The 57,671-nt window shown below is 72.3% G+C and carries 41 protein-coding genes (1 of these 41 running past the window's edge); 29 read left to right on the forward strand and 12 right to left on the reverse strand.

Going from position 1 to position 57,671, the window contains the following annotated elements; translation table 11 throughout:
* Both ABZ910_RS14975 and ABZ910_RS14980 read left to right on the forward strand, forming a co-directional pair.
* Positions 1–245: transposase (locus ABZ910_RS14975; RefSeq protein ID WP_361363902.1), on the forward strand; the 245-nt coding region annotated here is incomplete at its 5' end.
* Positions 246–454: 209 nt separating this feature from the next.
* On the forward strand, positions 455–883 hold the full coding sequence (locus ABZ910_RS14980) for a hypothetical protein (RefSeq protein ID WP_361363905.1): 429 nt from the start codon (positions 455–457) through the stop codon (positions 881–883).
* A 47-nt stretch (positions 884–930) separates the two neighbouring features.
* Here ABZ910_RS14980 and ABZ910_RS14985 read toward each other — a convergent pair whose 3' ends face one another.
* Positions 931–2,244 (reverse strand): DUF3533 domain-containing protein, encoded by a 1,314-nt coding sequence (locus ABZ910_RS14985; protein ID WP_361363907.1) that lies wholly within the window; start codon positions 2,242–2,244, stop codon positions 931–933.
* A 337-nt stretch (positions 2,245–2,581) separates the two neighbouring features.
* On the opposite strand from ABZ910_RS14985, the gene ABZ910_RS14990 reads away from it, so the two are divergent.
* Positions 2,582–3,352 (forward strand): hypothetical protein, encoded by a 771-nt coding sequence (locus ABZ910_RS14990; RefSeq protein WP_361363910.1) that lies wholly within the window; start codon positions 2,582–2,584, stop codon positions 3,350–3,352.
* A gap of 42 nt (positions 3,353–3,394) precedes the next feature.
* Here the strand turns inward: ABZ910_RS14990 and ABZ910_RS14995 are convergent, their stop codons facing one another.
* On the reverse strand, positions 3,395–3,787 hold the full coding sequence (locus ABZ910_RS14995; RefSeq protein WP_361363912.1) for a DUF5997 family protein: 393 nt from the start codon (positions 3,785–3,787) through the stop codon (positions 3,395–3,397).
* Positions 3,788–3,870: 83 nt separating this feature from the next.
* Between ABZ910_RS14995 and ABZ910_RS15000 the strand changes: the two genes are divergently transcribed.
* Complete coding sequence (locus ABZ910_RS15000) at positions 3,871–4,644, forward strand: LysR family substrate-binding domain-containing protein (protein ID WP_361363915.1); 774 nt, start codon at positions 3,871–3,873, stop codon at positions 4,642–4,644.
* A gap of 68 nt (positions 4,645–4,712) precedes the next feature.
* Here the strand turns inward: ABZ910_RS15000 and ABZ910_RS15005 are convergent, their stop codons facing one another.
* Both ABZ910_RS15005 and ABZ910_RS15010 read right to left on the reverse strand, forming a co-directional pair.
* A complete protein-coding gene (locus ABZ910_RS15005; protein ID WP_361363917.1) occupies positions 4,713–6,137 on the reverse strand; it encodes an MFS transporter in 1,425 nt (474 codons plus the stop codon).
* A gap of 298 nt (positions 6,138–6,435) precedes the next feature.
* On the reverse strand, positions 6,436–6,912 hold the full coding sequence (locus ABZ910_RS15010) for an Lrp/AsnC family transcriptional regulator (protein WP_361363920.1): 477 nt from the start codon (positions 6,910–6,912) through the stop codon (positions 6,436–6,438).
* Positions 6,913–7,186: 274 nt separating this feature from the next.
* Between ABZ910_RS15010 and ABZ910_RS15015 the strand changes: the two genes are divergently transcribed.
* Both ABZ910_RS15015 and ABZ910_RS15020 read left to right on the forward strand, forming a co-directional pair.
* Positions 7,187–8,680: an FUSC family protein gene (locus ABZ910_RS15015; RefSeq protein WP_361363923.1), complete on the forward strand. Its 1,494-nt coding sequence runs from the start codon at positions 7,187–7,189 to the stop codon at positions 8,678–8,680.
* Positions 8,681–8,892: 212 nt separating this feature from the next.
* Positions 8,893–9,939, forward strand: a complete 1,047-nt coding sequence (locus ABZ910_RS15020) for a lactonase family protein (RefSeq protein ID WP_361363926.1) — start codon at positions 8,893–8,895, stop codon at positions 9,937–9,939.
* Between the two features lie 110 nt (positions 9,940–10,049).
* On the opposite strand, the gene ABZ910_RS15025 is transcribed toward ABZ910_RS15020, so the two are convergent.
* Both ABZ910_RS15025 and ABZ910_RS15030 read right to left on the reverse strand, forming a co-directional pair.
* A complete protein-coding gene (locus ABZ910_RS15025) occupies positions 10,050–10,973 on the reverse strand; it encodes a hypothetical protein (protein ID WP_361363928.1) in 924 nt (307 codons plus the stop codon).
* A 181-nt stretch (positions 10,974–11,154) separates the two neighbouring features.
* Positions 11,155–12,153 (reverse strand): BadF/BadG/BcrA/BcrD ATPase family protein, encoded by a 999-nt coding sequence (locus ABZ910_RS15030; protein ID WP_361363931.1) that lies wholly within the window; start codon positions 12,151–12,153, stop codon positions 11,155–11,157.
* 95 nt (positions 12,154–12,248) lie between these two features.
* Between ABZ910_RS15030 and ABZ910_RS15035 the strand changes: the two genes are divergently transcribed.
* A complete protein-coding gene (locus tag ABZ910_RS15035; RefSeq protein WP_361363933.1) occupies positions 12,249–12,926 on the forward strand; it encodes a uracil-DNA glycosylase in 678 nt (225 codons plus the stop codon).
* A 157-nt stretch (positions 12,927–13,083) separates the two neighbouring features.
* Here ABZ910_RS15035 and aroA read toward each other — a convergent pair whose 3' ends face one another.
* The 5 genes from aroA to ABZ910_RS15060 are packed head-to-tail and all read right to left on the reverse strand — an operon-like array spanning position 13,084 to position 19,822.
* Positions 13,084–14,397 (reverse strand): 3-phosphoshikimate 1-carboxyvinyltransferase, encoded by a 1,314-nt coding sequence (gene aroA / locus ABZ910_RS15040; protein WP_361363936.1) that lies wholly within the window; start codon positions 14,395–14,397, stop codon positions 13,084–13,086.
* Between the two features lie 44 nt (positions 14,398–14,441).
* Positions 14,442–15,740 carry a hypothetical protein gene (locus ABZ910_RS15045; RefSeq protein ID WP_361363939.1) on the reverse strand — a complete coding sequence of 433 codons (1,299 nt, stop codon included), beginning with the start codon at positions 15,738–15,740 and terminating at the stop codon, positions 14,442–14,444.
* 12 nt (positions 15,741–15,752) lie between these two features.
* Entirely contained in the window at positions 15,753–16,865 is a 1,113-nt protein-coding gene (locus tag ABZ910_RS15050) for an Ldh family oxidoreductase (RefSeq protein ID WP_361363941.1), read from the reverse strand.
* Positions 16,847–18,430, reverse strand: a complete 1,584-nt coding sequence (locus tag ABZ910_RS15055; protein ID WP_361363944.1) for an AMP-binding protein — start codon at positions 18,428–18,430, stop codon at positions 16,847–16,849. Before ABZ910_RS15055 ends, ABZ910_RS15050 begins: the two co-directional genes overlap by 19 nt.
* A gap of 57 nt (positions 18,431–18,487) precedes the next feature.
* Positions 18,488–19,822 (reverse strand): nucleotide sugar dehydrogenase, encoded by a 1,335-nt coding sequence (locus ABZ910_RS15060; RefSeq protein ID WP_361363947.1) that lies wholly within the window; start codon positions 19,820–19,822, stop codon positions 18,488–18,490.
* A gap of 204 nt (positions 19,823–20,026) precedes the next feature.
* On the opposite strand from ABZ910_RS15060, the gene ABZ910_RS15065 reads away from it, so the two are divergent.
* The 14 genes from ABZ910_RS15065 to ABZ910_RS15130 all read left to right on the forward strand — a co-directional run bounded on the left by ABZ910_RS15065 (position 20,027) and on the right by ABZ910_RS15130 (position 45,947).
* Positions 20,027–20,242, forward strand: coding sequence for a hypothetical protein (locus ABZ910_RS15065; RefSeq protein WP_361363950.1), 216 nt, complete (start codon positions 20,027–20,029; stop codon positions 20,240–20,242).
* 971 nt (positions 20,243–21,213) lie between these two features.
* Positions 21,214–22,062: a putative 2OG-Fe(II) oxygenase gene (locus ABZ910_RS15070; RefSeq protein WP_361363953.1), complete on the forward strand. Its 849-nt coding sequence runs from the start codon at positions 21,214–21,216 to the stop codon at positions 22,060–22,062.
* Positions 22,063–22,097: 35 nt separating this feature from the next.
* Positions 22,098–22,895 (forward strand): phytanoyl-CoA dioxygenase family protein, encoded by a 798-nt coding sequence (locus ABZ910_RS15075; RefSeq protein WP_361363956.1) that lies wholly within the window; start codon positions 22,098–22,100, stop codon positions 22,893–22,895.
* A 64-nt stretch (positions 22,896–22,959) separates the two neighbouring features.
* Complete coding sequence (locus tag ABZ910_RS15080) at positions 22,960–24,057, forward strand: zinc-binding dehydrogenase (RefSeq protein ID WP_361363959.1); 1,098 nt, start codon at positions 22,960–22,962, stop codon at positions 24,055–24,057.
* 80 nt (positions 24,058–24,137) lie between these two features.
* Positions 24,138–25,541 carry an MFS transporter gene (locus ABZ910_RS15085; protein ID WP_361363961.1) on the forward strand — a complete coding sequence of 468 codons (1,404 nt, stop codon included), beginning with the start codon at positions 24,138–24,140 and terminating at the stop codon, positions 25,539–25,541.
* A complete protein-coding gene (locus ABZ910_RS15090; protein WP_361363963.1) occupies positions 25,534–25,767 on the forward strand; it encodes an MbtH family protein in 234 nt (77 codons plus the stop codon). Before ABZ910_RS15085 ends, ABZ910_RS15090 begins: the two co-directional genes overlap by 8 nt.
* 1 nt (position 25,768) lies before the next feature.
* Entirely contained in the window at positions 25,769–29,323 is a 3,555-nt protein-coding gene (locus ABZ910_RS15095; protein ID WP_361363965.1) for an amino acid adenylation domain-containing protein, read from the forward strand.
* Positions 29,314–30,366: a MupA/Atu3671 family FMN-dependent luciferase-like monooxygenase gene (locus ABZ910_RS15100; RefSeq protein ID WP_361363967.1), complete on the forward strand. Its 1,053-nt coding sequence runs from the start codon at positions 29,314–29,316 to the stop codon at positions 30,364–30,366. Before ABZ910_RS15095 ends, ABZ910_RS15100 begins: the two co-directional genes overlap by 10 nt.
* A complete protein-coding gene (locus tag ABZ910_RS15105) occupies positions 30,363–35,030 on the forward strand; it encodes an amino acid adenylation domain-containing protein (RefSeq protein ID WP_361363970.1) in 4,668 nt (1,555 codons plus the stop codon). Before ABZ910_RS15100 ends, ABZ910_RS15105 begins: the two co-directional genes overlap by 4 nt.
* Positions 35,027–38,968, forward strand: coding sequence for an amino acid adenylation domain-containing protein (locus ABZ910_RS15110; RefSeq protein WP_361363973.1), 3,942 nt, complete (start codon positions 35,027–35,029; stop codon positions 38,966–38,968). Before ABZ910_RS15105 ends, ABZ910_RS15110 begins: the two co-directional genes overlap by 4 nt.
* Positions 38,965–42,252 (forward strand): amino acid adenylation domain-containing protein, encoded by a 3,288-nt coding sequence (locus ABZ910_RS15115; RefSeq protein WP_361363975.1) that lies wholly within the window; start codon positions 38,965–38,967, stop codon positions 42,250–42,252. Before ABZ910_RS15110 ends, ABZ910_RS15115 begins: the two co-directional genes overlap by 4 nt.
* Positions 42,242–43,957 (forward strand): beta-ketoacyl synthase N-terminal-like domain-containing protein, encoded by a 1,716-nt coding sequence (locus tag ABZ910_RS15120; RefSeq protein ID WP_361363978.1) that lies wholly within the window; start codon positions 42,242–42,244, stop codon positions 43,955–43,957. The genes ABZ910_RS15115 and ABZ910_RS15120 overlap by 11 nt, the downstream gene beginning before the upstream one ends.
* Positions 43,954–45,189, forward strand: coding sequence for a cytochrome P450 (locus ABZ910_RS15125; protein ID WP_361363981.1), 1,236 nt, complete (start codon positions 43,954–43,956; stop codon positions 45,187–45,189). Before ABZ910_RS15120 ends, ABZ910_RS15125 begins: the two co-directional genes overlap by 4 nt.
* A complete protein-coding gene (locus ABZ910_RS15130; protein WP_361363984.1) occupies positions 45,186–45,947 on the forward strand; it encodes an alpha/beta fold hydrolase in 762 nt (253 codons plus the stop codon). Before ABZ910_RS15125 ends, ABZ910_RS15130 begins: the two co-directional genes overlap by 4 nt.
* Before the next feature lie 71 nt (positions 45,948–46,018).
* On the opposite strand, the gene ABZ910_RS15135 is transcribed toward ABZ910_RS15130, so the two are convergent.
* Positions 46,019–47,062 (reverse strand): methyltransferase, encoded by a 1,044-nt coding sequence (locus tag ABZ910_RS15135; protein ID WP_361363987.1) that lies wholly within the window; start codon positions 47,060–47,062, stop codon positions 46,019–46,021.
* Between the two features lie 487 nt (positions 47,063–47,549).
* Here ABZ910_RS15135 and ABZ910_RS15140 point away from each other — a divergent pair, with 487 nt between their 5' ends.
* The 8 genes from ABZ910_RS15140 to ABZ910_RS15175 all read left to right on the forward strand — a co-directional run.
* Positions 47,550–48,497 (forward strand): glycine amidinotransferase, encoded by a 948-nt coding sequence (locus tag ABZ910_RS15140; RefSeq protein WP_361363989.1) that lies wholly within the window; start codon positions 47,550–47,552, stop codon positions 48,495–48,497.
* A 45-nt stretch (positions 48,498–48,542) separates the two neighbouring features.
* Positions 48,543–49,733 carry a cytochrome P450 gene (locus ABZ910_RS15145; protein ID WP_361364341.1) on the forward strand — a complete coding sequence of 397 codons (1,191 nt, stop codon included), beginning with the start codon at positions 48,543–48,545 and terminating at the stop codon, positions 49,731–49,733.
* 24 nt (positions 49,734–49,757) lie between these two features.
* The gene (locus tag ABZ910_RS15150) at positions 49,758–49,955 is read left to right on the forward strand and encodes a ferredoxin (protein WP_361363992.1); all 198 of its coding nucleotides are present in this window, start codon (positions 49,758–49,760) and stop codon (positions 49,953–49,955) included.
* 32 nt (positions 49,956–49,987) lie between these two features.
* Positions 49,988–51,130 carry a glycine amidinotransferase gene (locus ABZ910_RS15155; protein ID WP_361363995.1) on the forward strand — a complete coding sequence of 381 codons (1,143 nt, stop codon included), beginning with the start codon at positions 49,988–49,990 and terminating at the stop codon, positions 51,128–51,130.
* Positions 51,131–51,229: 99 nt separating this feature from the next.
* Positions 51,230–52,528 (forward strand): cytochrome P450, encoded by a 1,299-nt coding sequence (locus ABZ910_RS15160; RefSeq protein ID WP_361363998.1) that lies wholly within the window; start codon positions 51,230–51,232, stop codon positions 52,526–52,528.
* Positions 52,525–55,626 carry an amino acid adenylation domain-containing protein gene (locus ABZ910_RS15165; RefSeq protein WP_361364000.1) on the forward strand — a complete coding sequence of 1,034 codons (3,102 nt, stop codon included), beginning with the start codon at positions 52,525–52,527 and terminating at the stop codon, positions 55,624–55,626. Before ABZ910_RS15160 ends, ABZ910_RS15165 begins: the two co-directional genes overlap by 4 nt.
* Positions 55,626–56,384: an alpha/beta fold hydrolase gene (locus ABZ910_RS15170; RefSeq protein WP_361364003.1), complete on the forward strand. Its 759-nt coding sequence runs from the start codon at positions 55,626–55,628 to the stop codon at positions 56,382–56,384. The genes ABZ910_RS15165 and ABZ910_RS15170 overlap by 1 nt, the downstream gene beginning before the upstream one ends.
* A gap of 52 nt (positions 56,385–56,436) precedes the next feature.
* Positions 56,437–57,671, forward strand: the 5' portion of a protein-coding gene (locus tag ABZ910_RS15175; RefSeq protein WP_361364005.1) for an enoyl-CoA hydratase/isomerase family protein. The gene runs 199 nt beyond the window's last position; 1,235 of the gene's 1,434 nt are visible here — the first part of the coding sequence; it begins with the start codon at positions 56,437–56,439; the stop codon falls past the right edge of the window.

The raw sequence follows: 57,671 nt of genomic DNA on the forward strand, positions 1-57,671 counted from the left end.
CCATGCGGCAGCTGATCGCCGCCCGATTATGGCTGACCGTCTACCAACTTCCGCCATACGCTCCCGAATTCAACCCCGTCGAGGGCGTGTGGTCGTACCTGAAGAGGTCACTGGCCAACCTCACCAAACACAGCCTCGACCAGCTCACCGCATTGGTGAAGACGCGCCTGAAACGGATGCAGTACCGGCCCCACCTCATCGAGGGCCTCATCGCCAAGACCGGGCTCGACCTCCAACCGCCGTAACCTCAGCCGTTGAAGATCTCTAGACGGGTTGGCGCCATCTGTCAAGTCACGAGATTCCGGGCCATGACACCGCCGGCGAGCCAGGGCTTAATTGAGGCATGAAGTCAAACGGACTTCAGGGGAACAGCTTCCGTAGTTGAAACGGATTACGGAATTGAGGGCAACCTCAAGTGTTCCGATTAAGCCTTTCTTTCTGGAGGAGAATTATCATGGCCGGCACTATCGTGAAGCGCATGGCGCTGCTGACCGCTTCGACCGCTCTGGCTGCCGGAGGTGCCCTTCTGCCCTCCACCGCCTTCGCGGCCCCGGCACCCACGGGTGTTCATGCGATGAAGCAGATGCACGGCCAGCATGGCTGGCATGGCCACCACGGCAAGCACAAGGGTGGCGTCAAGATCATCATCATCAATAACAACAACAACAATAATAACAATGGGGGCGGTGCAAACAACAACAACAATAACAACAACAACGGCGGCGGTGGCGCGAACAACAACAACAATAACAACAACGGCGGTGGCGGAGCGAACAACAACAACAATAACAACAACAACGGCGGTGGCGGAGCGAACAACAACAACAATAACAACAACAACGGCGGTGGCGGAGCGAACAACAACAATAACAACAACAACTGAAATCCCTGTCCGGCCGGGTGGCTGCAGCCACCCGGCCGGACAGCGCGTCAAGCGGGCCGTGGCGTAGAGCGCCTGAGGCCCGCGCGGTCGTAGTAGGACGTCATCGCGAAGCCGAAGATCAGCGAGATCGCCCCGCCGATCGCCATCATCGTCCAGGCGCGGTCGAGGCCGGCGTCCCCACGTGCGTCGAAGTAGAGGATCGCGCGGACTCCGTCGCTGAGTTGACGCATCGGTTCGAAGATCGAGAGGAAGCGGTAGAAGCCGGGAAGCGCCTCCAGCGGAACGGTCGCACCCGACGACGGCAGGCCCAGGGCGATGAACGCGAACATGGAGACGAGCTGCCCGATCCCACCGAAGGCGGCGTTGATGGCCTGTACGGCCACGCCGACGGCGAGGACGGCGCAGTAGGAGTAGATCCACAGCAGCCCCGGGTGGCTCGCGTCCATCCCGAGGACCACGACACAGACCACCATGATCAGCGAGGCGCTGATGACGCTGATGCCCGCGGTCATCAGCAGTTTCAGCAGCAGGGTCTGCGTCCGGTTGATGAGGACCGTGGGCCTGCGGCTGTGCCAGGGGCCCAGCTCCACGTCCGCATAGCCGAGGCCGCCGTCGACGCTGGAGTGGAGCAGGTTGCCGCCCAGGAAGCCGGCCAGGACGAGCAGCAGTGTGTAGTAGAAGGCGCTCAGTCCGAGCCCGCTGTTGTTGCCGATCGGGTAGCCGACCTTGGTGTCGATCCGCACCGGGTCGGCGAGCAGCAGCCGGGTCGTGGAGTCGGCGCCGTTCCTCGCGGCGGCCGCGGTGAGCTGCTTGCCGATGTTCCGCGAGGCCTGCTGGGCGACGGTCGTACTGATCTGGCTGGAGATCGAGGAGCCGAGGCTGCCCTTACCGGGGTTGGTGAGCACCGTGAGGGTCGGGCTGGTGTGGGCGTGGGTCGTGGTGAGGGCGGCGACCGACTGCGTGAAGTCCGCCGGGATGACGAGTGCCCCGTAGACCTTGCCGGAGGCCATCTGGTTCTGGGCCTGGGCGCGGGTCGCCGGCCGCCATACGGCCGCGGTGCCCGACGTGTTCGATACGACGGCCCGTGCGAGCTGCGTGCCCAGATTCTGACGCTGCCCCGGGAGGGGGTTGCCCCTGTCGCCGTTGACCAAGGCGATGGGCAGGTCGCGCAGATGGCGGTTCGGGTTGACGATTCCGCCCATGTAGAGCAGGGACAGAAACAGGGCGAGCAGCGTGGTGAGGATCGTGGGCATCAACCACAGCTTGGGGCGGCCCAGGAGCGCGACGGCGCCTGACCGGGGGCCGGTACCGGACGCCGATCCCTCGGCGTTGGATTCCTCGTCGGTTCTCTCGTCGGTCATGGTTGATCAGCATGGGCGCAGGCTCGGTGGAGGCTTCCCCGCCTCGCCGCGCCTGCCGTGAATTCACGGTCATGAATTGTTTGCGCGAGGTGGCCGGAATCTGTCATGCCCCGTCAACTCCGCGCGCCCCAGGGTAAGTTGAGCACTTCAGCATCAGGAGTCACGAGCACGTTGCCGGTCACCGGCACGCTGCTCGACCCGGGAGCGAGGATCTGCTCGGGGACATCGACATCCTGGCAGCCGTGGCCGAACTCGGCGGCTACCGGGCTCAGGACGACCTCATCCGCGGCACGATTCCGGCCGACGCGATCACACGACTGGAGGGCTGATCAAACCCATGGGCTTCGACTCGTACCACTGGCGGGAGTACTCCCTTCCCGACCCTCAACTCGCCGAGCACCGCGCGAGACTGGCGTCCGGCAGGGGTGGGCCCGACGACTTCCTCGCCCTCCTGCACGGTGGCGATCCGGTGGCCGTCGGAGTGGCCTTCGACCAGTACAAGGAAGAGGAGGCGCTCACCAGGTTCGGTGGTTCTCACCCCTACGGCGAGCACGGCGATGCCGTGCGGGACATGGCCCGCCAGGTGCTGGCGCAGCCGCCGCACCCGGCGGAGGAGGAAGACGCGGACGACGCAGGGCTCAACCACGCCAGTGCCCTGCTGGTACTCGCTCATCTCGCCACGGGCGACGACAGCGACCGCATCGCCGACATCCTGCGGAGCCGGCCGTCCTCGGCGGTCATGGGCGCAGTCGGTCGGGCCGCCGCTTGCGCGCTCATGGAATCGAGCGACCTCAACGACAACCTCGTCGACGCGCTGAGCGAGGTACTCCTGGACGAGGCGAGAGGCATGCGGGAGCGGCTCGGCGCCTTCTCGTACGTGAAGGGCGAAAGGGTCGCGGGCGTCCTCGCGCGCGCCGCACACACCGCGGACGAGAAGGTGCAGGCCGAAGCCGTCGTGATTCTCGCGACGCACCACCTGACCACCCATGGGAACGTCGTCGAAGAGGTGACGGCCTCCTGGTCGCACCAGCCCTCTCGTCTTCAGGCGCGCATCCTGCGTGACCTGGACGCTCGATGCCACCGATCAGTTGGAGATCGCGGCGCCTGACCGCGACTACGAGACCATCCCGAGGCGTGCCGGGCGGGGACGTCAGTCCTGCTTGGCGTCCTTCTCCCGCTTCAGCTTCTTCAGCCGGGCACCTTCCTTGCGAACCTCGGCCTGGGTGGCGCGCTCCTTCTGGAGCCACTCCGGCTGGTCCTGCTTCAGCGCCTCGATCTGCTCGGTGGTGAGCGCCTCGGTGACCCCGCCGCGCGCCAGACCCGCGATGGACACGCCCAGCTTCTCCGCGACCACCGGACGCGGGTGGGGGCCGTTGGCACGCAGCTCCCGCAGCCACTCGGGCGGATCGGCCTGCAGCCGGCCCAGCTCGGCGCGCGTGACGACACTCTCCTGGAACTCGGCGGGGGTGGCGGGGAGGTACACGCCCAGCTTCTTCGCCGCGGTCGCGGGCTTCATCGTCTGGGCGCTCTGGTGGGACTTCATGCGGTCAAGGGTATCGGCCGGCCACCGGGCCGTTGACCACGGCCGACTACGGGTCATCCGGCCGCGGCCGGTAGCCTGGCCTGGTGACAGGCTCGGATGAATCACCGTCGTTCCGGCTCGCGTACGTTCCCGGAGTGACCCCCGCCAAGTGGGCGCGGATCTGGAACGAGCGCCTGCCCGACATCTCGCTCACCCTCATGCAGGTCCCGGTGACCGGGGCCTTCGACGTGCTGCGCGGAGGCGAGGCCGACGCGGGGTTCGTACGGCTGCCGGTGGACCGTACGTTCTTCAGCGCGATCCCCCTCTACACCGAGACGACCGTGGTCGTCGTCCCCAAGGACCACGTGATCACGGCGGCCGACGAGGTGACCCTCGAAGACCTCGCCGACGAGGTCCTCTTCCACCCCCTCGACGACGTCTTCGACTGGGACAGCCCGCCCGGGGAGCCCGCCTTCGAGCGGCCCGCGACGACGGAGGACGCCATCGAACTCGTCGCGGCGGGCGTCGGCCTGCTCGTCGTCCCTCAGTCGCTGGCCCGCCTCTACCATCGCCGGGACCTCACCTACCGGCCGGTCGTGGACGCCCCTCAGTCGAGCGTCGCCCTGACCTGGCCCGAAGAGGCCACCACCGATCTGGTCGAGGACTTCATCGGCATCGTCCGCGGCCGCACGGTCAACAGCACCCGCGGCCGCGCCGGTGCCAAGTCCGCGGAGACCCAGGCGAAGCGCAAGAGCCCCGAGAAGGCCGCCACCCGGCAGAACGCCACCGCGGGCAGGCCGACGAGTCGCAGCTCCCGGGGCCGTACGGGCGGAACCCCGAAGGGCGCCAAGCGAGGCAAGCCGCGACGACGGTCGTAGGAAGTCGGCGGTCTTAAGGAACCGGCGGTCGTAGGGGCAGGCCCTCCCGGTTCTGTCGGCCACGCCGCTCAGGCGATCGTCGTACCGTCCCGCAGGTCGGCGACGGCCAGGGTCAGCGCGGCCAGGACGAAGAGCAGCGAGGTCGCGAAGCCCAGCTGGAGCGCGCCGGAGGTGCGGCCGTGGTTGGCGAGGTGCGCGAAGTACACCGCCCCCACGGCGGCGATCCCGGCCGCCGACCCGATCCGCTGCCCGGTCTGCAGCACACCGCCGGCCGCCCCCGCGCGGCGCACCGGCACCCGGGACAGCGTGAGCGTGGTGTTGGGGGAGACGGTCAGGCCCGAGCCGATCCCGGCGATGAGCAGGGGCAGGGCCGCGGCCCACCCCACGCCGCGGTCCGGCACCAGATGTACGGCCGCTATCGCCCCCAGGATTCCCAGCGCCACGCAGCCCAGCCCGAGGACGACCAGCCCACGGCCGTAGCGGACGACCAGCCGGCCCCCGACCAGGGCGGCGACCGCCGATCCCACCGCGAACGGCATGGCGGCCGTTCCGGCGGCGAGCGCGCTGTAGCCCAGGCTGTTCTGCAGGAACAGCGTGTACACGAAGAAGACCGAGGTGAAGCCGGCGAAGTACACGAGACTCAGCAGCGCCCCCAGCGTGAACGACCGCCGGGCGAACAGCCTCAGGTCGACCAGCGGCCCGCGCCGCAGCCGCCCCTGCCGCCCCTCCCAGGCCCAGAACGCCAGCAGCAGCCCGACGGCCACGGGGACCAGCGCCCACTTGCTCCGCCCGGGCCAGGCCTGTTCCTGCACCAGGGGCAGCATCAGCGCCAGCGCACCGGAGCCGAGCAGCAGCACGCCCGGTACGTCGAAGCCCTCCTCCGGATCCTTGCGCGGCACCGAGTTCGGCAGCAGGCGCAGCGCGGCGACGAACACCGCGAGACCGATCGGCAGATTGACGTAGAACACCCAGCGCCAGCTGCCGGACGCCTCGATCAGCAGGCCGCCCGCCAGTGGGCCGACCGCCGTGGAGACGGCGACGACGCTGCCGAACGCGCCGAACGCGCGGGCCCGTTCGGCGCCCTGGAACATCTGCTGGATCAGGCCCGAACTCTGAGGCGCGACCATGCCCCCGGCGATGCCCTGGAGCAGCCGGAACACCACCAGCCACGTGCCCGTCGGAGCCAGCCCGCAGGCCGCCGAGGCCAGCGTGAACAGCGCGACCCCGGTCAGGAAGGTCTCCCTGCGGCCCCGCAGATCGCCCAGCCGCCCGGCGGGGACCAGGACCAGGCCGTACGTGAGGGCGTAACCGGACACCACCCAGGACAGGTCCGCCTGGGGGGCGTGCAGCCCGCGCTCCATCGAGGGCAGCGCCACGTTCACGATCGACGTGTCGAGCAGGGTCATGAAACCCGCCGTCAGACAGACGACGAGCGCCTTCCAGCGCCGGCGGTCGGTGGCGGGGTGCGATTGCTGTGCCTCGACCGTGGTCATGGGGCCTCGAGGCGGCAGGGCCGCTGCCCGTCCGGCTCCGTGAGCGCGGCGGCGCGGCAGGACAGCTCGGGCTGCCGGTGCAGGTGGATCGGAGTGGGCATGCGGCTCACCTTCCTGTGCTGTCCTGCGACCACCGTAGGAACAGACACCTGGCCGCGCTCGCCGTGGTGCGTCGGGGCGGTGGCGCGGGACGCGGCCGTCCGGCCGCGGCTCCGTCGTACGGCTGGATTCGCGCACGCATACGGCCGGTTTCGCGAAGGCCGGGCCGCTTTGGTCCTTTCGGGTGCCGATGCCCGCGCTATCCGCGTGCCGCCCGGCCGACCGACTCCACCAGCGGCAGCAGCCGGTGCGCGACGCGCTGGCGCAGGGCCATCTCCGTGCGGGTGCGTACCACCCCCGGCAGGCTGATCAGCTTCTGGATGACGTCCTCCAGGTGCGCGGCGTCGCGCGCCACGACCCGGGCCAGCAGATCCCCGCCGCCCGTGATCGAGAAGGCCTCCACGATCTCCGGTACGCCGGCCAGCGCGTCGCCGACGTCGTCGAGGTGACCCTGGGTGACCTCGATGTGCACGAACGCCAGCACCGGGTGGCCGAGCGCGGCGGGGGAGAGTGAGGGGCCCGTACCGGTGATCACGCCGTCCCGTTCGAGGCGGTCCAGGCGGGCCTGGAGGGTGCCGCGGGCGACGCCGAGGATGCGGGCGTACTCGCGCATGCTGGTGTGCGGCTGCTCCAACAGCAGCCGCAGGATGCGGGTGTCGAGCTCGTCCACGGCCATGGGTGCTCCGGCCTCCCTTGCTTCGGCGATCAGTGAGGACTGTACCAATGGCTCAGCGAGGTGTGCCGGGCGAATATCGCCTGACCTGGTCCGTTGGTCCTTAGGAGGGTCGGCGAGGTGGCCGCACTCTGTGCCAATGGCCCAGTGACGCGGGCGACACTTGAGCCAGAGACGGCACGGATGCTGTGATGGGCACGTCGATGGCGCTGCGGATACCGCGGCGCCTTTTGTATGTCGGGGTCCCTGTGCCGGGGGCCAGAGGGGGCGGGTATCTGTGGTGAAGAGGGCGTTCGTGGCTCCGGACCCGGGGCGGTTGCGGTTGCGCTTCGCCGCGCGGGCGGTCCTGGGTATCGGTGCGGCGGTGGTCGTGTGCGGTCTGACGGGGCAGTCCCTCGTCGGCATGGTCATCGGCGGTCTCGCCGCGCTGCTCGCCCTGTTCACCGTCGCCGACGCCACGGTCCGCGGGCAGGCGGTCACCACCGCGCTGCTGCCCGTCGTGGGCCTGCCGGTGCTCGCCGTGGCGGCCGGGCTGCACGACCGTCCCGTGGCCCGGGACCTGGCGTTCCTCGCCGTGGTCGGAGCGGGCGTGTACGCGCGCCGCTGGGGGCCGCGCGGCCACAGCCTCGGCGTCTTCGCCTTCATGACCTTCTTCGCGGCCCAGTTCCTGCACGCCACGGCGGGACAACTACCCGAGCTGCACGCCGCCGTCCTGCTGTCCGTGCTCACCGCGGCGGCGGTGCGCTTCGGACTGTGGTGCTACGAGCGCGGGTTGCCGCAGTCCGCCGCGCCCGCCCCGTCCGGCGGCGGCACCGGCCTCGCCCGCGTGACCACCCGGCAGGCGATCCAGGCGACCGCCGGCGCGGGCGTCGCTCTCGTGGTGGGCCAGCTGGTGTCCGGGCAGCGCTGGTACTGGGCCGTCGGCGCCACCTGGTGGATCTTCGTGAACACCGCCTCGCGCGGTGAGACGCTGGTGCGCGGCTTCCGCCGCATCCTGGGCACCGTCATCGGTATCGGCCTGGGCCTGCTGATCGCCGTCCCGCTGCACGGGGCGCCGGTCGCCACCGCGGTGCTGGTCGCCGTGTCCGTCTTCGGGATCTTCTACACGGCCGCCGTGTCCTACACCTGGATGATGCTCTGGGTGACCCTGCTCGCTGAGTTTCTCTACGGTCTCTTCGGCGTCCTGAGTCCCGGCCTGCTCGCCCTGCGGCTCGTGGAGACCGGCATCGGCGCCCTCGGTGCCGCCCTGGCCGTCCTGCTCGTGCTGCCCGTCACCACCCACCTCACCACCGACGCCTGGATCCAGCGCGCCCTGCGCTGCGTCCACGCCTGCACCGCGGAGGCCACCGCCCGGCTGAACGGCTCGACGACGGCCGACCCGGCGGCACGCGCGGCCGAACTCGAGCAGCTGCTCGGCCGGGTACGGCTCTCGGTCGCACCGCTGGTCCACCCGCTGAACCCGCTGCTCGGCCGCAAGCGCCGCGCCCGTCGGGTCCTGGTCCTGCTCGACGCCTGCGCGAGCGAGATCCGCGGCCTGCTCGCCGTCGCCGCCGACCCGGAGGCCTCCCACGACGCCAGCCTGGCCGCCGCCTGTTGGCGCGTGGAGGCGGCGGTCGAGGCCCTCACGGAGGGCGGCAGTGAGCACATCACCAGCCCCGTCGAGCCCCCGGCGGAGCCGGCCCTGGCCCACTTGCACGGCCTCGAGCGCGCCTTGGCCGACCTGGCTGAGCCGCTGCGTACTCCGCCGGTGGGGTCGCGCGTGGCGGCGTGAGCCCCTCATATCCGGGACCCGGCCAGCCGACATGGAGCGGCGTCTTGGTCTAGACCGTCCGTGACCGACTGCTACCGTCGGGCCGACCGGACGAGGGCGGTCGCGGGCGGTCCGCAGCAGGCCGGACAGGGCGCGGGCCGGACCAGGACGGAGCGGACCACACCGGGACGTGACCGGGCTCGGAGCGAGACGAGAGACGAGAGGGGACAGCCGTGGCAGACGGCGGCAGGCGGCGCAGGGCGTTCATCGGGTCGTTCACGGCGGCGGGCGGGCCCGGTCTCGTGACGGCCGCCGTGCACCCGGACAGCGGGGCGCTGGCCCTGCGCGGCAGGTTGGACGGTGTGCCCGATCCGTCGTATCTGGCCCTGTCGGCCGGTGGGGACACGTTGTACGCCGTCAGCGAGACGGCCGACGGTGCGGTGGCCGCGTACCGGGTGAACGGCGACAAGCTGGAGCCCGCCGGGCCGCCCGTGCCGGTCGGCGCCAGCGGCCCCACCCACCTCAGCCTGCATGCCGGGCACGTCCTCACCGCCAACTACGGCTCCGGGAGCGTCACCGCCGTGCCCCTGCGCGCCGACGGCAGCCTCGCGCGCGCCCCCTCCGGCCTGCACCAGCACACCGGCTCGGGCCCGCACGAGCGCCGCCAGCGCGGCCCGCACGCCCACCAGGTGCAGCCCGATCCCAGCGGCCGCTGGCTCGTGAGCGTCGACCTCGGTACGGACTCCGTGCGGGTGTGCACGCTGGACCGGGGCACGCCCGCGCTGCACCGCGAGGTCGCTCTCCGCCCCGGTTCCGGCCCCCGCCACCTGGCCTTCCATCCGGACGGCGCCCACGCCTACGTCGTCAACGAACTCACCCCGACCGTCACCGTGTGCCGCTGGGACGCCGAGACCGGTTCGCTGAAGCCGCTCACCGAGACTCAGGTCCTGCCGGGGGCTCCGGCCGGTGACGCCTACTCCTCCGGCATCGTCGTCTCACCCGACGGCCGCTTCGTGTGGACCGCGACCCGCGGCGAGGACGTCCTGTCCGTGTTCGCCGTCGAGGGAGAGGGACTGCGGCTCACCGGGACCGTGCCCTGCGGCGGTCACTGGCCGCGTGCGCTGGCCGAGTCCGGCGGCTTCCTCTACGCGGCCAATGAGCGTTCCGGCGACGTGTCCTGGTTCGCGATCGACCCCGGGACGGGGATGCCGCGCTACGAGGGAAGCGTGGGCGTGCCGGCCGCTTCCTGCGTCGTCTTCGACACCGTCGCCGCCGAATAGGCCGACGCCGTATCGAGGCGGGCGCGGTCTCGGCCGAGCCCGTCCGGCACGGCGAAGGGCCCGCTCCTGCTGTGGGAGCGGGCCCTGTGTCGTACGAGTGCCGTGGTGCGTCAGTGAACCGGGGTGCCCTGCGGCTGCTGCGGGGCGATGCCGAGCGCCGTCGTGTACTTGGCCAGGGCGAGCTTGCCGATCGCGGGGTACGCGCCGAGCGCCTCGGCGGTCGTGCAGTCCACCTCCGAAGCGGCAGCCTCCAGCAGGCCCTCCTCGATCTCGGGGCCGATCAGGTAGGGCGCCAGCGCCAGCTGCTCCGAACCCGAGGCGCGCAGCTGCTCGGCGACGGACGCGATCGCACCGTCCTGGTCCAGGGCCGCCGCCATCACCGGCACGGCGAGCCGCGCGGCGAGCAGCATGCCGGTGATCCCGGCCGCCTGCACGGCCTCGTCCCCGCCGACGGAGGCGAGGATGATGCCGTCCGCCGCGGTCGCCACGGTGAACAGCCGGGCGCGGTCGGCGCGGGCCAGGCCTGCCTCGGACAGTCGTACGTGCAGGCCTTCCGCGAGCAGCGGGTGCGGGCCGAGGACGTCGGTGAGTTCCGCGGCGACCCGGCTGTCCATGACGGCCTGGCGGACGCGGCGCAGCAGCGCGCTGTCCGGGCCGGCGAGCAGCGGGACGACGACCGCGACCGGGCCGTCCGGCTCCTTCGCCTCGACACCGGCGGCGAGGGCCTGCTCATAGCGGGCGGTGCGCTCCTCGGCGGCGTGCGCGAGCACGGCCCGGAGGGTGGGGAACTCCTCGTCGTCCCCGTCCAGGTAGCCGATCCTGGCGTCCAGGCCGGGCAGCTCGGAGCGGGCGATGCTCACGACCTCTTCGGCAAGACTGCGCGTGGCGGCGCTGGGGATGCCCGGCACCGCGAGAACAAGCGCGGGCGCGCCGTCGGGCGCCACCAGCGGTTCGGGGCGGCGGTGCCGTCCCGGCTGGCGGGGGCGCGGCATTCGTACTGGCAGGCCGGACGCGGGCCCAGTGGGGGAGCTCATGGCGCCGCATGTTACTGGCTCAGTGTGCTCCCCTGTTCGGGGAGGGTGCAGGTGAGCGGTATCCGTCCGGTTTTGTCTGATGAGTTGCGCGCCGATCAGAACCGATCAGCACCCTTGTCGGACACTTCACACGTCACCCTCCGGATGTCGGACACGTCCGGAATCAAGGGGATCATTTGGGTCAAGTGCCTTTTGTGGCTTGCATGTACAGCATCGTCTTGTCGTCCTGGGGCAGAGCGAGCCGCCGCCCGGCCGCCAGATCCGTCGCGAGCCGGACCGCACCGTGCAGCGGATCGCCCTCGGCCGGCACCCGCCGCGCGTGCGGCAGCCGTCGCCCCAACTCCTCGTCCAGTGGTACGAGAAGAGGGTCGCCCAGCTTGAACAGGCCGCCGGTGAGGGCGACCTGGGGTTCTCCGGCCGGCGGGCACACCGCGGCCGCGGACTCGGCGATGTGCCGGGCGGCCGTACGCAGGATGCCGGCCGCGACCGGATCGCGCGGGGCACAGACAGCGACCCCGGGGGCGAAGGAGGCCAGCACGGCGGGGCGGTCGGAGCGCGGGTAGAGCAGTCCCGGCAGCCCCGGCATCGGGCCGAACCGCTCCTCGGCGCATGCCAGCAGCGGGGCCGAGCCGCCGTCGCGCCCGTCATGGGCCCGCAGCGCCGCCTCCAGCCCGGCCCGCCCGATCCACGCCCCGCCGCCGCAGTCGCCCAGCAGATGGCCCCAGCCGTCGGCCCGGCGCCAGCTCGTCAGGTCCGTGCCGATCGCGATCAGCCCCGTACCGGCAGCGACCACCGCGCCGGGGCGCGGTCCGAGGGCGCCCAGGTAGGCCGTGACGGCGTCGGCGGCGAGCGCGACCGTCCGCACGCCCAGGTCCCGCGCCAGGGCACCCGGCACCTCGGCGCGCAGGGCCTCGCCCAGGGTGGCGAACCCGGCGGCGCCCACGACGGCCGTGTCCAGCCCGCTCACCCCGGCCTCGGCGGTCAACGCACGGGCCAGCGGCAGGAGTTGCTCCAGCAGGTGCTCCGGGTCGATCCCGCCCGCACTCGTGCGCACCGGCACCGGCGACTCCCCCTCGGCCGATGGCCCGTGTCCCGGTACGCCGACGACGACCCGAAGCCCGGAGCCCCCCGAGTCGACGGCGAGGAAGCCGGGCGGATCGTGGCGCGGTGGCGTGATCACCGGAGGAAGGGTAGTACCCGCCGGCGCCCTTGCGTAGGGGCCGGAGGGCTGCTCCCGGTACGGGTTGTCGGTGGCGGCCACTAGAGTGACGCAGCGTGGCACCACGACCCTTGCATGAACTAGTTGAGGCCGGCTGGGCGAAGGCCCTGGAACCGGTGGCCGGACGCATCGCGGGCATGGGGGACTTCCTGCGCGCCGAGGTGGCGGCCGGCCGGACGTATCTCCCGTCGGGAGCGAACGTCCTGCGGGCGTTTCAGCAGCCCTTCGACGACGTACGGGTTCTGATCGTCGGCCAGGACCCGTACCCGACGCCGGGCATGGCGATCGGCCTGAGCTTCGCGGTCGCGCCCGAAGTGCGGTCGCTGCCCGGCAGCCTGGAGAACATCTACCGGGAGCTCAACGCGGATCTCGGCCTGCCCAGGCCCTCCAACGGCGATCTCACCCCGTGGACCCGCCAGGGTGTGCTGCTGCTCAACAGGGCGCTGACCACGGCACCTCGCAAGCCCGGTGCACATCGGGGCAAGGGCTGGGAGGAGGTCACCGAGCAGGCCATCCGCACGCTCGCCGCACGCGGAAAGCCCCTGGTGTCCATCCTGTGGGGCCGCGACGCCCGTAACCTGCGTCCGCTGCTGGGCGACTATCCGGCGATCGAGTCGGCGCATCCCTCGCCCATGTCGGCGGACCGCGGCTTCTTCGGCTCACGCCCGTTCAGCCGCGCCAACGAGCTCCTCGAACGGCAAGGGGCCGAGCCGGTGGACTGGCGACTGCCGTAGAACTACCGGAATCCGTGGATCTCCTCGGACCCGTAGGACTCACGCTCTCGTAAGGCCCGTACCACTCTTGGCACTTGAGAGACTGCTCGCACCCCCGCCCGGCCTGCCGGCCGTGACAGAGCCAGGCGGAGGTGGGGGCACGAGGCGCGCCAAGGGCTCAGTCGGTCCCGGCGATGTCCGCCCCGAGCGTGCGCAGGTCGTCGAAGAAGCCGCGGTAGGTCTGGCCCACCGACTCCCAGCCGCGCAGGGTGAGTCCGTCGCGGCTGCGGAGCGCCACCGCGGCCATCGCCATGATCACGCTGTGGTCGTGGTGGCCGAAGACCTCGGCGCCGCCGGGGACTTCGCCGGTGCCGTGGATGATGATGGCGTCGCGGCGCTCCTCCACCCGCACGCCCGCGGCGGCGAGTTCGTGGCAGAAGTCGCTGATCCGGTCGCACTCCTTGTAGCGCAGGGTCTCGACGTTGGAGAAGACGCTGGTCCCGGACGCGAAGCAGGCCAGCGCGGCCATCGGCAGAATGCTGTCCGGGCAGGCCGACCCGTCGAGCTCGATCGGCAGCACCCGGTCCGCGCCGTGGCAGACCAGTTCCTCGCCGGCCTGCTCGATACGCACCCCCATCTCGCCCAGGGCCTTGATCATGGCCGCGGTGCCGAGATCGTTGCCCTGGAATCCGCTGACCGTGACCCGCGATCCGGGAACGGCGGCCGCGGCGGCCAGGATTCCGGCGACGCTGGAGGCGTCGCTGGCGATCGTGTGGGTGGCGGCTTGATAGCGCTGACCGCCGTCGATGCGGTACGACAACCAGTCGGAGGCCACCTCGACCCGCACCCCCGACCTGGCCAGCGCGTCGACGGTCGTGGCCACCATCGGGGTCGAGCTCAGCTCGTCCGAGACCTGGATCAGCACGTCCTCGCCGACGAGCGGGGCGAGGAAGAGCAGCCCGGAGAGGAACTGCGAGCTGCGGCGGCCCGACACCCGCACCGTACCGCCGTGCAGTCCCGGACCGCGGCCGACCACCAGCGGGGGACACGCTTCGGCGCCGCGTCCCTCGGCGTCGGCGCCGAACTCGCGCAGCGCGTCGATGAGTTCGTGGTTGCCGCGTCGCCCCAGGGACTCGGGGAAACGGGTGCCGACGGACGTGTGCTCCATCGCGGCGCCGAGGGCGGTGAGCAGCCGCAGCACGATGCCGGAGTTGCCCGCGTCCAGGTCGGCGCGCTCGGGCAGTCGGTGGTCGACGCCGTGCACCCGCCAGGTACGCGCGTCGACCTCCTCGATCCGTCCGCCGAGGCGGCGGCAGGCCTCGGCCATGGCACGGATGTTGTCGCCCGACCCGGCGCCCACGATGGTGGTGGTGCCCGCGGCGAGGGTTCCGCAGAGCAGCGCCCGGACGGTGCCGCTCTTGGCGCCGGGCGGGGTGACGGGGCCGGTCAGCGGGGTGCCGGGCGCGATACGGAGGGAAGGAGGGGTGGTCACCCTGGTTCCTTTCGAGGGGGTCGCGTGCGAGGGGGACACGGGGGTCAGGCCCGGGACGGCGAGACGGACAGCGCGCGGAAACACTGCTCGAAGTCGGCGAAGGACGTGGTCAGGGTGTCGGCGCCCAGGACGTGGACCGGGCGCTCGACCGCCATGGCCGCCAGCGACAGCGCCATGAAGTTGCGGTGGTCGCCGTGACTGTCCACCACGTCCGCCGCAGCGGGCTCCACCCTGTCGCTTGCGAAACCGTCCAGTTGCCCGTCCCGGTGCAGCGGCCGCAGGACCCGGCCCATCCGGGCGAGTTCGTCCAGGACGACCTGGAGCCGGCTGGTCTTGTGGTGCTGGATGTGACGGGCGTTCGTCAGCGACATCCCGGCCGGCAGACTGGACGCGATCGCGGCGAGGGCCGGCACCAGGGTGGGGATGTCCGAGGCGTCGACGACGACTCGGTCGGCCGGTGCCGGACCCGAGGTGATCCGCAGCGCCGTCCCCTGCTGGCTGAGCCGGACCCCGAGCCGGCGGCCCAGGTCCGCGACCGAGTCCAGGAAGGCGTCCTGGCCGAGGACGACGTCCTCGACGAGGAGATCGGCGTCGGCGACGACGGCGGCGGCGACGAAGTAGAACAGCGAGGTGACGTCCGGTCCGATCAGGATGTCCGTGGCCCGGTAGCCGCCCGGCCGGACCTCGATGGTGCGCAGGTCGTCGTCGGTGCCGACCTCGGCGCCGTACCGGGTCATCAGCTCGCGGGTCATGCGCACGTAGTGGTGGCTGACCAGGGTGCCCGGCACACGGATGCGCACCGGCGCGGAGGCGTACGGCGCGGCCAGCATCAGGGCGCTGACGAACTGTGAGGTCTCGTCCGCCGGTATCTCGATGTCGCCTCCGCAGAGCCCGCTGGTCCAGGTGACGACGGGCAGCCCGAGCTCCGGGTCGGCGGGCTCGGCCCTGCTGCCCAGCTCGGCGAGCGCGTCCAGCAGCGGCTGCAGCGGACGCGCGGCCAGTCTGCGATCGCCCGTCAGGACGCACGGCGGCTCCGCGAGGGCCGCGATCGGCAGGAGATGACGCAGTGCGAACCCGGAGCCGGCGACCGGCAGTACGGACGAGGGACGGCGCGGCCATCCGCCGACCCCGTGCACGACGAGGTCCTCACGGCGCTCCGTGACGCGTGCGCCCAGGGCCGTGACCGCGTTGCGCAGCAGCTCGGACTCGGAGCAGACGTTCGGCCGCCGTATCACCGACTCGCCCGTGGCGAGCGCGGCCATCAGCAAGGCCCGCTGGGTGTGCGGCTTCGAGGTGGGGATGCGCACCGAACCACGCAGCACCTTCACACCGTCAGGACTCATCGGAATCTCCCGTCAAGGTCGTGGCGTTCGGTCGAGCGGAGCGACGTTCACGAGGGCGGCCGCGCGGTCGAGTTCGGCCAGCACGATCGCGGGCACCGGTACGCCGTCGCGCGTCCGCTCAGCCGTGCACCGGGTACGCCGCTCCCCGGGCATCCGCACGGGCGTTCCCTCGGCGGTGGCCGGCACCGCGCGCAGCCCGGCGCAGAGCGACTCCACCCGCTGCTCGACCTCCTCGGCGGGGACACCGAGCGCGCCGAGGTCCAGGCAGAGCACGAAGTGGCCGACGCCGGCGGGTCCGGACTCCGGCAGCCGTGGTCCCCAGCGGGCCCCCGCGACCGGACCGCAGAGCAGCTCGACCAGCAGACTGATCCCGAATCCCTTGTGCTCGCCGTCGGCCCCGCCGAACGGCAGGAGGCTGTGCCCCGAGAGCGCGTCGATCCCGTCGATGACCTCGCCCGGGTCGACCGCCGGGAGGCCGTCGGGACCGATCGCCCACCCCTCGGGCAGGTTCTTCCCGGCTCGCTCGTACGCCTCCAGCCGGCTGCGGGAGGCCACGCTCAATGCCGCGTCGAACGACAGCGTCTCGTCGCCCGCGGGCGACCCGTACGCCACCGCGTTGGTGCCGAGGAACGGCGCCGCACCGTGGGTGGGCGCCACCATCGCCTTCGTCGACCCGGTGAGGACCATCGCGAACATCCCGGCGCGGGTGGCCCGTTCGGTGTACCAGGCCATCCCTCCGGCGTGGTTGGACCCGCGCACCGTCACCACCGCGACTCCGTGCCGGCGTGCGGTGTCCACGGCCCGGTCGGTGGCGAAGGCGAGGGCGACGGGGCCCATGCAGTTGTTGGCCTCCACGGCGAGGACGGGGCCACCCTCGGAGACCACCTCGGGCCGGGCGTCTCCGCTGACGCGTCCGCCGGTCAGGGCCGCGGCGTACTGCGGGAGGCGGGCGATTCCGTGGGAGTCGGTGCCCGCGAGGTCGGCGTCCACGAACACCTGGGCGCACAGCTCGGCCGCGTCGTGTGTCGCGCCCGCCGCGGTGAGCACGCGGATGGCGAAGTCCCTCAGCGCGTCCGCGGAGAGGCGGACCGGGTCGGCTGCCGTGGTCATCTCGGTGGCGCCCATCGCCGCCCGGTGCGCGTGGCCCGCGCCGTCATGTCCCGCAGCCTGCGGCGCACGATCTTCCCCGTCTTCCCGCGGGGCAGCGCCGTCATGTAGTGGATCAGCACCGGCACCTTGTAGGTGGCCAGCCGCGCGGCCGCGAACGCGATCAGCTCCGACTCCGCGGGGGACGCCCCCTCGTGCAGGACGACGGCTGCGGCGGCCTCCTCGCCCAGGGTCGGATGCGCCCGGCCGAAGACCGCCACGTCCCGTACCGCCGGATGCTGCGCCAGCACGGCCTCCACCTCGCCCGGCGCGAACTTCTCCGCGCCGCGGGTGATGATGTCGGCGACCCGGCCGGAGAGGGTCACATAGCCGTCCTCGTCCAGCGACGCCTGGTCGCCGGTGCGCAACCAGCCGTCCAGGAACGGCTGTTCGGAGTCGGGCACCCCGAGGTAACCGGGCATCACGTTCGGCCCGCGGACCAGTACCTCGCCGACGCTGCCGGGGGCGTCGCTGATCTCGCCGTCGGAGCTCAGCACGGCGATCTCGGTGCCCTGCGGCCGGCCGACGGTGCCGCTCTTGCGCGGGCCGTCCAGCGGGTTGCTGGCGATCTGGCCGGGCGCCTCGCTGAGCGCGTAGGCCTCCACCACCGGCGCCGAGAAGGTCTGTTCAAGCCGGTCCAGCAGCTCGGGCGGCAGGGCCGAGGAGGTCGAGCGGACCGCGCGCAGCCTCAGCGCCTCGGCGATCCGCGGGGCGCCGCGCGTCATGGCCAGGAAGCTGTGGTGCACCACGGGGGCGGCGGAGTACCAGGTCGGCGCGGTGGCCCCGGCGACCGCGAGGAGCTCGTCGGCACTCTCGGGGCGTGTACAGACGGTGCTGCCGCCGGCGACGAGCGGGGCGAGCACCCCCGGGAACATGCCGTGACCGTGGTAGAGCGGCATCGCGTTCAGGGCCCGGTCCGTGGAGCCGAGCCGTAGGGTGGCGCCGATGCTGTCGGCCGCCGCGGCCAGGTTGCGCTGGGTGAGCCGTACCACCTTGGGCGTCGAGGTGGTGCCGGAGGTGAAGAGCAGCAGCGCGGGGTCGTCCGGCTGCCAGGTCTCGTCGCCGACCGCGCTGGGCGCCGCGTCGAGCTGGTCGACGGACCAGGGAAGCACGGGGGTGCCGGGACCGGCCAGGGCCCGCAGCCGGGGAGCCGACTCGGCATCCGCGACGATCGCCTTCGGGCTCAACTGACGCAATAAAACAGTGAGTTCGCGATCGGTGAGCGCCGGGTCCAGCACCGCCGTGGCGGCGGCGGACATCGCAGCGAGCAGCGCCGCGGCCAGCCGCCAGTCACCCACCATGACCAGCGCGACACGGTCCTGCTTGGCCACGCCCGCCTCGCGCAGCCGCGCGCGGCCGCCGTCCCGGATGCGGCGCACATCGTGGTGAGTGGCCCGCACGCCGGTGGCGTCGAGCAGCGCCGGTGCCGCACCGGCCCGCAGGGCGGCGGCCCGTAGCCGAGCCTCCAGCGTCGGTGGGTCGCCGGGTGCCGGATCGCTGCCCGCGTACGCCGGTGTCGGGTCGGTGTGCCGAAGATTGGTCATCTGGGGGAGTCTCTCCGCGGGATGGTTCGAGGTCGTCGGGCCGGTTCGGGCAGGACGTCAGAGCCGTTCGACATGGGGGGCGAGGGGGACGCGGTGCACGGTGTCGAGCACGGCACGCGCCTGGTGCCAGTCCACCTGGTCCCGCAGCACGTCGTGCGGAGTCACCAGTACGACGCAGTCGTACGCCGCGGGTTGGAGCTGATGGACGTCCAGTGACTCCAGGACGAGCCCGTCGACCTCGATCCGCTCGGCCCATGGATCGCAGTAGTCCACGACGGCGCCGGCGGCGAGCAGACGGCTGATGATGACCAGGGCCGGAGCGTTGCGCAGGTCGGGCACGTTCGGCTTGTACGCCACTCCCAGCACCAGCACGCGACTGCCGGCGGTCGCGACGTTCCGCCGGGCCAGCAGCTCCGTGACCCGGTCGGCGACCGTCACCGGGCGGGCGTTCGCCTGGCGGTGGGCCGCCTCCACCACCCGCAACCGCACGGCCTGCCGGTCGGACTCGCTGATCAGGAAGAGCGGGTCCACCGGAATGCACTCACCGCCGATCCCGGGACCCGGCCAGTGGGGCAGGTAGCCGAACGGCTTGGTGGCCGCGCCACGGATCACCTCGTCCACCGGCACGCCGAGCTTGTGGCAGAAGTCGGCGATCTCGTTGGCGAAGCTGATGTTCACCAACCGGGCGCTGTTCTCCAGGAGTTTGCTCATCTCGGCGACGGTGGCGTGGGAGAGCGGTGTGACCTCGATGGACAGGGACCGCAGCACGATCGCGGCGCGGCCGGTGCAGGCGCCCGTGACACCGGCGACCACTCGTGGGGTGTTGGTGATCGTCCAGCCGTCGGAGTTGGCCGGATTCACCCGCTCCGGGGCGCACGCCACGAAGAGGTCCTCACCGAGGGTCAGCCCGGTCTCGGCGGCCAGCCGGGTGGCCCAGCGCTGCGTCGTTCCCGGCGGCATCGTCGACTGGAGCATCAGCACCAGGCCCGGTCTGACCATCGGCGCGATCGAGGCGAGCGCGGTGTCCAGGTAGGTGAGATCGGGCTGCCCGTCGAGGGTGACCGGCGTGGGGACACACATGACCACCACGTCCGCCGAGGCCACGGGGTGCGCGGTCACCGAAAGATGCAGCCGTTCGGAGACTGCCCGCACCTGTTCGTCGCTGATGTCCGGCAGGTACGACTCGCTGCGTCGCAATCGGTCCAGCTTGGCCTGGTCGATGTCCACACCGTGCACGTCGAAGCCGGCGGAGGCGAAGGCATGGGCCAGGGGCAGCCCCGTGTAGCCCAGACCCACCACGGCGATCGTCAGATCACGGTCCCGCGCTCGCTTGCTGAAGGTGGCCTCGTCCTGGCAACCGGCCGACATCATCGAGTTGGTGACCACGTTCATCTCTACTCGCTCCCCATGCATGCCCGGCGCGAGAGGCGTACAGCGCTGGGTCTCCTGACGCCCCGGTCGTGGGCGTTGTTGGTATCGCGTTCTCGCCGCCCCGGGCACCCGCGCGAGGGCGTGCGGATTTCCCGCGTTCCGGTGACGGCGACCACCGGCTCAGCCGAGCTGCTTCGGGGGGCCGGTACGGCCGCTCTCTGCCGCGTGACCACCGGCGACCGCCGTCAACGGCCGTCCGTGGGGCAGGTCCTGAGTCCGGGCGGGGAAATCCTGGGCCGCGAGCGCACCGCCGGCTCACGCGGCAACGCGGGCTTGCCGGTGAGCGTGAAACTCGTCCGCGCCGCCGCGAAGGCAATGCGCGGCGCGGAGCCGGCCGTCGTCGAAGTCGGAGGCGGCCTTTTCGGCCAGAAGGTGCAATAGGCGAAATTGAACGGCAGATGTCACTGCGTTGAAATGCGCGGACGCATTGAGGGAGTTGAAACGCTCGCATACTGGGTCATCGCGACGTAAGGCACCTTGCATCTCATCACCCTTCCCGCGGTCAACGGGTCACTCGTCAGGAAACGAATCAGCATCAGCGCTCGCAGCACTCAAGCGGATGCCGCCATATCGGAGCAAGATCGGGCCGATGTGATCTGGTTCACATCGGCGGGGCCCGGCGGTGTGACCTGGACACGCGCAGGATAAACGTCAATGCCGTTGATTTTGAGGGGATTTAGCGGTTCGGCGGCCAGTTGGGCGCGCCGGCCACCGATGGTTCGAAATGTCTGCGTGCAGGGCATATCTCGTTGCCCGTGGTGGTCGGTCCGGGGTCGAATGTCGAGGGCCGTGAATTATGGTTAATCCGCCGCGAGGTCAAACCGTGTTCGCACCGGTAACCCGTGTGAATCAGATCACACCCGCCTGATCTTGCTCGGATATGGAAGCATCCGCTTGAGTGCTGCGAGCGCTGATGCTCTGGTTTCATGACGAGTGTCCCGTTGATCACGGGGAGGGTGATGGGATGCAAGGTGCATTAGGCCGTGATGGCCCCCTGTACAAGCGTTTCCACTTCCTCAATGCCTCCGTGCATTTCAACGCAGTGACACCGCCCTGCGATTTCGCCTCTTGCACCCTCCGGCCACGATGAACCGGATGGTGTCGTCGACTCAGCGGCCCTGAGCACGGGGTTCGACGCCCCGCCTCGCACCCCCACCCGTCCGGCCGGCTGGTCGTCCCCCTCGCCCGGGTCCTGTCGTAGCCCGGGATCCCCCCACTCATCTCGCCGGTGGTCCAGGCCCGGCCGTGCGCCGAACCACCCGCCACCCCCCACCTCTTGCCGTCCCTCTCCCGCACCGCTTCCGGCCGACGCGTGTCGGCCCGCACGAGCACCGTGGAAGGAAGAGCAGCCCATGACCACCCACGCCCCACGCGAGAACGCCGCGGCGCCCAGCGGGAACGTCAGCGCCAACAACTCACCGATCTACACGCTGTTCGACGTCGACGTGACCACGACCCTCCAGCGCGAGCACATCCTGCGGCTGGCGGCCGGCGTCAGCGGCGCGATCCACGTCAGGGGCTTCGGACTGCCCGAGGACTGCCGCGACATCATGGAGGCACTGGCCGTCCAGCCGCTCGGCGCGTACGACGAGGCCTTCATCTACCCGCGCATCGCCAAACTCGGGCCCGCCGCCTACGACTTCTACGTGGCCCACGGCCTGGACGAGGAGTACTGGAAGCACGCCGAGGATGCCGTCGCCGTCCGCAGCGCACTGCTGCGCGGCACCGACCCCATGGACTACGCCGTCGAGCGGGTCCGCGAGGGATGGGGCGGCGACGTCGAGTACGCCCGGTCCGGTGGACGGCCCATGTTCGCCGGCATGATCCGTGAGATCGCCAACGGCGCGAAACTGCACTTCGACGAGATCACCCGGGAGAGCCCGGGGCTGCTCGACGAGACCCCGGCCAGCTTCCTCACCCTCAACTGGTACCTCGACATGCCGGAACACGGCGGGAGCACGTCGGTGCACCGGCACCGCTGGCGCCCGACCGACGAGCAGTACCGCGACCGGTACGGCTACACCACGGAGGCGGTGGCCGACGAGCCGTTCGTCACGGTCCGTCCGGAGCCGGGCGACGCCGTGCTGTTCGACTCGCGCAATCTGCACTCCATCGAGCAGATCTCCGGTGCGGGCCGCCGCGTGACCCTGTCCTTCTTCCTCGGCATCACCGGACGCGGCCCTCTGCACCTGTGGTCCTGAGACGTAACCGAAGGCAGGGAAGAGGAGGACCCGCCATGCTCACCGCAGACGACATCGCCACCTATCACAGAGACGGCGTGCTGGTCATGCCCGGCCTGTTCAGCCGGGCCGAGACCGAGGCGCTCCAGTCCGCGTTCGAACGGGACGCGAAGATCCCCGGCGGTCACCGCATCACCGAGGCCAACGACACCGACGTCCGCGCGGTGTACGCCTCCCACTGGCGCCAGCCCGAGTTCGCCTCGCTCACCCGGTCGGCGCGGCTGCTCGGCTCAGCGCAGCGCCTGCTGGACGCGCCGCTGTACGTGTACCAGCTCAAAACGAACGCCAAGCCGGCGTTCGGCGGGGACAAGTGGGCCTGGCACCAGGACTTCCTGGCCTGGCGGCTGGCCGACAACATCGCCCGGCCACGGCTGGTCAACGCGGTCGTCTTCCTGGACGACGTCACGGAGTTCAACGGACCCGTCATCTTCGTGCCCAGGTCGCACACCGCCGGTCTGGTCCGCCGCGACCGCAACGACACGGCCAGGTCCGCGCAGCACCTCGACCCCGACGACATCGAGCTGACCCCGGCGGAGCTCGCCGCCTGTGTGGACCAGGGCGGCATGGTCAGTCCCAAGGGACCGGCCGGCTCGGTCGTCTTCTTCCATCCGGAGATCGTGCACGGCTCGGCACCCAACATGTCCCCCCACCCCCGCCGACTGGCGATCGTCACGTACAACGACGTCGCCAACCCGCCCCGGCCGACCGGGACACCACGCCCCGAGTACCTCGCCGCCCGGAACGTCACGCCGCTCACGGTCGAGGACGACGTACTCGCCGGCGGCCGTGCGTGACCCCCGTCCCCCCCGACCGTGAACAGCAGTGCCCGAGACCGTGAGCAGCAGGGAAGGTGACCAGGTGACCAGCAGCCGTGCCGTCGTTCTGCAGGAGTACAACGTGCCGCCCGCCGTCTCGGAGTTCGACCTCGCGGCGCCCGAACCCGGAGGCATGACCGTCGCCTGCCGCTACGGCGGCATCTGCGGCACGGACCTGCACCTGATCAGTGGCCATCTCGACGTACCGATCCCGCTCGTGCTGGGCCACGAGGGGCTGGGCGTCGTCCACGAACTCGGCGAGGGCACCACCCACGACGTGAACGGCCGGCCGCTCGCGCCGGGGGACACCGTCATGTGGGCCTCCTCCATCGCCTGCGGACGCTGCCACGCCTGCCGGGAACTGCGGGAGCCGACCCTGTGCGAGAACCGGCGTACCTACGGCGTCAACCGCTCGGTGGCCGAAGGGTCGCCGCTCGCCGGTTCCTGGGCGGAGTTCATCAGGCTCGCACCCGGCACCACGGTGATCAGACTCGACGAGGGGATCGATCCCGTCGCGGCGATGTCCCTCGCCTGCGCCGGACCCACCATGGTCCACGCCCTGTGGGAGCGCAGGCCGGTCCGGCTGGGGGAGACCGTCGTCGTTCAGGGCAGCGGTCCCGTCGGCCTCGCCGCGGCCTGCTTCGCGCAACTGGCCGGCGCCCACGTGATCATGGTGGGCGGCCCGCAGGCCCGTCTCGATCTCGCCCGCGCCGCCGGAATCGCGGACCAGCACGTCGACGTCGTGGAAACCGGTGACACGGAAGCCGCCCGCAGGGTCGTCATGGAGGCGACCGGAGGCCGCGGTGCCGACCTGGTCATCGAGTGCGCGGGCGTGCCGGAGGCCGTCGAGCAGGGGACCAGGCTGGCGCGGCGCAGCGGCTCGTACCTGATCGTCGGCCAGTACACCGACAGCGGCAACGCCTGGTTCAACCCGCACCAGATCGTGTACCGGCAACTGGAGGTCATCGGTTCCTGGGCCTTCACGGGCGCCCATCTCGCTGAGTACGTTCGGATGCTGCCCGCGCTCACGGAACGCTTCGATCTGAGCAGCCTTGTGACGGCCTTTGCGCTCGTCGACGTGCACAAGGCCCTGGAGCAGGTGGCGGCCGGTGCCGTCATGAAGGGCGTGCTCGCCGTGTGAGACCCGAGGTCCGACGCCTGACCCGCGTCTTCGGCCGCGGGGTGCCATTGCCATGACCATCGGCGAAAGGAGGCCGGTTCATGCCCAAAGGGAGTGACACCGAAGTTCTCGGTTCCGGTGAGCCGTTCACCCGGTTCTCCGGCATGGGCTCCTTCGGTCTCATCTGGGCCGGCCATCTCACCTCCCTCGTCGGGAATTCCGTGCTCCGCTTCGCCCTGGTCATTCAGGCGTGGTCCGAGGGAGGGCGGGCCATCGACGTGGTCGCGCTGTCCCTGTGTGCCCTGCTGCCGCAGATCGTGCTGAGCCCCACGGCCGGCGCCCTCATCGACCGGGTCAGCCGCCGCACCGCGCTGCAACTCTCCGACTTCGGCGGCCTGGTGGCCATCACACTGCTCACCGCGGTGTACTTCTCCGACGGCGTCCGGATGTGGCAGGTCTACGTCGCCGTGTCCCTGGTCGGCGCCGCGGGCGCCTTCCAGTACCCGGCGCTGTCCTCGGCCGTCCCCGTCCTCGTCCGCAAGGACCAGCTCCAACGCGCCAACGGACTGCTGTCGTCGGCGAAGTCCGGCGCGGAGGTGTGCGGGCCCGCGCTGGGCGGGGTGCTGGTGGCGTTCTCCGGACTCGGGTTCGTCCTCTGGGCGGATCTGGCCAGCTTCGTCGTCGCCCTGACGACCGTACGGCTCGCGCTCTTCCACGAGCCCGAGCGGCCGGCCGCCAAAGCGGCAGACGCACCGCGCCGACGGCTGTGGGCCGACTCGGCCGAGGGCCTCAAGGAGCTGTGGCGCCGCCCCAGCCTGCGGGACCTGGTCATCGTCTTCTTCGTCGTCAACCTGGTCATGATGTTGGGCTTCGCCGCCGTCCAGCCCATGGTGCTGGCCCGCACCGGCGACGACGCCTCGGCGCTGGCCGCCGTCAACACCTGCATCGGGATCGGCAGCGTCGGGGGCGGGCTGCTGCTCGCCGCCTGGGGAGGGCCCAAGCACCGCACGCGCGGCATGATGCTCGGCATCGCCGGAATGTGCCTGAGCTCGCAGATCACGATGGCGATGGTGGACGACACGGTCGGCTGGTGCGCCGCGATCATGATCGGCGCGCTGCTGATGCCCATGATCAACGGCGCCATGCAGTCGCTGATCCAGACCAAGGTGCCGAACGCACTCCAGGGGCGGGTCTTCGGCGCGGTGATGTTCGTGTCCCAGCTCTCGGTGCCGCTGGCCATGGCCACCACGGGACTTCTCATCGATCACGTCTTCGAGCCACAGGCAGCCGCGGACAGCGGACTCGTCCATGCGCTGGCCCCCCTGGTGGGAGACGGGCACGGCAGTGGCATGGCCGCGCTGCTGCTGCTCGCGGGGGTGTGCGGGCTCGGAGCGGCGCTGTGGGGATGGTCGCGGCGGTCGGTGCGCGCGATGGACGCCCTGCTCCCCGACCTCGACTCTCCGGCGCCCGCCGCCACGACGACAGCAGGAGGCGAACATGGCTGAGGTACACCGGAACGCGGACAAGGCGACCAACCCGTTCGAGGACGAGGAAGGCCGCTACGGCGTCGTGGTCAACGCCGAGGGACAGCACTCGATCTGGCCGCAGTGGCTGACGGTTCCCGCGGGCTGGGAGACGGTCCTCGAGGACGCCACACGCGAGGACTGTCGCGCGTACGTCGAGACGCACTGGACGGACATGCGGCCGGTCGGCATACGGGACGTCGTCTGACATGGGCGCTGTGCTGACAGCGGAGAGCGTGCACGAACGCTTCGACCGGCAGGCCGCCCGCGCCGCCGACGCGATCGCCCTGGTAGCCGACGATGAACGCGTCCCGTACGGGGACCTGAAAGCGTGCGCCGACCACCTCGCGGCACACCTGCGTTCGGCAGGCGTGCGCCCCGGAGACCTCGTCGGGGTCTGCCTGGAGCGCGGCGTGGACATGGTCGTCACGCTGCTGGCCGTCCTCAAGTCCGGGGCCGGCTACGCGATGCTCGACCCCGGCCTGCCGCTCGCGAGGCTCCGCGCGATGGTGGCCGACATGGGGGCCACGACCGTGGCGCACACGGCCCGGCACGCCGACATCGCGGCCCGGCTCGGGGAGGGCGTACGCCTCGTACCGGTGGACGGGCAGCCCACCGCGGCCGACTCTACGGAGATCAGGGCCACTTGGGACGGCGCGCCTTGCCCGGCTCGCCCCGATGGCATCGCCTGCGTGATGTTCACCTCGGGCTCCACCGGCCGCCCCAAGGGCATCGCCGCCCCCCACCACGCCCTCACCGCCACGCTCGTCGGCCAGGACTACGCGGGCTTCGGGCCGGGCTCCGTCTGGCTGCAGTGCGCCCCGGTCTCCTGGGACGCCTTCGCCCTGGAGCTGTGGGGGCCGCTGCTGAACGGCGGGACGTGTGTCCTGCACCCCGGCATGCGCCCCGACCCGCTGGTCCTGCGCCGGCTGGTCGCGCGGCACGGCATCACCGACCTGTACCTGTCGGCCGGCCTGTTCAACGTCGTCGTGGACGAGGTGCCCGGGGCGTTGGACGGGGTGCGCCGGGTCATCGTCGGCGGCGAGGCGCTGTCCGTCCCGCACGTCGCGGCCGCGCTGCGCGACTACCCGGGACTGCGGCTGCGCAACGGCTACGGCCCCGTCGAGGGCATGATCTTCCTGACGACGCACTCCGCGGACCCCGCCGAGGCGGCGGCCCCCGGCACCCGCTCCGTGCCCATCGGCCGCCCGCTCGCCCACAAGACGGTGCACGTCCTGGACGCGCGGCTGCGACCGGTGCCGGACGGCGCGGTGGGCGAGCTGTACGCCGCGGGCGCCGGACTCGCCCACGGCTACACGGGCCGGCCCGGCGCCACCGCCGAGCGTTTCGTGGCCAACCCCTACGGCCGCCCCGGCGAGCGCATGTACCGCACCGGCGATCTGGTACGACGACGCGCCGACGGGGCGCTGGAGTTCGTCGGCCGGGCCGACGACCAGGTGAAGGTCCGGGGCTTCCGGGTGGAGCCCGCCGAGGCCGAGGCCGTCCTCGCGCGCCACCCCGGCGTCGAGCGCGTCGCCGTCACGGCCCGTGCGGGGCACGAGGGCGAACTGCGGCTCGTGGCGTACGTGGTGCCGCGTGGCGGCGAACAGGCCCCGGACAGCGCACAGTTGCGCGCCCATGCCCGGCACACGATGCCGGACTTCATGGTCCCCGCCGTGTTCGTGCTCCTTGACGCCCTTCCTCTGCTGCCGAACGGCAAGCTCGACCGCGCGGCGCTGCCCGACCCCACGCCACCACCGGGTGACGACGTCCCGCCCGCCGACGCCGACGAGCCCCGAACCCCCGTCGAGAAGGCGCTGTGCACGCTGTTCGCCGAGGCCTTGGGCAGGCCTCAAGTCGGCCTGCACGACGACCTGTTCGCGCTCGGCGGCAACTCGCTGACGGTGGCCCGCATCCTCAGCCGCATCCACGCCGACCTCGGCGCCGAGATCGGCGTACGCACCCTGTTCGAGGCGCCCACCGTGGCCGGCATCGCGGCGCACCTGCGCGACGCCGCGACCGGACCGGCGCCGTCACCGGCCGCGCCGCGCCCCGACGTCCTCCCCCTGTCCTTCGCCCAGCGGCGCCTGTGGTTCCTCGACCGGACCGGGGCTTCGGTGGCGTACAACGTGCCGCTGCTGGCGCGGATCTCGGGCGAGGTGGACGCCGAGCGCCTGGAAGCGGCCATGGCAGCCGTGGCCGAGCGGCACGAGGCACTGCGCACGGTCTTTCCGCAGGACGACGAGGGCGAGCCGACCCAGCGCCCGCTGGACGGTCCCGAGGCCCGGCCCCGGCTGCGCCGCGCCCGCGTCGCCGAGGCCGAGTTCGAGGAACGGGTCGTCGAGGCAGCCCGTCACCGCTTCGACCTGGCCACCGAACCGCCCTGGCACGCCGTGCTGTTCAGCATCGACGACCGGCCCGGCGAGCACGCGCTCCTGGTGGTCATGCACCACATCGCCACCGACGGATGGTCGCTGGCGCCGCTCTTCGCGGACCTGTCGCGTGCCTACGCGGGAGAGCAACTGCCGCCCCTGCCTCTGCAATACGCCGACCATGCGCTACGGCAGCCACAACGGCTGGGCGAGCCGGGGGACCCCGGAAGCCGGGTGGCCCGCCAACTCGCCTACTGGCGGCAGCAATTGAGCGGCCTGCCTGCCGCCCCGGCGCTGCCGCGCCGTCCCGGGCACACCGCGAGCGGCGCCGGAGCGCGGGCGGCGACGACCGTGCGCCGCCTCGACGCGGCCGCCCACGCTCGGCTCGCCGGGCTCGGCCGGGCCCACGACGCCACCCTGTTCATGGTGCTGCACGCCGCCCTCGCCGCCGTACTCGACCGGGCGGCACCGGGCGCGGACATCGCGATCGGCGCGCCGGTGGCCGGCCGCGGCGGCGACCCGGCGGCGGACGCCCTCGTCGGCTTCTTCGTCAACCTGCTCGTCCTTCGCGCCGGCCCGCTCGACGACCCCACCGTCGGCGAGCTGCTCGCTCGCACACGCGCCTGCGACCTGGCCGCCTACGCGCATCAGGACGTCCCCTTCGAGCTGGTCGTCGACGAGCTCAACCCGCCCCGCCTGCCCGGCCATCACCCCTTCACGGACGTCGTCCTGGCGCTGCAGAACAACGCCTCCGCGGCGCTGGACCTGCCCGGCGCCGAGAGCAGCGTCGAGGTCGTGCGCACCGGGTCCGCCCGCTTCCAGCTGCTGGTCGACGTCACGGACACCTACGAGGCCGACGGCACACCGGCGGGGCTCACGGTGACCCTGGAACACCAGCGCGACGCCTTCGACACCGCCGTCACCGACTGGCTCGCCGACGCCTTCACGGCGTTGCTCACCGCGCTGCCCGCGGACCCGGACGCCAAGGTGTCGGACCTGCCGTCGCCCGAGCCGCCGTACCGGTCCGCGCCCGAGCCCGCCGCACCGGCACCGGAGCGGCCCGCGACTCCGGCCGCCGACGAGGTCGTGCGCCGCATCGCCGCTGTGTGGGAAGAGGTGCTGGACGTCCGGCGCGTCGGCCCGCACGACGACTTCTTCGACCTCGGCGGCAACTCGCTGCGCGCGGTGCGGGTGGCCGCCCGCCTGGCGACCCGCGAGACGCTGCCCGTCACCACCGCGCAGATCCTCGAGCACCCCACCCCCGCGGCCCTGGCCGCCGAACTCGCGCGTCACCCGCGGGGCCGCGGCGCGGACACGGCACACGACGCGCCGATCCCGAGGCGACGGCGCATCCCGAGACCCCACAAGAAGGGCACGGCACCGTGGAGTTGAGCGTGATGTTCTTCGGCGCGGACTCGGCCGCCGGGGCCGACGACCACGTGGCGAAGTACGAGGACGTCCTGGCCGTCGCGCGCTGCGCCGACGAGCTCGGCTTCGCCGCCCTCTGGACGCCGGAACGGCACTTCCAGGAGGTCGGCCAGATCTTCCCGAGCCCGCCCGTGCTCAGCTCCGCGCTGGCCGCGATCACGGAGCGGATCGCGCTGCGCGGCGGCAGCGTCGTCCTGCCCCTGCACCACCCGCTGCGCGTCGTCGAGGACTGGGCCGTCGTCGACAACCTCTCCCACGGACGCGCCGGGTTCTCGGTCGCCACCGGCTGGCACTCGGCCGACTTCGTGCTCGCCCCCGACCACTACGCGGACCGGCGCGAGCGTGCGCTCGGCGACATACCGCTGCTGCGGCGGCTGTGGGCGGGGGAGTCCGGGGAGTTCACCGACGGCACCGGGCGCCGCATCGCGGTGCGCCCGCAGCCCACCCCCGTACAGCCCGCGCTCCCGCTCTGGCTGACCACCTCCGGCTCGCCCGCGACCTGGGAGGCCGCCGGAGCACTGCGCACCGGCGTGCTGGGCGCCACCGTCGGGCAGAGCCGCACCGACCTGGCCGACCGGATCGCGCGCTACCGCGCCGCCTACGCCGCCGCCCCCGAGCAGCCCGGCACGGGCCCCACCGGCACGGTCACGCTCATGGCGCACACCTACGTCGGCGAGAGCGACGACGCGGTGCGGCGCCGCGTGGCGGCCCCCCTCATGTCGTACCTCCGCTCCTACCTGCGGCAGACGACCAGCAACCGGGGCGCGGACGGCGACACCGCACCGCTTCGCCCCCAACAGATCGACCAGCTCGCCGAGTTCGCCTTCCGGCGCTATCTGGCCTGGGGAAGCCTCCTCGGCTCGCCCGGCACCTGCGCCAAGATGCTCGCCGACCTGCGCGAACTCGGCTGTGACGAGGTGGCCTGCTTCGTCGACTTCGGACTCGGCCGGGACGAGGTCCTGGCGAGCCTGCACCGGCTGGCGGCACTGCGAAAGGACGTGGCATGACCTCCGCCTTCTCCCCACCGTCGGCGACCGACCGGTTCAGCGCTCTCAGCAGCGCCCAGCGCGTGCGGTTGCTGCGCCGCATGGTGGAGTCCGGGCGCCAGGACGCCCTCCCCGCCGTGGTGCCCCCGCGCGGCGACGACGGCCCGGTGCGGCTCAGCCCCGCCCAGGAGGACCTGTGGGTCTACGAGTCGCTGTATCCGCACACCGCGGCCCTCAACCTGTGCTGCGCCTACCACTTCGACGGCCCGGTGGACCCGGAGCAGCTGTCGGCGTCCCTCACCCACCTGCAGGACAACCACGACATCCTCCGGGCCCGCATCTCCGGCGAACCGGGCGACCTGTGGCTCGACTTCCCGCAGACCGGCTCCTTCGCGCTCGAACGGATCGACCTGCGAGGCACCGGCCGGGACCTCCATGAGGTCCTGGAGGAGTTCCGGCTGCGCACCTTCGACCTGACGAGCGGCGAGCGGCTGATCCGGGGCCGGTTCATCACGGTCGACGACGAGCGGTCCACGCTGGTCCTGGCCCTGCATCACATCGTCACGGACTGGTGGTCCTTCGATGTGCTGCACACCGAGTTCGCCGACATCTACCGGGCCGTGCGCGAGGGCAGCACCCTGCCGCCGCGCCCCGAGATCCAGTACGGCGACTTCGCGTCCTGGCAGCACGAGCTCGCGGAATCCGGGGTCTTCGACGCCCGCCTCGACTTCTGGGCGCGCTACCTCGCCCGGCCCCCGGCCCCGCTGGCGATACCCGGCGCGGCGGCCGGGGGCGCGGAATTCGGCATCGCGCAGGTGCCGTTCGGGGTGGACGCGGAGACCGAGCGTGCCGTACGGGCCCTGGCCCGGTCCCACGGCACCACGGTGTACGGCGTGCTGATCGCGGCGTTCGCCGTCTTCGCCTCCCGCCTCACCGGCACCGACGACCTGGTGCTCGGCACGCCCACCGCCAACCGCGCGGCCAAGGGCCTCGAACGGGTCATCGGCTATGTCATGAACGCCCTCCCGACGCGCTGGCGGATCGGCGCCGACGACACCTTCACCCAGCTGATCGGCCGCTTCGCTGCGGACTTCCCTCAGGTCCTCGCCAACGGGGACGTGCCGGTCGGCCGGATCGTCGCGCGGACGGCGCCGGACCGCAGCGCCGGCCAATCACCCCTCTTCCAGTGGGTGTTCATGTACCTGCCGCGGCAGCGGAGCGTCGGCCGGCTCCGCGAGTTCTCCCAGCCCGAGCGCATCCACACGGGCGGCGAACACGACCTCGTCGGCATCGTGCAGGACGCCGACGACGGCTTCTGCGGAACGCTGGAGGTGCGGACCGACCGCTATGACCCGGCGGCCGTGCGGCACTGGGCGGACGGCTTCGCCGCCCTCCTGGCCCGCCTGGTCGCGGCCCCGGACACGCCGGTGAGCGGCCACGACCTGCTGACGCGCCACGAGCGGGAACGGCTGCTGCCCGAGCCCGCGCAGCCGCGTGCCGCCGAGCCCGTCCTGACATTGCCCGGCCTGGTCGACCGGTGCGTCGCGCGTACGCCCGAGGCACCGGCGCTCGAAGCCGGCGCGACGACCCTGACGTATCGCCAACTGGCTGATCGATCCGCCGGATTGGCCGGACGTCTGGCCAAGCTCGGGGCCGGACCGGGCCGGACGGTGGCCCTCGCCCTCGGCCGCTCGGCCGCGGCGACGGTGGCGGCGCTCGCCGTGCAGCGGACGGGAGCCGCCTATGTGCCGCTCGACCCGGCGTATCCGGCGGACCGCCTGCGCCACATGCTCACCGACGCCGCCCCGGCCGTCCTGGTCACCGAGCCCGGCGCGCGACCGCCGTACGCGCCCGACGACCTGCCCGTCCTCGAACTCGACGCGGCCGCCTACGAGGCGGAGCCCCTGCCGCCGCATGCCGTGGCGCCCGGTGACGCCGCGTACGTCATCTACACCTCCGGCTCCACCGGCCGGCCCAAGGGCGTCGTGGTGCCGCATGCCGGCATCGCGGCGCTGGCACGCGGCTTCGCCGACCGGTTCGGCGTCGACGAGCACAGCCGCGTGCTCCAGCTCAGCTCCCCGTCGTTCGACATCTCCGTCGCCGAGGCGGCGATGGCCTTCGACCGCGGCGCCACCCTCGTCGTCGCCCCTGCCGGGCCGCTGGCCGGGGAAGCCCTGACCGCGGCCTTGCGCGAACTGCGGATCACGGCAGCTCTGCTGCCCCCGGCCCTCCTCGACGGGGCGTCCGCCGAGGGGTGTCCCGACCTGCGCACGCTGTGCGTGGGCGCCGATGTCTGCCCACCCGAGCTCGTCGCCCGATGGACGGTGGACGGGCGCCGGGTCCTCAACGCCTACGGCCCGACCGAGGCCACCGTCGGCGTCACCGTCTCGGACCCCCTCCCCGGTGACGGCACTCCGCCGCCCATCGGCCGGCCGATCGACTCGGCCCGTGTGTACGTGCTCGATGCCGATCTGCTGCCCGTTCCCATGGGCGTGCGCGGCGAGTTGTACCTCGCGGGCGACGGCCTCGCCCGGGGCTACCTCGGGATGCCGGGAACGACCGCCGAACGGTTCGTCCCCGACCCCTACGGCCCGCCCGGGGCCCGCATGTACCGCACCGGTGACCTCGCGCGCCGCCGCCCGGACGGCCAGCTCGACTACCTGGGACGCGGCGACGACCAGGTCAAGCTCAACGGGCTGCGCATCGAGCCCGGCGAGATCGAGGCGGTGCTCGCCGCACACCCGGGCGTGGCCCGCGCGATCGTGGTCGTACGCGACGATCTGCCCGGCTCCCGCCGCCTCGTGGCCTACACGGTGCCCCGGCAGGGACAGTCGGTCGACCCGCGGGCGCTGCGCGAGCACGCCGCCGCCCTGCTGCCCAGCGGCATGGTGCCGACGGCGTACGTCGCACTGGACGAGGTGCCGCTGACGCCCTCCGGCAAGACGGACCGGGCGGCGCTGCCCGCCCCGACGACGCGGCCGCACCCGGTGGCCGACGGCGGCGACGCTCCGGCGTCGCCCCGGGAAGCCACGCTGTGCGCGCTGTTCGCCGTGGTGCTCGGCCGGGGCGCCGTCCCCGTCGATGCGGACTTCTTCGAGTGCGGCGGCGACAGCATCATGGCCATCCATCTGGCCGTCCGCGCCCGGGCGGAGGGACTGGAGTTCACACCGGCCGACGTCTTCACCGCCCGGACCCCCGCGCGGCTGGCCGCGGCCGCCCGCACGACGGCATCGCAGACCGCCGACGCGGAGGACACCGACACGGCGGGCCCGATGCCGCTCACGCCGATGATGCACTGGCTGCGCGAACAGGCAGACGTGCTCGATCACTTCACCATGACGGCCCTGCTGCCGGTGCCCGCCGGCCTCGACACCGCCCGGATCACCACGGCGCTGCACCGGCTGACCGAGCGTCATGCGGCCCTGCGACTACGACTGACCGACGGGGGAGCCGACGGCGCGTGGGACCTGGAGACGCTGCCGGACCAGGGGCACCCCGGTGACGTCCCAGACGTCGTCCGCGTGGACGCCGCGGGCATGGGCGAGGCGGCCGTCCGCGCTGCCGCCCGAAACACCCTGCCGTCTCTGGGACTTGACCTCGCGCGCGGACAGACGATCCGTGCCGTGTGGTACGACGGCGGACCCGGCCGCGGAGGCCGGTTGCTGGTGAACCTGCACCACCTCGCCGTCGACGCGGTGTCGCTGCGGACGCTCGGCGCCGAGCTGACCGAGCTGCTGCACGGGCGCGAGCCCGCCGCCATCTCCGGTACGCCGTACCGTCGTTGGGCTGAGCTGCTCCACGAGGAGGCACGCCGCTACGAGGACACGGACACCGAAGTGGCGTGGTGGGAACGGGTGTTGTCCACCCCGGACGCCCGCCTCACGTCGGCCCCCGTCGACGGGCGCCGGGCCGTCGTGACCGTCGAGGTGCCCCCGTCGATCGCCGCCCCGGTGCTCGACCGGCTGCCCGCCGCCTACCACTGCGGCCCCGACGTGGTGCTCCTGACGGCACTCGCGGTGGCCGCCGCCCGCCGCCGCGCCGCGGTCGGCGACACGGGCGCGCGGGCCCTGCTCGTCGACGTCGAAGGACACGGCCGTGACGGGCTGCGCACCGCCGATGTGGCAGCCACCGTCGGATGGTTCACCCGGCAGCACCCGGTGCTGCTCGACCCCGGCGCCGCCGACACGGCCGACCTCCGGGCCGATGGCGCCGAGCGGGCGCTCAAGCAGGTGAAGGAACAGCTGCGCGGCGTGCCCGGAGACGGCCTCGGCTGGGGGCTGCTGCGCTACCTGAACCCGGACACCGCGCCTCGCCTCGCCGCGCTGCCGACACCCGACGTGCGCTTCAACTACCTGGGCCGGACGACCCCGCCGTCACAGACCGACACCGAGGGGCTCGAACTGCTCGGCATGGAGAGCGACGCGCTGCCGCTCGCGCACGCCGTCGAGGTGGACGTGATCGCCGAGGAACGGGCCGACGGACCCCACCTGGTGGCCAGTTGGTCCTACGCGGATGCCTCGCTCGGCGAGGACGAGGTCCGCAAGCTCACCGAGGTGTGGACGGAGGCGCTCGCCCTGCTCGCCGAGTACGGCACACAGGAAGGCGCGGGCGGCTTCACCGCCTCCGACTTCCCCCTGGTCGACCTGAGCCAGGACCAGCTCGACCTGCTGGAGGAAGACCTGTGAGCGGCGGTCGACTGGCGGATGTGCTGCCCCTGTCGCCCGCGCAGGAGGGGCTGTACTTCCACGCCGCACTCGCCGCCGAGGACGCCGATCCGTATCTGGTCCAGGTACGGGTGCGGGTGGACGATCCGTTGGACGCCCCGCGCATGCGCGACGCCGTGGCCGCCCTGCTGGAGCGCCACCCCAACCTGCGTGCCTGCTTTCGGCACCGGGGCCTCGGCCAGCCGGTCCAGCTCATCCCACGGCGGGCCGAGGTGCCGTGGACCGAGGCGGACCTGTCCGGGCTCCGTGCCGCGCAGGCCGAGGAGGAGCTGGAGCGGATGCTGGCCGCGGACCGGCTGCGGGGCTTCGACATCGCCCGGCCGCCGCTGCTGCGCGGCATGCTGCTGCACCGGGACGACGGCGCCGACGTCGTGCTCACCCTGCATCACATCCTGATCGACGGCTGGTCCATGCCGGTTCTCGCGCAAGAGCTCGCCGCCCTCTACGAAGGCGGTCCCGTCCTGCCGCCCGCCCCGCCCTACCGCGACTATCTGGGCTGGCTGCACGGGCAGGACCCGGCCGCCGCGCGCGCCGCCTGGCGCGAAGCCCTCGCCGGGCTCGGACCGCCGTCCCTGCTGACGGCGCACCGGAGTTCGGCCGGACAGGCGGTCGGCGCCCTGGGCGTTCGGACGGACCCCACCCGCGACGCTCCGACGGTCGGCACCCTCGACGTCGAGCTGTCCGGCGAGTCGAGCGCGGCGCTCACGCGCACCGCCCGCGCCGCCGGCTGCACGGTGGGCACCCTGGCACAGGTCGCCTGGGGCCTGGTCCTCGCGCGGAGCACCGGCCGTGACGACGTGGTGTTCGGCGGGGTGGTGTCGGGGCGCCCGGCCGGGCTGCCCGGCGTCGAGTCGATGGTCGGGCTGTTCCTCAACACGCTGCCGGTGCGGGTACGTCTGCGCCGCGGCGAGACGGTGCGGGAGCTGCTCGCCCGCATCCAGGACGAGCAGCAACGGCTCATGCCGTACCACCAGGTGCGGCTCGCGGACGTGCAGCGGGACGCCGAGGTCGACGAACTCTTCGACACGGTGCTGGCGTTCGAGAACTACCCCCGCGGCGGCCTCACCGCGGGCGGCGGCACACGCCTGGTCGACACGCGGGACGCCACGCACTACCCGCTGGCGATCGCCGTGGTCGCCGGTGACCGCTGGCTGCTGCGACTGAACCACCGGGGCGGCATCGACGCCGAGGGCCTCGCCCGGCGGCTGGTGCGAGCCTTCGAGGAGCTGACCGCGGACGGCGCGCTCACGACACCGGCCCACGAGATCGACGTACTGCCGCCGCCCGAGCGCGCCCGGCTGCTGGCCCACGGCCGCGGTACGGAGCGCGCCGGGCGGCAGCCCACCACGATCCCGGCCCGCTTCGCCGCCCAGGTGGCCAGGACCCCGGACGCGCCCGCCGTGGAGGCGCCGGACCAGGTCCTCACCTACGAGGAACTCGACTCCGCTGCCGCGCAGTTGGCGGGCCGCCTGGCGGCAGCGGGCGCGGGCGCGGAGACACCGGTGGCCCTGCTGCTGCCCCGCTCGCCCGATCTGGTGACCGCCCAGCTCGCGGTCGCGCGCGTAGGCGGGTACTACGTGCCCCTGGACCCGGCCCACCCGCGCGACCGTCTCGTCCGCCTGCTGCGCGAGTGCGGTGCGGGCCTCGTCGTGACGCGGCGACGTCCCGACTGGCTACCGGAGGACGTCGAGACGGTACCGGTGGCCGGGAGCGGTCCGGAGACCGCCGCCACCGCGGCCTGCCACCCCGACTCCGCGGCGTACCTCATGTTCACCTCCGGCTCGACCGGCCGGCCCAAGGGCGTGGTCACCACGCAGCGGGCCGTCGTGGAGCTCGCCGCCGACGGCCGGTTCGCGGGCGGAGCCCACCGCCGTGTGCTGTTCCACAGCCCGCACACCTTCGACGCCGCGACCTACGAGGTGTGGGTGCCGCTGCTCAACGGCGGCACCGTCGTCATCGGACCGCGCGTCGAGCCGTCGATGCTCGGGCGGACGCTGGCCGAGCACCGCGTCACCGCGCTGTGGCTGACCGCCGAGCTCTTCCGCGTCGTCGCCGACCTCGCCCCGGACGCGCTCCAGGGGCTGCGCCAGGTATGGGCCGGGGGAGACGTCCTCTCGCCGGAAGCGGTGCGCCGGGTGCGTGACCGCTGCCCCGGCACGGAGGTCGTCAACGGCTACGGCCCCACCGAGACCACGGTGTTCGCCGCCGGCCACCGTGTGACCGGCGCCGTGCCCGCGCCGGTCCCCATCGGCCGGCCGCTCGACCACACCCGCGCGTACGTGCTGGACGCCCATCTGCGCCCCGTTCCCGCGGGCACCACCGGCGAGCTCTACCTCGCGGGCGGCGGCCTGGCCCGGGGCTACCACCGCCACCCCGCCGACACCGCCGAGCGGTTCGTCGCCGACCCCTACGGGCCGCCGGGCGCCCGCATGTACCGCACCGGCGACCTCGCGCGCTGGACCGACGACGGGCTGTTGCACTTCGCGGGGCGCGCCGACGCCCAGCTGAAGGTCCGAGGCCACCGCATCGAGCCCGGCGAGGTCGAGGCCGCGCTGGAAGCCTGCCGAGGCGTGGAGCGCGCCGTCGTCACCGCGCGCCCGGACGCCTCCGCCGGCAAGCGGCTCGTCGCGCATCTGGTGCTGACGGTGGACGGTGACCTCGACGAGGTCAGGCGGCACGCCTCCCGCACGCTGCCGTCCCATCTGCTCCCGTCCCTGTGGGGCGTGCTCGACGAGGTGCCGCTCACCCGGCACGGCAAGGTCGACCGGACCGCGCTCGGCGACGTCGTACCGGCGCCCGCCGATGCCGCGGCGCCCGTCGCGCCGGCCGACGATCGGGAGCGCACGCTCTGCGCGCTCTTCGCCGACGTCCTCGGCCTGCCCGAAGCCGCCGCGGACACCGACTTCTTCGCCGCGGGCGGCCACTCCCTGTTGGCCCTGCGCCTGTGCGCCGGGATCGAGAGCGAGTGCGGCGCCCGCGTGCCCGTCGGCGTCCTCTTCGACGCCCGTACGCCCGCCGCGCTCGCCGCACACCTGGAGCGTCAGGAGCGCGGCGTCGCCGCCGAGGGCGGATCGCGCAGCCTCGCCCCCGTGCTCACCCTGCGCTCCGGCGAGCGCGGCCCCGCCCTCTTCTGTCTGCACTCCGGGCTCGGCCTCGCCTGGGCCTACACCGTGCTGCTGCCCCATCTCCCCCCGGACCAGGCCGTCCACGCGCTGCAGCCCACGGTGCTGGGAAGCCCCGGCGCGCCGCTGCCGGACGGTGTCGCCGAGCTCGCCGACGCGTACACGGCCCGCATCCGCGCGCTCCAGCCCGAGGGACCGTACGCGCTGCTCGGGCACTCCTTCGGCGGACTGCTCGCTTTCGAACTGGCCGCCCGGCTGCGCCGCGACGGACAGGAGGTGGCCCTGACCGCGGTGCTGGACTACGTCCCCATGCCGCCCGAGGCCGCCGCGGAACCCTTCGACGAGGACGCCATCGATCAGGAGACGCTGCGCATCCTGCTGCGTCACGCCGCCCCCGACGCGCCCCGCCCGCCGGGCCGCCTCGACCCCGCGGCCGTCTTCGCGACCCTCCGCCGGCACACCAGCGCCTTCGCGGACCACAGCGAAGAGCAGCTGTCCGGGCTGCTGCGGATGCGCGCCCGGCACATCCGGCTCGCCCTCGACTGGCAGCCGCCGGCGTACGACGGCCGTGTGCTGCTGGTGTCCGCCGACAAGGAGCCGCACGGGCCGTCCACCGTGGAGAAGGCGGATGCCTGGCGCGGCACCGGCGCCCTCGTCGACGTACACGAACTGCCCTGTGAACACGCCCAGATGCTGACACCCGAGTACGCCCCTCGGATCGCCTCCGCCGTGAACGCCGCGCTGTGGGGGCCGACCGCCGCGGGAGGACTGACGTGATCTACGAGTTTCCGCTGTCGCCCGCCCAGGGCCGGCTGCTGGTCCTCGACCAACTGCACCCGGGCACGGCCCAGTACAACGTGCCCGCCGGTTTCAGTGTGCACGGGACCTTCGACCCGGAGGCGTTCCACCGGGCCGTCGACGCGATCGTGGCCCGCCACGAGTCGCTGCGCACGGTCTTCCGCCCCGCCGAGACGGCCGACGGCGGACCGCCGGTACAGGTGGTGGGGGCGGATCAGCGCGCCGATGTGACCCTCGAACGGGACGTTCCGGTGGCCGAGGTGCGGGCGCGGATGCTCGCCGAGGCGGCCCGGCCCTTCGACACCGCGGCCGGTCCGCTGCTGCGCTGCCGGGTGTACGCGGTAGCCGACGGCAGCCACCGGGTGCTGCTCGTCGCACACCACATCGTGTGCGACGGCTGGTCGCTGCAACTGATGCTGCGCGAACTGTCCGACGCCTACACGGCCGAAACGGCCGGACGTCCCTGGGGCGCGCCCGAACCGGAGCTGCAGTACCCGGACTTCGCCGCCTGGCAGCACGAGCGCCTCACCTCCGGCGGCTACGCGCGTGCCGTCGACGTCTGGGCGCGGCAGCTGCGCGGAGCGCCCGCCACCACCGCCCTGCCGGCGGACCGGCTCCTGCCGCCGCGCCGGACCACCGCGGGCGGCATCGAACGGTTCGTGCTGCCGCCCGAGACCCGGTCACGGCTGGAGAAGGTGGCGCGCGCCCACGGAGGCACGCCGTTCATGGCGCTGTTCGCGGCCTTCGCCGCCTTCCTCGGGCGCCTGTGCGGCCAGGACGACCTGGTGGTGGGGGTGCCGGTGGCGGGCCGGGACCGGTCCGAACTGCACGACATGGTGGGCATGCTCACCAACACCCTCGCGGTCCGCGCCGACCTGACCGGCACCCCGGACTTCGGCGAGCTCATCGAGCGGGTCCGCTCCCGGTTCCTCGCCGGGCAGCCGTACCAGGACGCGCCGTTCGAGGCGGTCGTGGAGGCCGTGGCCCCCGACCGCGCCGCCGGGCACGAGCCCCTCGTCCAGGTGATGTTCGCCTACGACGACGACACCGAGATGGTGCTCACGCTGCCCGGCGCCGAGGTACGGCGCGTCGAACTGCCGCTGGACGTGGCCAAGTTCGACCTGCTGCTGTACGTGGAGCGGTGGGGCGAGGACCTGGTGGCGCAGTTCATCTACTCGGCCGACCTGCTCGGCCCGGACACGGTCCGCCGCTGGGTCGCCAACTTCACCACCTTTCTCGACCAGTTGCTCGCCGAGCCCGGAACGCCGCTGTCCGCCCTCGGCGTGCTGCCGCCGGACGAGCTGTCCGAGATCCTGCGCGCCGCCGACCGCACCGCGGAGGCCGCACCGCACCTGCCCCTGGTGCCGGACCTGGTGGCGGCCCAGGCTGAACGGCGCCCCGATGCCACGGCCGTCGTGTGCGGGCCCACACGCCTGACCTACCGGGAACTGCTGCACCGCGCGGACACGCTCGCGGCCCGGCTGCGTGCGGCCGGAGTGGGGCCCGAGGTGCCGGTAGGACTGCTGCTGCCCCGCTCGGCGGACATGGGGGCGGCCGCCCTGGCCGTGCTGCGGGCCGGCGGCGCGTACGTCCCGCTGGACCCGGGGCATCCGAGCGCCCGGCTCGCGTACATGGTCGAGGACTCCGGGATGCGGCTGCTGATCGCCGCCGCGGAGACCGCCGAGGCGGCCCAGGGGCTCGGCGTCGAGGTGCTGCGCGTCGACACCGACGCCGCCACCACCCCCGCCCCGCCGGACCCGGACACCCACGAGGCGCTTCGCCCCCACCACCTGGCCTACCTCCTCTACACCTCGGGCTCCACCGGCACCCCCAAGGGCGTCGCCGTCGACCACCGCGCCCTGGCCAACCTCTGCCAGGCCGTCCGCCCGGCCTTTCCGGTCGGCCCGGACGACCGCGTGCTGCAGTACGTCAACTTCGGGTTCGACGTGGCCGTCTCCGACCTCTTCTTCTCCTGGACGGCCGGTGCCGAACTGCACATCGCCGGGCCCGACGAGCGGCTGGGGGAGGGCCTGCTGGCCCGGCTGCGGGACTCCCGTATCACCTACGCCTTCCTGCCGCCGTCCGCGGCCATGTCCGTACCGGGGCCCGGTGACCGCCTGCCCGAGCTGCGCACCCTCGCCGTCGGGGGCGAGGCCTGTCCCGCGGAGCTCGTGGAGCGGTGGGCGGCCCCGGGCCGCCGCATCGTGGACGCGTACGGGCCGAGCGAGGCCACGGTGTACGCGACCACCGCGGACCTCGCACCGGGCGAACCGGTGGTCATCGGACGGCCCGTGCCCGGTGCCCGCGTCCATGTGCTCGACGCCCGGCTGCGGCCGGTGCCGGTCGGCGCGGTCGGCGAGATCTACGTCTCCGGTGCCTCACTCGGCCGCGGCTACGCCGGCCGCCCCGCGCTGACGGCCCAGCGGTTCGTTCCCGACCCCTGCGGGCCGCCGGGCTCCCGGATGTACCGCACGGGAGACCTCGGCCGCCGTGACGCCGGCGGCATGCTGCACTATCTCGGCCGGGTCGACACCCAGGTCAAGGTGCGCGGCTTCCGCGTCGAACTCGGCGAGATCGAGAGCGTGTTGGCGAGCCACGCCGAGGTCGCCGTGGCCGCGGCGGCGGTGCGCGGGGACCCCGCCGACCGGCACCTGGTCGCGTACGTGGTCGGCCGTGACGGCAGCCGGCCGAGCAGCGGTGCGCTGCGCACCCATCTCGCCGAGCAGCTGCCCGGCTACATGGTGCCGGACCGCTTCGTCCTCCTGGACTCCCTGCCGTTGAACCGTTCCGGCAAGATCGACCGCGCACGGCTGCCGGACCCGCCGGCCCAACTCCCCGACGAGGGACGGCCCTACGCCGCGCCCGAGACCGCCACCGAACGCAAGGTCGCCGAGGTGTGGGCGCGGGTGCTCGGCCACGACCGGATCGGAGCCCACGACAACTTCTTCGACAGGGGCGGCAATTCGGTGCGCCTGCTCGCCGTCCTGGCCGCGCTGCGGGCGATGGAGGAGGGCCGCGGGGAAGGCCCCGAGCTGGGCATCGTCGACCTGTTCCGCCTCCCGACCGTGGCCGCCCTGGCCGCTCACCTCGACCGCCGCGCCGAAGCCGCGGCCAGGCCCGACGCGGACGGGCCCGATGCTGCCGGACCCGACGCGGCCGGGCCCCGCGCCGACCTCGTCCCCGCACAGCGCAGAGGCCAGGACCGGCGCGCCCGCCTGATGGCCGTCAGACGTTCCCGAACCGGAGAGACGCATGATGACTGACGCTCACCCCCCAGCCCCCGGCGCCGTCGCCGTCATCGGCATGAGCGGCCGCTTCCCCGGCGCGCCGAGTCTCGCCGCGTACTGGGACAACCTCCGTACGGGCGCCTGCTCCCTCACCGACTTCAGCGAGGCGGAGCTCGTGGCCGCCGGTGTCGACGCGTCGCAGGTGCGGCGCCCCGAGTACGTGCGGACCAAGGGCTGGCTCGCCGACGCCGACCGCTTCGACCACGCCCACTTCGGCTTCAACAAGGCCGAGGCGGCCGCCCTCGACCCGCAAGCCCGGCTGCTGCTCGAAACCGCCTGGTCGACGCTGGAGGACGGGGGCCACGACCCGCGCAACCCGCCCCTGCGCACCGGCGTCTACGTCGGCGGCGGCGTCACGGAGCACATGCTCGCCGCCCACACCGATCCGGCGCTCGGCGCCGCCCTCGGCGGGCTGCAGATCCGCATCCTGACCGACCGGGAGTTCCTCGCCCCGTGGATCTCCTACCGGCTCGGCCTCCAGGGCCCCGGCGTCGGCGTCCAGACCGCCTGCTCCACCTCCCTGTCCGCCGTCCATCTCGCCACACAGGCGCTGCTGCTCGGCGAGTGCGACGCCGCGCTGGCCGGGGGAGCGTCCGTGGACGCGGTGGCGCCGCGCGGCTATCTCCACCAGCCGGGCGGCATCTACTCGCCCGACGGGCGCTGCCGCCCCTTCGACGAGCGTGCCGCGGGCACGGTGCCCGGCAACGGGGTGGGCCTGGTGCTGCTGCGCCGCCTCGACGACGCGCTGGCCGACGGCGACCCGATCCGCGCGGTGATCCGCGGTACGGCCATGACGAACGACGGCGCCCGCAAGGTGGGGTTCACGGCTCCCGGAGTCGAGGGCCAGACCGCGGCGATCGTCGAGGCGTGGGCGGCGGCCGGGCTCGACCCGGCGCAGGCGCAGTACCTCGAAGCCCACGGCACCGGCACCGAACTCGGCGACCAGGTGGAGATCTCCGCGGCCGCGGCCGCCTTCGCCGACGCGGCACCGAACCGGATCGTGCTCGGCTCGGTCAAGGCCAACATCGGCCACCTTGACGCGGCCGCGGGCGTCGCCGCCCTGGTGAAGACGGCGCTGATGCTGCAGCACCGCACGCTCGTGCCCAGCCACGGCGTCACGCGCCCGAACCCCAAACTGGGGCTGGAGAGCGGGCCGTTCCGCCTGGTGCGGGAGGCGGAGGAGTGGACCACCCCGGACGGCACACCGCGCCGTGCGGGCGTGACCTGTGTCGGCATCGGGGGCACGAACGTCCACCTCGTGCTCGAAGAGGCCCCGCGGCCCCTCCCGGGAAGCGCCCGCCGTACGCCCGTACGCACGCACACCTTCGACTCGCAGCCCTTCGGAGCCCTCTCCCTACGCCCGGACGAGGGCACCGAGGCAGACACCCGGGCCGAGGACACGGCGGCGGAGGACCTCAAGGCGTGGCTGGCCGGGCTGTTCACCGACGCGCTCGGACTCGACGGCCCGGACGACCTCGCCCGCACCTACTTCGCCTGCGGTGGTGACTCGCTCACCGCCGTCCACCTCGTCGGCCAGATCAGCGACGGCCGCGGCCTCAACGTGCCGCTCACGCTCTTCCTGGACGACGTGCCGTTGCGTGAACTCATCGACAGGATCGCCGAGGACAGCACCGCCGACCCCCTCGACTCCTTCCTCGACGAGATCGAGGCCGAGCGGTGAGCGCGGCCGTGGACGTCGACCTGCTCGACCCCGGGCTGCACGCTCGGGGCGAACTCGACGCCTACTGGCGGCGGATGCGGCGGGACGACCCCGTGAGCCGGCATCCGGTCGGCGGCGGCGCCCGGGCGTTCTGGGCGGTGGCCCGGCACGCCGACGCGCAAGCCGTCGTGCGGGACACCCGGCGCTTCACCTCGGCGGGCGGCAACATGCTCGGCACGCTGCTCGGCGGGGGCGATCCCGCCGCGGGCCGGATGGTCGTCGTCACGGACGGGCCGTTCCACACCGCTCTGCGCCGCCTGCTCGCCCGCGGGTTCGGCCCGCGCGCCCTCGGCCCGGTCGCCCGCACCGTCGAGCGGGCGACGCGCGCCCTCCTCGGGGCCTTCGTCGAGCGCGGCGGCGGGGACTTCGTGGCCGAGGTCGCCGCCCGGATCCCACTGCGGGCGATCTGCGAACTGCTCGGCGTGCCCACCGCCGACCAGGAACGCGTGCTGCGGCTCACCAACGCGGCGATGCTCACCGAGCAGAGCAGCGACGCGGCGGCCGAGCCGGCGATCGAGCAGCGCATCGCACGGAACGAGATCCTTCTCTACTACACGCGGCTGGCGGCCGAGCGACGGCAGGCGCCGGGCAGCGACATCATCAGCCTGCTCGTCGAACCCGGCCCCGAGGGACGCTCGTTGACCGACGAGGAGGTGCTTCTCAACTGCTACAACCTCATCATCGGCGGGGACGAGACCGCCCGACTGGCGATGGCCGAGGGGATCCGTGCCCTGACGGAGCACCCGGATCAGTGGCAACGACTCCGCGACGAACCCGAGTTGACGGTGTCGGGCACGGAGGAGATCCTGCGCTGGTCGACACCGGTGGTGCACATCGGCCGCAGGGCCACCCACGACACGGAGCTCGCGGGCCGGACCATCGCGGCCGGAGACGTCGTGACCGTCTGGAACACCTCCGCCAACCGCGACGAGGCGGCCTTCGCCGACCCCGGCATCTTCGACCTCGCCCGGCAGCCGAACCAGCATCTGACCTTCGGGTACGGCCCCCACTTCTGCGTGGGAGCGGAACTGGCCCGCATCGAGATCCGGGCGCTGCTGACCGAGCTGCGCCGGACCGTCTCGGCCGTCGAGGTCGTCGGTCCCGTGCCCGCACTCGTCTCGAACTTCCTGCGCGGCCCGGCCGCCCTGCCCGTGGCACTGACCCCCAAGAAACAGCCCCAGGAGTCCTCTTGAGCACGTGGATACGGCGCTTTCACGCGGCGCCCGAAGCCGAGGTCCAGCTGGTCTGCTTTCCGCACGCCGGCGGCACTGCCAGCACCTACCACCCGCTGTCCGCACTGCTCGGCGGGGCGGTGGAGACGCTCGCGGTGCAGTATCCGGGGCGGCACGACCGCCATGGCGACGCCTGGGCCCGTGAGGTCGCCCGCGCCGTCGACGCCGTGGTGTCGGATCTGCGGGCCCAGGCGTCGCCGCACCGGCGGCTCGCGCTGTTCGGACACAGCATGGGGTCGGTCCTCGCGTTCGAGACCGCCCGGCGTCTGGAACGCGACGGGCGCACGCTCGCCGGCGTCTTCGTCTCGGGCCGGCACGCGCCCGCCGTGCCCTGGCCGCCCCCGGGCGCTCCGGCGCCGCACGAACTGGACGACCGGGACCTGGTGCGCGAAGTGCGGATGCTGTCGGGAACGCCCGAAGAGGTGCTGAACGAGCCGGAGTTGCTGCGGCTGGCCCTGCCCGTCCTGCGGGCCGACTACCGCATGCTGGCGGCCTACGCCTACGAGGAGGGGCCGAAGCTGGAGTGCCCGATCGTGGCGCTCACCGGTGACAGCGATCCCCGGGTCGGGGTCTCCAGGATGCGCGAATGGGAGCGCGAGACGAACGGGCGTTTCGAGTTGCATGTGTTTCCCGGCGGCCACTTCTATCTTCACGATCAGCTGCCACAGGTCGTGAAGGCCGTCACCGACGCTCTCATTCCCTCCGGCGTGGGCCGATGAGAGTGCCAGTACCCCGGACCAAAGTGCGTGACCTCGGTCCGGGGTATTACCGCCCCTCACTCACGGAACGGTCAGGGCTTGGTCCCCATGTGGAAACCGTGCTCGTAGTCGAGTCCGGAGATGGTTTTCACGTCCCCGAAACCGACCTCGGTCAGCCAGCCCTCGAAATCCTCGGCAGGGTACGCCATTCCGGTGCCGCTGGCGAGGATGTTGAAGTACAGGCCGAGCCGTGCGCCGTAAATTCCGGTGGTCTCGTCATCCGTGACGTTGTAGTCGTAGATGAAGATGCGGCCGCCGGACGGAAGCACGTCGTACGCCTTCTTGAGAAGGGTGACGATCTGCTCCCCCGAGAAGATGCCGAGGACGTGGCTGAAAAGCACCGCGTCGGCGCCCTCGGGGAAGGGGGTGTCGAAGAAGTCGCCCGTGACGAGGTCGATGCGGTCGAGGAACTTCTGCGCTTCCTTGCCGTGGGCGAGCTGGGACACGCTCGGCTGGTCGAAGACCGTCGAACGCATCCCGGGGTTTCGCTGGAGGAGCCGGGCCGTCGTCGTGCTGTCGCCGCCGCCGATGTCCAGCAGGTGGCTCACGGAGCCGAACTCCTCGCGCTCCACGAGGTCGTTGATCGAGGCCAGCGTGAAGGCGGCCATCGCCTTGTGGAACACCGCTTCCAGCTCGGGGTTGCGGGTGAGCCGCTTGTAGAGCGTGGGCTCGTCGCCGGGGTAGCTGTCCAGGGCGGTGTTCGTGCCGGCCTTGAGCGCCTTGGTCATCTGGCCGAAGGCGGGGTAGTAGATCTCCTTCCACCCGATGAGCGTGTGGGCCCAGCTGTCGGGCTCGTCGGAGGCCAACAGGTCCTGGGCGACGCCTGAGTTGCGGTACTTGCCGTCGCTCCGCTCCATCAGGCCGGCCGCGCAGACCCCCTGGAGCAGGACACGGAGCTGGTGTGCCGGCACACCGGTGAACTCGCGTATGGCCTCGAAATCGGAATCCGGATTCTCCGAGAGGAAGATGAACAGACGCAACTCCGCCGCGGTGGCGGCGGCATTGAACAGCGCCGGCGCATTCATCAGGAAGTCGAACTGCTGGTACTCGGGGCCACTCTTTTGCTGGCTGGGCATTGCCTTTTGAGCCTCCGCGTCCGGGAAACGTGATTGTTTCCGTATCGTTCGGTGCGTATTGGGCTGTCGAGTAATGCAGCTGCTACGAGGAGCGAGTATTGGAGGGCTGCTTGTTCGGCGTCAATAGGGCTCCGATGTGACGCAGGTAACATCGCGGCTCTCGGAGATATGCATTGCGTGAGACTGAACGCCTGTGCCAGCATAGCGAAAGCTCGTTTGCATCCTGTTGTCCGACTTCACCTTTTTGGTTGGTGCGCATATGCAGGGAACGGCGATGTTGCTGAACAGCTTTGATGAATGGTCCCCACTCAGGGAAGTAATTGTCGGTACGGCCGAGAATTACGTTTCACACGAGCGTGAGCTTTCTTTCGAGCTCTTTTTTCACGACAATATCGCCGGGGACAACGATGCCGCCCGGCTGGAGTGGTACTACCCGCGGCTGCGGTCTCGCGGGGGAGCGCCGGCCTCCGGGGGCAGCCGGGTTCCGGTGAAGCAGCGGTACGTCGCCGAGCTGAACGAGGATCTCCACGGGCTGGTCGACGCGCTCACCTCGCTCGGGGTGACCGTGCATCGACCCACCGACGTCGATCCGGCCACCGTCGAGGTGCGGACTCCGGCCTGGTCCGCCTCGGTGGTGCCGCCGTTGAACATCCGTGACAATACTTTGATCGCCGGGAACGAGATCATCGAAACCTCGCCGATGATCCGTTCCAGGTTCTTCGAGACCCAGCTGCTCAAGCCGGTGTTCCAGGAGTACTTCCGGCGCGGCGCCCGCTGGTCGACCATGCCCCGGCCGCTCATGACCGACGCCTCCTTCGACCTGTCGTACGCCCGCGCCAGCACGGCCGGCGGCCCGATGGAGCCGATCGAGGACCCTCGGGCCTCGTGCTACGACGTCGGGCACGAGATGCTCTTCGACGCGGCGCAGTGCCTCCGCCTGGGCCGTGACATCGTGGCCAACATCGCCACGCGCAACCACGCCCTGGGCGTGGACTGGCTGGAGCGGCACCTGGAGGGCCGGTTCCGCATCCACCGCGTCCACCGGCTCAGCGACAGCCACATCGACAGCATGGTGCTGGCCCTGCGCCCGGGAACGCTGCTGTGCCGCTCCGAGGCCGTGGTCGACCTGCTGCCCGAGCGGCTGCGGAAGTGGGACGTCATCGTTCCCCCGGCGCCCGAGGCGCAGGGATTCCCGCGGTACGAGGACGACGACCTCATCCTCACCAGCCCGTACATCGACCTCAACGTCCTGTCGGTGAGCCCCGAGGTCGTCCTGGTCAACGAGGCCTGCCCGGAGTTGATGCGCACGCTGGAGCGCCACGGCTTCACGGTCGTGCCGGTCCGCCACCGTCACCGCCGGCTGTTCGGCGGCGGTTTCCACTGCTTCACCCTGGACACCGTGCGCGAGGGCGGCCCCGAGGACTACCTCGGCTGAGCCCCCCTGCAGCCCACCTCTCGACGAAGGAGGTCTCCCTTGCCCGTGGAATCGGTGTCCGCGCACCCGACCGAGCGCGCCCGCCCCTTCGATCCGCCCCGGCCGCTGATGGAGTGGCAGGACCGCGAGCCGCTGCGGCGGATGAGCTACCCGGACGGCCATGTCGGCTGGGTCGTCACCAGCCACGAGCTCGCCCGCCAGATGCTCACCGACCCCCGGTTCAGCGCTCGTTCGGAGTTCAAGCGCGCCCCGGTGCACCGCCCCGGCACCGACCCGTTCTTCGGCGTTCCCGCGGCCCCGGGCTGGTTGGTCGACATGGACCCGCCCCAACACACCCGCCTGCGGCAGCAGTTGGCCGGCCAGTTCACGGTGCGCCGGATGAAGGAGCTGCGGCCCCTGATCGGCCGGATCGTCGACGAGCTCCTGTCGGGCATGGCCGAGGCCGGCCCCGGGGCGGACCTCGTCGAGGCCTTCGCGCTGCCCCTCGCGTCCCAGGTGATCTGCGAGCTGCTCGGGGTCCGCCACCGCGACCGTGTGGAGTTCCAGCGCAACAGCAGGATCATCTTCAACCTCCGCTCCAGCGCGGCCGACACGTCCGCCGCCATGGACCGGCTGTACGCGACGATCCGCGAGACCGCCGCCGACACCGCACCGGAGGCGCCCGGCCTGCTCCGCGCGCTCACCGAGGAGGGCACCCTCGACGCCGAGGAGATCGCCGGGATCGGCGTGCTCCTGCTGACCGCGGGACACGACTCGACCACCGGATCGCTGGCGCTGAGCGTCTTCGCCCTGCTGTCCCACCCCGACCAGCTGGCCCGGCTCCTGGCGCAGCCGTCGCTCGTGGACAACGCGGTGGAGGAACTGCTGCGCTACCTGACGGTCTTCCACTACGGCGTCCCGCGGACGCCCCTGGAGGACCTGGAGTTCGCGGGCCGGCACCTCAAGGCGGGGGACTCGATCACCGTGTCGCTGTCCGCCGCCAACCGGGACCCGTGCTGGTTCGAGGACGAGCCCGACCGGCTGGACCTCGGGCGGCGCACCACCGGACACGTGGCCTTCGGCTACGGCATGCACCAGTGCCTCGGGCAGAACCTCGTCCGCATGGAGATGCGCGCCGCGCTGCCCGCGCTCTTCCGGTACTTCCCCTCGCTCGCCCTGGCCGTCCCGGCCGAGGACATTCCGCTCTCCACCGACATGAGTGTGTACGGAGTGCACCGTCTGCCGGTCACCTGGTGACGCCGAACCCAACGGAGGAATGACGTGCGTGTGTCCGTGGACCCGCAGATGTGCATAGGGGCCGGCCAGTGCGCCATGGCCCTGCCCGAGGTGTTCGACCAGGACGACACGGACGGCCTCGTCGTCCTGCTCGACGCGGCACCGCTCGATGAACTGCACGACGCCGTGCAGGAGGCCGTCAGCCGCTGTCCCGTGCAGGCGATCGCCACCTCCGACTCCTGACCCCCACCGACCGGAAAGCAGGCCCCGCCTCCATGCGACTGAACAGCTTCGACGACTTCACCCCGCTGAAGGAGATCATCGTCGGCTCCGCGCGCGGATACGCCGACCGCATCCTCGACCTGTCCTTCGACATGTTCATCAGCGACAACCTGTCGGGCACCAAGGGCTACTTCCCCAGCCTGTCGACCTGGCGCGAGAGCGAGGCCCGCACCCGGCGCAACGAGCCCGACCGCCTCGCCCTCAAGGAGCGCCTCCTCAAGGAGCTCATCGAGGACGTGGAAGGGGTGGCCGACCAGTTGGAGGCCCTCTCGGTGAAGGTACACCGGCCGCTGGAGCCGGCCGCCGACCTCACCCAGGTCACCACGCCGGCCTGGGACGCCGCGGTCGTACCGCCCCTCAACGTCCGCGACAACACGCTGATCATGGGCGACGAGATCATCGAGACGCCGCCGACGCTGCGGGACCGGTACTTCGAGAACCAGTTCCTCAAGCCGGTCTTCATGGAGTACTTCGCGCAGGGCGCACGCTGGACGTCCATGCCGCGCCCGATCATGACGGACGCCTCCTTCGACCCGGAGAACGAGAACGCCGCTCCCAACATCGAGGTGCCGGAGAACCCGCAGCCGTCGCCGTACGACGCGGGCGTGGAGGCGATGATCGACGCCGCGAACTGCCTGCGGCTGGGCCGGGACCTGGTCGTCAACATCTCCAACGCCAACCACGTGTTGGCCTGCGAATGGCTGGAGCGCCACCTCGAAGGGCGCTTCCGCGTCCACCGCATGCACAAACTGACGCAGAGTCATATCGACAGCGTGGTCGTCGCGTTGCGTCCCGGCACGCTGCTGCTGCGCTCTCCGGACGTGCTGGACTTCCTGCCGGAGAAGCTGCGGACGTGGGACACCGTCGTGCCGCCCGCGCCGACGATCGGCGACTACCCGCAGTACGAGAACGGCGACCCGATCCCGCCGAGCCCGTACATCGACCTCAACGTCCTGTCCATCGACGAGAACACGGTCATGGTCAACGACGCCTGCAAGACCCTCATCCGGACCCTGGAGGACCACGGCTTCACGGTCGTGCCGGTCCGCCACCGCCACCGCCGGCTGTTCGGCGGCGGCTTCCACTGCTTCACCCTCGACACCGTCCGGACGGGCGGCGCCGAAGCGTACATCTGACCGCGCACTTCTGACGGCGCACTTCTGACCGCGTACATCTGACGCCGCGTCCGGATCACGTCCCGGCACGCTCGCCCCGTGTCACAGGAAGGCTGACGCATGCGCATAACCTCTGGCGGCCCGGCCCCGGAGGACGACCCCGGACCGGATCTGTCCGATCCGGAGTTCTTCGGCACCGGAGACCCGCACCCGGTGTGGACGCGGCTGCGCGCGCACGACCCCGTCCACCGGCAGTGCCCGGTCGGCGGCAAGCCGGAGTTCTGGGCCGTCACCCGGTACGCCGAGGTGTCCCGAGTGCTGGCCCGGCACGGCGAGTTCACGGCCGCGCGGGGCAACATCCTGACGACACTGGGGCAGAGCGACATCGCCGGCGGAAAGATGCTCGCGGTCACCGACCCGCCGTTGCAGAAGCGGCTCAAGGAACCGCTGGTACCGCATCTGGCCCGGCAGGCGGTCCGCGAGTTCGAGCCCGCGCTCAGGGAGCTGTCCCGGCGGCTGCTCTCCGCCGGTGCACGGCAGGACACCTGGGACTTCGCGGCCCAGGCGGCGTTCTACCCCATCGCCATCGGGGGGCTCCTACTGGGCATCCCGGAGGACTCCTGGAACCGGCTGAAGCACTTCACCTACGCGGCCGTCGCGGAGTCCGACCCGGACTACGCCGGCCAGGGCGCCTCTCGGTCCGCCGTGCTGAACCGGGCCCACTCGGAGATCTTCCTCCACTTCCACTCGGAGGTCACCCGGCCCGGGCGCGCCGACGCCGACGACCTCATCGGCGTACTCCTGCGCGCCGCACCCGACGGGGAGCCGCTGAGCCGCGAGGAGGTCATCCTCAACGCCTACAGCCTTCTCATCGGCGCGACCGTCACCACGTCCCACGCGGCCAGCGGGGGTCTGCTGGCCCTGCTGGAGAACCCGGGCGAATACGCCCGCTGGCTGGAGACCGGCGACACGACCGCCCTGGTGGAGGAGATCCTGCGCTGGACCTCACCGGCCAACCACGCCCTGCGCCACACGACTTCGCAGGTGCGGCTGGACGACACCGACGTCGGTGCCGGGGAGCCTGTCACCGCGTGGCTGGGCTCGGCCAACCGGGACGAGCGCGTGTTTCCCGACCCGTTCAGGTTCTCCGTCGACCGGTACCCCAACCGTCACATCGCGTTCGGAGTGGGCGCCCACCGCTGCATCGGGGCGCACATGGCCCGGCTCGCCCTGACCGTTCTGTTCGAGGAGATCGCGCGGAACTTCGAGCAGTTCGAGCTCGCCGGAGAGCCGCGCCACCTCCATTCCACGTTCATCGCGGGAATCAAGAACCTCCCCGTCAGGACCGTACTGCGGCCCGAAGGGGCGGGACTTCGAGACCTGCGGCCACTCGGCGAGACAACTGAGGAAGCACTGTGACAGCCCCGGCACACCCGACATCCTCCACGCACGATCCTGGCCCCGCTCGCTGGTCGCACCCTTCCCACCACGTCGTCCGATGCCTGCGCATCGAGGGCGAGTTCGACGCGGAGGCGGCCCGCGCCGCGCTGGTCGCGCTGACCGGCCGCCACGCGGCGCTGCGTGCCGTGTGCCCCGAGGCCGACGGCGTGCGGACGACACGGCCCGCGTCGCCCGAGGCGGAGGCGTTCGACTACGCCGAGCTGCGGGTGTTGCCGGCGGAAGCCGTCGCGCTGGCGGCGCGGGAAGCCGTCACGCCGTTCGACCTCGCGCGAGGGCCCCTGCTGCGGCTGCGCGCCCTGCGCGTCGGCGACCGGGAGTGCCTCCTGGTGGCCGTCGCGCACCGGCTGGCACTCGACCCCGTCGGACTGGACACCTTCCTCGTCGAGCACGCACGCGCCTGTACCGCGGCACACCCGGACGAGTCCGCCGCGGTAGCGAAGGCCGAAGCCGGACCGCCCGGGCCGGAGCCTCGATGGCCCGCCGCCGAGGAGGCCGAGGCCGATCGTGTCTTCTGGCTGAAGCAGTTGGCGGAACTCCCCGTGCTCGACCTGCCGAGCGACCGGCCGCGCCTGCCCCGTTCCGCCCGCGACGGCGGCGTGGAGCGCTTCGTCCTGCCGGCCGGCCTGGCGCAGAGGCTGGGCGAGCTGTCCGGGACGCCCGACGCCCACAGCGCCCTGTACGCGGGCGCCGCCGTGCTGCTCTCCCGCCACACCGCCGAGCGGGAGGTGCCACTCCAGGTGCCGGTGCACACGTCCGCGTCCGACGCCGGCGCCCTGTCGGACCGGCCCGAGACCGACGTCGTACTGAGCCTCCGGCCGGCCGGCGAGGCGACGTTCAGGGAACTGGTCGCCCAGGCCGACGACGAACTCGCCGAGGCCCGCGCGCACGCGGCGGCGCTGACCCCGGGCGCGCTCGCCGACGTGACCGGCGCCTGCGGCGATCCCGAACGCCAGCGGATACCCGTCAAGTTCGCCGTACGACGAAGGGACACGAGGCTGCCGGAGTACCCCGGTTCCTCGTGCACCCCGGTCGATCTGCACCCCGGCACCGCGGCCCGGGACCTCTCCTTCGCGCTCGACCTGCGCGGAGACGAACTGCACGGAACGCTCGAGTACGACACCGGCCTCTTCGAGCCGATCACCGCGCGGCGGCTGGTGCGGCGGCTGGAGTACCTGCTCACAGCCGCCGCGGAGCGCCCGGACACACCGGTCGCCGCGCTCCCGGTGCTGCCGCCCGAGGAGCGCGACCTCGTGGTGTCGGCCTGGAACCGGACCGAGAGCGACTATCCGCGCGACCGCACCACCGCGTCGTTCTTCGAGGAGCAGGTCCGCCGCGACCCCGACGCGACCGCCGTGGAGCACGAAGACGTCAAGCTGACCTACGGCGAGCTGAACGCACGGGCGAACCGCCTCGCCCATCACTTGATCGCGCTCGGCGTCGTCCCCGACCAGCGCGTCGGCCTCTGCCTGCCCCGGTCGGTCGACATGGTCGTCTGCCTGCTCGCCGTCCTCAAGGCAGGCGGCGCCTATCTCCCCCTCGACCCCGAGCACCCCCCGCGGCGGCTCGTCTATGTGGTCGAGGACGCCGGGGCCCGCGTGGTGCTCACGGACACCGCGCACGCGGCCGCGTTCGCCGAGACCTCCGCCCATGTGCTCCGCCTGGACGAGGAGCCGGAACCCGCGGCCGCCGCAGGGCAGGAGACCGACCCCGAGGTTCCCGCCACGGCGGAACACCTTGCCTACGTGATCTACACCTCGGGCTCCACCGGCGCCCCCAAGGGTGTCGCCGTCAGCCATCGTGCGCTCGGCCGCCTGGTCAAAGGCACCGACTATGCGGAGCTCGGCCCAGGAGAAGCGCATCTGCAGTTCTCGCCACTCTCCTTCGACGCGTCGCTCGTGGAGCTGTGGGGACCGCTGCTGAACGGTGGCACGGTCGTCCTGCCACCCTCGGGACTGCCGTTCCCCGACCAGCTCAAGGCCGCCCTGCAACGGCACCGCATCACGACCCTGCTGCTCGTCTCGCCCCAACTCCACGTGGCGGCGGAGCAGTTCCCCGAGGAGCTGGCGCGCGTACGGCAGCTGCTCGTGGGCGGCGACGTGCTCTCGCCCGCCAGTGCCGCGGGCCTCCTGCCGCATCTCGGCGACACCCGGTTCCTGCACGTCTACGGCCCCACGGAGTGCACGCTCTTCGCCACGTGGAAGCCCATCGACGCGGTCGACACCAGCCGCCCCACCATCCCGATCGGCCGCCCGATCGCCAACACCCGGGCGTACGTCCTGGACGAGGACCTGACCCCGCTGCCCATCGGCGTGCCGGGGCACCTGTGGCTGGGCGGCGACGGTCTGGCACGCGAGTATCTGGGCCGGCCCGACCTGACCCGCGAGCGCTTCCTGCCCGACCCGTTCGGGCCGCCGGGCAGCCGGATCTACCGCACCGGCGATCTGGCCCGCTGGCTGCCCGACGGCGACCTGGAGTTCCTCGGGCGCAGCGACGACCAGGTCAAGATCCGCGGATACCGCATCGAACTCGGCGAGTTGGACGTGGCCCTGGCCGCGCACCCGGACATCCGGGCGGTGGCCACCGTGGTCCGCGACGACGCCCCCGGCGGACAGGCCCTGGCCGCCTACCTGGTGGGCGACGACCGCCCCGGCGACGCGGAGTTGCGTGAGCACCTGGGGTCGCGCGTGCCGTCGTACATGATCCCGGCGGCCTTCGTCTGGCTCGACGAGATACCGCTGACCGCCAACGGCAAGGTCGACCGGAAGGCCCTGCCGGCACCGGAGTTCGGCGGTGGGGGAGGCGCGCGGAACACATCGCCGCGCAACGCGCTGGAGGAGCAGGTCCTGGACGCCGTGGCCCGGACGCTGGGGCTCCAATCGGTCGGCGCGGACGACGACTTCTTCGAGTCGGGCGGCAACTCCCTGTTGCTGGTCGACCTGTTCGCCCGCCTCGAGGAGCTGTTCCCGGACGGCGGGCTGAGCCTTGTCGACCTCCTGGAGAACCGCACCGGCGCCGAGATCGCCACCCTGCTGGAGCGACCGCGAGGCACCGCGTGATGCCCGCTGCCACGCCCTGGCTCCTCGGCGGCCTCGAGGCGGACACCAGCCAGGTACGACTGTTCTGCTTCGCGCACGCCGGAAGCGGCGCGAGCGCGTTCCGCCCCTGGCAGTCCCGGCTGCCGGCGTCGGTCGCGCTGTGCCCCGTGCAGCTGCCCGGGCGGGAGAACCGCATCGGCGATCCGATGCCGGACACGCTTCAGGAGCTGGCCGAACAGACGGTCCAGGCGCTGCTGCCGCTGCTTCGTCCGCCGTACCTCCTGTTCGGGCACAGCTTCGGCGGCCTCCTCGCCTACGCGGTGGCCAGGCGCCTGCACGAGCGGGGGCACTCCCTGCCGCAGGCCCTGCTGATCTCGGGCGCGCGGCCACCGGACCTGGCCGACGGGACCGCCGTCCACGCGCTTCCCCACGACGAGCTGCTCGGCCATGTGCGCGCCACGGGCGGGATCGCCGAACCCCTGCTGAAACACGAGGACTTCGTCCGCCGGCTGCTCGCGGTCCTCCGCAACGACCTGCGGATCGCGGCCGAGTACCGGCCGGTCCCCGAGACGCCCCTGCCCTGCGAGGTCCGGGTCTTCGCCGCGGAGGACGACCCCGTCGTGCCCCCGGCCGTCGTGGAGGGCTGGCGCCGTTACGCGGGCGGGGAGTTCAGCGTCCACCGAGGCCCCGGGGACCACTACGCGGTCTACGACGTGTCCGGCGGCCTGTTCGCCGCGATCGCGCGCTGCGGGCCGGCGGTCCCCACGGGCGGTACGTGACAGGACCGGGGAATCCCGCGTCGCGCCGACAACCATGAGGAGACAAACCGGCATGGACACAGCTGTGTCAACACCATCACCCGCACTGCGCCGGCCGTCCGGCGCGGTGGAGCTCCGCCCGCGTGAAGCGCCGGTCTTCCGGGGGGAGTTCACCGCGGACCTCCGCCTGCTGACCGCCCACCTCGAAGCCTGCGCCGAGCTGACCGCGTCCCTTCCCTCGCGTACCGAGCGCTCCCCGGCCGAGCGGAGCGACGCCGATCGCGTCGAGCAGGCCGCGCGGCAGGCGCGGCACGCCTTCCTGAACCTGCACGCCGAGCATCTCTACGCCGAGCTGACCGACGGCCACAGCCGCCACGTACGGCTGGACGAACTCGCCCTGACCGCCGCGGACCGCTGCCCGGGGCTGGTCCCCGACCGCGCGCAGGTGGACGCCGACCGCAAGGTCCCCCAGGCCGCCAAGTCGGGCGGGGAGCTCGACCAGGGCATCTTCTTCGCCCAACTGCTCGGTCGGCGCGACACCGGCGAGCACCTGATGCGCTCGATGCTGGCGCCGACCCCGCGGGCCCTGAGCCTGCTCCCCGAATTCCGGCGGACCGGCCACCTGGATCTCGGCCAGGCGGCCGTCCACCGCGACGGCTGCGTGGCCGAGGTGACCATCTGCAACGAGCCGGTGCTCAACGCCGAGGACGACGCGGTGGTCGAGGCCCTGGAGACGGCCGTCGACCTCGCCCTCCTCGACGACGCGGTGACGGTGGGTGTGCTGCGCGGCAGCGTGCTGACCCACCCCCGGTACCGCGGACGACGCGCCTTCGGTGCCGGCGTCAACCTCACCCACCTCTACACGGGGCAGATCTCGTTCGTCGACTTCATGCTCCGACGCGAGATGGGCTACATCCGCAAACTGATCCACGGTCTGCACAACGGCCGTGCGGACGGCCTCGTTCAGCCCGCGGGCGGCAAGCCCTGGGTGGGAGCCATCGACACGTTCGCCATCGGGGGCGCCACCCAGGTCGCGCTCGTGCTCGACCGGGTCGTCGCGGGATCCGACGCCTACTTCTCGCTTCCTGCCCTGAACGAGGGCATCATCCCCGGGGCGGCCAATCTGCGGCTCGGACGCGTGGTGGGCCGGCGGCTGGCCCAGCGGCTGATCTTCTTCGGCGAACGGATCGCGGCCGACAGCCCCGAGGCCCGCACTCTGTGCGACGAGGTCGTCGTGCCGGACGCGGTCGACGCGGCCGTGGCATCGGCGGCCGACCGCCTCACGGACCCGGCCGTGCCCGGAAACCG

The sequence above is a fragment of the Streptomyces sp. NPDC046805 genome, assembly GCF_040645355.1.
Lineage (GTDB): Bacteria > Actinomycetota > Actinomycetes > Streptomycetales > Streptomycetaceae > Streptomyces.

What these genes read in the sequence shown, in the direction of transcription:
- ABZ910_RS15055 (WP_361363944.1), bottom strand. Translation starts at nt 18,430, where the DNA reads ATGACCAATCTTCGGCACACCGACCCGACACCGGCGTACGCGGGCAGC.
- ABZ910_RS14995 (WP_361363912.1), bottom strand. Translation starts at nt 3,787, where the DNA reads ATGAAGTCCCACCAGAGCGCCCAGACGATGAAGCCCGCGACCGCGGCG.
- ABZ910_RS15120 (WP_361363978.1), top strand. Translation starts at nt 42,242, where the DNA reads ATGATGACTGACGCTCACCCCCCAGCCCCCGGCGCCGTCGCCGTCATC.
- ABZ910_RS14985 (WP_361363907.1), bottom strand. Translation starts at nt 2,244, where the DNA reads ATGACCGACGAGAGAACCGACGAGGAATCCAACGCCGAGGGATCGGCG.
- ABZ910_RS15105 (WP_361363970.1), top strand. Translation starts at nt 30,363, where the DNA reads ATGACCTCCGCCTTCTCCCCACCGTCGGCGACCGACCGGTTCAGCGCT.
- ABZ910_RS15025 (WP_361363928.1), bottom strand. Translation starts at nt 10,973, where the DNA reads ATGAGCTCCCCCACTGGGCCCGCGTCCGGCCTGCCAGTACGAATGCCG.
- ABZ910_RS15045 (WP_361363939.1), bottom strand. Translation starts at nt 15,740, where the DNA reads ATGAGTCCTGACGGTGTGAAGGTGCTGCGTGGTTCGGTGCGCATCCCC.
- ABZ910_RS15070 (WP_361363953.1), top strand. Translation starts at nt 21,214, where the DNA reads ATGACCACCCACGCCCCACGCGAGAACGCCGCGGCGCCCAGCGGGAAC.
- ABZ910_RS15075 (WP_361363956.1), top strand. Translation starts at nt 22,098, where the DNA reads ATGCTCACCGCAGACGACATCGCCACCTATCACAGAGACGGCGTGCTG.
- ABZ910_RS15060 (WP_361363947.1), bottom strand. Translation starts at nt 19,822, where the DNA reads ATGAACGTGGTCACCAACTCGATGATGTCGGCCGGTTGCCAGGACGAG.
- ABZ910_RS15160 (WP_361363998.1), top strand. Translation starts at nt 51,230, where the DNA reads ATGCGCATAACCTCTGGCGGCCCGGCCCCGGAGGACGACCCCGGACCG.
- ABZ910_RS15155 (WP_361363995.1), top strand. Translation starts at nt 49,988, where the DNA reads ATGCGACTGAACAGCTTCGACGACTTCACCCCGCTGAAGGAGATCATC.
- ABZ910_RS15085 (WP_361363961.1), top strand. Translation starts at nt 24,138, where the DNA reads ATGCCCAAAGGGAGTGACACCGAAGTTCTCGGTTCCGGTGAGCCGTTC.
- ABZ910_RS14980 (WP_361363905.1), top strand. Translation starts at nt 455, where the DNA reads ATGGCCGGCACTATCGTGAAGCGCATGGCGCTGCTGACCGCTTCGACC.
- ABZ910_RS15095 (WP_361363965.1), top strand. Translation starts at nt 25,769, where the DNA reads ATGGGCGCTGTGCTGACAGCGGAGAGCGTGCACGAACGCTTCGACCGG.
- ABZ910_RS15005 (WP_361363917.1), bottom strand. Translation starts at nt 6,137, where the DNA reads ATGACCACGGTCGAGGCACAGCAATCGCACCCCGCCACCGACCGCCGG.
- ABZ910_RS15135 (WP_361363987.1), bottom strand. Translation starts at nt 47,062, where the DNA reads ATGCCCAGCCAGCAAAAGAGTGGCCCCGAGTACCAGCAGTTCGACTTC.
- ABZ910_RS14990 (WP_361363910.1), top strand. Translation starts at nt 2,582, where the DNA reads ATGGGCTTCGACTCGTACCACTGGCGGGAGTACTCCCTTCCCGACCCT.
- ABZ910_RS15010 (WP_361363920.1), bottom strand. Translation starts at nt 6,912, where the DNA reads ATGGCCGTGGACGAGCTCGACACCCGCATCCTGCGGCTGCTGTTGGAG.
- ABZ910_RS15090 (WP_361363963.1), top strand. Translation starts at nt 25,534, where the DNA reads ATGGCTGAGGTACACCGGAACGCGGACAAGGCGACCAACCCGTTCGAG.
- ABZ910_RS15170 (WP_361364003.1), top strand. Translation starts at nt 55,626, where the DNA reads ATGCCCGCTGCCACGCCCTGGCTCCTCGGCGGCCTCGAGGCGGACACC.
- ABZ910_RS15050 (WP_361363941.1), bottom strand. Translation starts at nt 16,865, where the DNA reads ATGGGCGCCACCGAGATGACCACGGCAGCCGACCCGGTCCGCCTCTCC.